Source organism: Kitasatospora sp. A2-31, assembly GCF_022288725.1.
Taxonomy (GTDB): domain Bacteria; phylum Actinomycetota; class Actinomycetes; order Streptomycetales; family Streptomycetaceae; genus Kitasatospora.
Window position 1 is genome coordinate 1 of sequence record NZ_JAKNTA010000003.1, and the last position, 55,169, is coordinate 55,169.

Annotated in this window: 48 protein-coding genes, 2 tRNA genes, 1 other RNA gene and 4 pseudogenes (1 of these 55 running past the window's edge); 24 read left to right on the forward strand and 31 right to left on the reverse strand. The window is 74.2% G+C overall.

From position 1 onward, the window contains the following. Positions 1–350 (forward strand): annotated as a pseudogene (locus MCM47_RS08760) (ATPase); the annotation flags it as partial. Between the two features lie 131 nt (positions 351–481). After that, positions 482–1,648 carry an ArsA family ATPase gene (locus MCM47_RS08765; RefSeq protein ID WP_238861331.1) on the forward strand — a complete coding sequence of 389 codons (1,167 nt, stop codon included), beginning with the start codon at positions 482–484 and terminating at the stop codon, positions 1,646–1,648. A gap of 154 nt (positions 1,649–1,802) precedes the next feature. Here MCM47_RS08765 and MCM47_RS08770 read toward each other — a convergent pair whose 3' ends face one another. Beyond that, a complete protein-coding gene (locus MCM47_RS08770) occupies positions 1,803–2,126 on the reverse strand; it encodes a WhiB family transcriptional regulator (RefSeq protein WP_030240986.1) in 324 nt (107 codons plus the stop codon). A 423-nt stretch (positions 2,127–2,549) separates the two neighbouring features. Here MCM47_RS08770 and MCM47_RS08775 point away from each other — a divergent pair, with 423 nt between their 5' ends. Beyond that, the gene (locus MCM47_RS08775) at positions 2,550–4,892 is read left to right on the forward strand and encodes a transglycosylase domain-containing protein (protein ID WP_238860065.1); all 2,343 of its coding nucleotides are present in this window, start codon (positions 2,550–2,552) and stop codon (positions 4,890–4,892) included. Between the two features lie 149 nt (positions 4,893–5,041). On the opposite strand, the gene MCM47_RS08780 is transcribed toward MCM47_RS08775, so the two are convergent. After that, positions 5,042–5,497 (reverse strand): GatB/YqeY domain-containing protein, encoded by a 456-nt coding sequence (locus MCM47_RS08780; protein ID WP_238860066.1) that lies wholly within the window; start codon positions 5,495–5,497, stop codon positions 5,042–5,044. Between the two features lie 147 nt (positions 5,498–5,644). Here MCM47_RS08780 and MCM47_RS08785 point away from each other — a divergent pair, with 147 nt between their 5' ends. The 4 genes from MCM47_RS08785 (at position 5,645) to MCM47_RS08800 (ending at position 8,074) form a co-directional block, all read left to right on the forward strand. Next, on the forward strand, positions 5,645–6,253 hold the full coding sequence (locus MCM47_RS08785) for an ABATE domain-containing protein (RefSeq protein ID WP_238860067.1): 609 nt from the start codon (positions 5,645–5,647) through the stop codon (positions 6,251–6,253). 5 nt (positions 6,254–6,258) lie between these two features. Then, complete coding sequence (locus MCM47_RS08790) at positions 6,259–6,774, forward strand: SRPBCC domain-containing protein (protein ID WP_308222303.1); 516 nt, start codon at positions 6,259–6,261, stop codon at positions 6,772–6,774. Positions 6,775–6,958: 184 nt separating this feature from the next. Further along, a complete protein-coding gene (locus MCM47_RS08795) occupies positions 6,959–7,900 on the forward strand; it encodes a metallophosphoesterase (RefSeq protein WP_238860068.1) in 942 nt (313 codons plus the stop codon). A gap of 100 nt (positions 7,901–8,000) precedes the next feature. Continuing rightward, a tRNA-Pro gene (locus MCM47_RS08800) sits at positions 8,001–8,074 on the forward strand. A gap of 466 nt (positions 8,075–8,540) precedes the next feature. Here the strand turns inward: MCM47_RS08800 and MCM47_RS08805 are convergent. Next, positions 8,541–11,369 (reverse strand): AAA family ATPase, encoded by a 2,829-nt coding sequence (locus MCM47_RS08805; protein ID WP_238860069.1) that lies wholly within the window; start codon positions 11,367–11,369, stop codon positions 8,541–8,543. A 220-nt stretch (positions 11,370–11,589) separates the two neighbouring features. Here MCM47_RS08805 and MCM47_RS08810 point away from each other — a divergent pair, with 220 nt between their 5' ends. From MCM47_RS08810 to MCM47_RS08825, 4 genes are all read left to right on the forward strand, one after another. After that, complete coding sequence (locus MCM47_RS08810) at positions 11,590–11,967, forward strand: nuclear transport factor 2 family protein (protein WP_238860070.1); 378 nt, start codon at positions 11,590–11,592, stop codon at positions 11,965–11,967. 80 nt (positions 11,968–12,047) lie between these two features. Further along, on the forward strand, positions 12,048–13,565 hold the full coding sequence (locus MCM47_RS08815; RefSeq protein ID WP_238860071.1) for an MFS transporter: 1,518 nt from the start codon (positions 12,048–12,050) through the stop codon (positions 13,563–13,565). A 168-nt stretch (positions 13,566–13,733) separates the two neighbouring features. After that, positions 13,734–15,671: a prolyl oligopeptidase family serine peptidase gene (locus MCM47_RS08820; protein ID WP_238860072.1), complete on the forward strand. Its 1,938-nt coding sequence runs from the start codon at positions 13,734–13,736 to the stop codon at positions 15,669–15,671. Then, a complete protein-coding gene (locus MCM47_RS08825) occupies positions 15,668–16,378 on the forward strand; it encodes a hypothetical protein (protein WP_238860074.1) in 711 nt (236 codons plus the stop codon). Before MCM47_RS08820 ends, MCM47_RS08825 begins: the two co-directional genes overlap by 4 nt. A gap of 11 nt (positions 16,379–16,389) precedes the next feature. Here MCM47_RS08825 and MCM47_RS08830 read toward each other — a convergent pair whose 3' ends face one another. The 10 genes from MCM47_RS08830 to ffs form a co-directional block, all read right to left on the reverse strand. After that, positions 16,390–17,178, reverse strand: coding sequence for an SURF1 family protein (locus MCM47_RS08830; RefSeq protein WP_238860076.1), 789 nt, complete (start codon positions 17,176–17,178; stop codon positions 16,390–16,392). 286 nt (positions 17,179–17,464) lie between these two features. Then, positions 17,465–18,847, reverse strand: coding sequence for a hypothetical protein (locus tag MCM47_RS08835; protein WP_238860077.1), 1,383 nt, complete (start codon positions 18,845–18,847; stop codon positions 17,465–17,467). Beyond that, on the reverse strand, positions 18,840–19,385 hold the full coding sequence (locus MCM47_RS08840; protein ID WP_238860080.1) for a SigE family RNA polymerase sigma factor: 546 nt from the start codon (positions 19,383–19,385) through the stop codon (positions 18,840–18,842). Before MCM47_RS08840 ends, MCM47_RS08835 begins: the two co-directional genes overlap by 8 nt. Before the next feature lie 281 nt (positions 19,386–19,666). Further along, positions 19,667–20,719, reverse strand: coding sequence for an aspartate-semialdehyde dehydrogenase (locus MCM47_RS08845; protein ID WP_238860082.1), 1,053 nt, complete (start codon positions 20,717–20,719; stop codon positions 19,667–19,669). After that, positions 20,716–21,996, reverse strand: coding sequence for an aspartate kinase (locus MCM47_RS08850; RefSeq protein ID WP_238860084.1), 1,281 nt, complete (start codon positions 21,994–21,996; stop codon positions 20,716–20,718). Before MCM47_RS08850 ends, MCM47_RS08845 begins: the two co-directional genes overlap by 4 nt. Positions 21,997–22,448: 452 nt before the next feature. Then, positions 22,449–23,168, reverse strand: coding sequence for a DUF5063 domain-containing protein (locus MCM47_RS08855; RefSeq protein ID WP_238860086.1), 720 nt, complete (start codon positions 23,166–23,168; stop codon positions 22,449–22,451). Next, positions 23,161–23,760 (reverse strand): recombination mediator RecR, encoded by a 600-nt coding sequence (recR, locus tag MCM47_RS08860; RefSeq protein ID WP_030288200.1) that lies wholly within the window; start codon positions 23,758–23,760, stop codon positions 23,161–23,163. Before recR ends, MCM47_RS08855 begins: the two co-directional genes overlap by 8 nt. Before the next feature lie 239 nt (positions 23,761–23,999). Next, on the reverse strand, positions 24,000–24,338 hold the full coding sequence (locus MCM47_RS08865; protein WP_238860089.1) for a YbaB/EbfC family nucleoid-associated protein: 339 nt from the start codon (positions 24,336–24,338) through the stop codon (positions 24,000–24,002). Positions 24,339–24,492: 154 nt separating this feature from the next. Further along, positions 24,493–26,685 carry a DNA polymerase III subunit gamma and tau gene (locus MCM47_RS08870; protein WP_238860091.1) on the reverse strand — a complete coding sequence of 731 codons (2,193 nt, stop codon included), beginning with the start codon at positions 26,683–26,685 and terminating at the stop codon, positions 24,493–24,495. Between the two features lie 77 nt (positions 26,686–26,762). Beyond that, an RNA gene (gene ffs, locus MCM47_RS08875) (signal recognition particle sRNA small type) lies at positions 26,763–26,853 on the reverse strand. Between the two features lie 123 nt (positions 26,854–26,976). On the opposite strand from ffs, the gene MCM47_RS08880 reads away from it, so the two are divergent. The 5 genes and pseudogenes from MCM47_RS08880 (at position 26,977) to MCM47_RS08900 (ending at position 30,494) form a co-directional block, all read left to right on the forward strand. Continuing rightward, a tRNA-Ser gene (locus tag MCM47_RS08880) sits at positions 26,977–27,061 on the forward strand. Positions 27,062–27,187: 126 nt separating this feature from the next. Then, positions 27,188–27,535, forward strand: a complete 348-nt coding sequence (locus tag MCM47_RS08885; protein ID WP_238860093.1) for a transcriptional regulator — start codon at positions 27,188–27,190, stop codon at positions 27,533–27,535. Next, a pseudogene (locus MCM47_RS08890) lies at positions 27,532–27,795 on the forward strand (nucleotidyl transferase AbiEii/AbiGii toxin family protein); the annotation flags it as partial. The gene MCM47_RS08885 and the pseudogene MCM47_RS08890, both read left to right, overlap by 4 nt. Beyond that, positions 27,788–27,979: pseudogene (locus MCM47_RS08895) on the forward strand (trypsin-like serine protease); the annotation flags it as partial. The pseudogenes MCM47_RS08890 and MCM47_RS08895, both read left to right, overlap by 8 nt. Positions 27,980–28,133: 154 nt before the next feature. Continuing rightward, positions 28,134–30,494 carry a helicase C-terminal domain-containing protein gene (locus MCM47_RS08900; protein WP_238860095.1) on the forward strand — a complete coding sequence of 787 codons (2,361 nt, stop codon included), beginning with the start codon at positions 28,134–28,136 and terminating at the stop codon, positions 30,492–30,494. 81 nt (positions 30,495–30,575) lie between these two features. On the opposite strand, the gene MCM47_RS08905 is transcribed toward MCM47_RS08900, so the two are convergent. The 7 genes from MCM47_RS08905 to MCM47_RS08935 all read right to left on the reverse strand — a co-directional run bounded on the left by MCM47_RS08905 (position 30,576) and on the right by MCM47_RS08935 (position 35,549). Further along, entirely contained in the window at positions 30,576–30,989 is a 414-nt protein-coding gene (locus MCM47_RS08905; RefSeq protein WP_238860097.1) for a VOC family protein, read from the reverse strand. Between the two features lie 97 nt (positions 30,990–31,086). Then, positions 31,087–31,731, reverse strand: a complete 645-nt coding sequence (locus MCM47_RS08910; protein WP_374209094.1) for a glyoxalase — start codon at positions 31,729–31,731, stop codon at positions 31,087–31,089. Continuing rightward, positions 31,731–32,285 (reverse strand): helix-turn-helix transcriptional regulator, encoded by a 555-nt coding sequence (locus MCM47_RS08915; RefSeq protein WP_238860102.1) that lies wholly within the window; start codon positions 32,283–32,285, stop codon positions 31,731–31,733. The genes MCM47_RS08910 and MCM47_RS08915 overlap by 1 nt, the downstream gene beginning before the upstream one ends. A 156-nt stretch (positions 32,286–32,441) precedes the next feature. Then, positions 32,442–32,852, reverse strand: a complete 411-nt coding sequence (locus MCM47_RS08920) for a VOC family protein (protein WP_238860104.1) — start codon at positions 32,850–32,852, stop codon at positions 32,442–32,444. A 218-nt stretch (positions 32,853–33,070) separates the two neighbouring features. Then, positions 33,071–34,174, reverse strand: a complete 1,104-nt coding sequence (locus MCM47_RS08925) for a CU044_5270 family protein (RefSeq protein WP_238860106.1) — start codon at positions 34,172–34,174, stop codon at positions 33,071–33,073. Beyond that, a complete protein-coding gene (locus MCM47_RS08930) occupies positions 34,171–34,794 on the reverse strand; it encodes an RNA polymerase sigma factor (RefSeq protein ID WP_238860108.1) in 624 nt (207 codons plus the stop codon). Before MCM47_RS08930 ends, MCM47_RS08925 begins: the two co-directional genes overlap by 4 nt. Positions 34,795–35,105: 311 nt before the next feature. Further along, positions 35,106–35,549 carry a helix-turn-helix domain-containing protein gene (locus tag MCM47_RS08935; protein WP_238860110.1) on the reverse strand — a complete coding sequence of 148 codons (444 nt, stop codon included), beginning with the start codon at positions 35,547–35,549 and terminating at the stop codon, positions 35,106–35,108. A gap of 166 nt (positions 35,550–35,715) precedes the next feature. Here MCM47_RS08935 and MCM47_RS08940 point away from each other — a divergent pair, with 166 nt between their 5' ends. Then, positions 35,716–36,561: an alpha/beta fold hydrolase gene (locus MCM47_RS08940; RefSeq protein WP_238860111.1), complete on the forward strand. Its 846-nt coding sequence runs from the start codon at positions 35,716–35,718 to the stop codon at positions 36,559–36,561. Positions 36,562–36,948: 387 nt separating this feature from the next. Here the strand turns inward: MCM47_RS08940 and MCM47_RS08945 are convergent, their stop codons facing one another. From MCM47_RS08945 to MCM47_RS08960, 4 genes are all read right to left on the reverse strand, one after another. Then, positions 36,949–37,887, reverse strand: coding sequence for an AraC family transcriptional regulator (locus tag MCM47_RS08945; protein ID WP_238860113.1), 939 nt, complete (start codon positions 37,885–37,887; stop codon positions 36,949–36,951). 278 nt (positions 37,888–38,165) lie between these two features. Continuing rightward, entirely contained in the window at positions 38,166–39,092 is a 927-nt protein-coding gene (locus tag MCM47_RS08950) for an NADP-dependent oxidoreductase (RefSeq protein ID WP_238860114.1), read from the reverse strand. Positions 39,093–39,371: 279 nt separating this feature from the next. After that, a complete protein-coding gene (locus MCM47_RS08955) occupies positions 39,372–40,400 on the reverse strand; it encodes a hypothetical protein (protein WP_238860117.1) in 1,029 nt (342 codons plus the stop codon). After that, entirely contained in the window at positions 40,397–40,816 is a 420-nt protein-coding gene (locus MCM47_RS08960; protein WP_238860137.1) for a PadR family transcriptional regulator, read from the reverse strand. Before MCM47_RS08960 ends, MCM47_RS08955 begins: the two co-directional genes overlap by 4 nt. Before the next feature lie 117 nt (positions 40,817–40,933). Here MCM47_RS08960 and MCM47_RS08965 point away from each other — a divergent pair, with 117 nt between their 5' ends. Beyond that, entirely contained in the window at positions 40,934–41,635 is a 702-nt protein-coding gene (locus MCM47_RS08965; RefSeq protein WP_238860140.1) for a helix-turn-helix transcriptional regulator, read from the forward strand. A 117-nt stretch (positions 41,636–41,752) separates the two neighbouring features. Here MCM47_RS08965 and MCM47_RS08970 read toward each other — a convergent pair whose 3' ends face one another. The 3 genes from MCM47_RS08970 to MCM47_RS08980 form a co-directional block, all read right to left on the reverse strand. Further along, on the reverse strand, positions 41,753–42,262 hold the full coding sequence (locus MCM47_RS08970) for a DinB family protein (protein WP_238860142.1): 510 nt from the start codon (positions 42,260–42,262) through the stop codon (positions 41,753–41,755). Next, a complete protein-coding gene (locus MCM47_RS08975; RefSeq protein ID WP_238860144.1) occupies positions 42,262–43,062 on the reverse strand; it encodes a VOC family protein in 801 nt (266 codons plus the stop codon). Before MCM47_RS08975 ends, MCM47_RS08970 begins: the two co-directional genes overlap by 1 nt. 161 nt (positions 43,063–43,223) lie before the next feature. Then, complete coding sequence (locus MCM47_RS08980) at positions 43,224–45,680, reverse strand: terpene synthase family protein (protein WP_238860146.1); 2,457 nt, start codon at positions 45,678–45,680, stop codon at positions 43,224–43,226. A 515-nt stretch (positions 45,681–46,195) separates the two neighbouring features. Here MCM47_RS08980 and MCM47_RS08985 point away from each other — a divergent pair. Together MCM47_RS08985 and MCM47_RS08990 are read left to right on the forward strand one after the other, a co-directional pair. After that, positions 46,196–46,786: an HhH-GPD-type base excision DNA repair protein gene (locus MCM47_RS08985; RefSeq protein ID WP_238860148.1), complete on the forward strand. Its 591-nt coding sequence runs from the start codon at positions 46,196–46,198 to the stop codon at positions 46,784–46,786. A 50-nt stretch (positions 46,787–46,836) separates the two neighbouring features. After that, positions 46,837–47,064 (forward strand): annotated as a pseudogene (locus MCM47_RS08990) (TetR/AcrR family transcriptional regulator); the annotation flags it as partial. Between the two features lie 52 nt (positions 47,065–47,116). Here the strand turns inward: MCM47_RS08990 and MCM47_RS08995 are convergent. Next, positions 47,117–47,329: a KTSC domain-containing protein gene (locus tag MCM47_RS08995; RefSeq protein ID WP_238860150.1), complete on the reverse strand. Its 213-nt coding sequence runs from the start codon at positions 47,327–47,329 to the stop codon at positions 47,117–47,119. A gap of 69 nt (positions 47,330–47,398) precedes the next feature. Continuing rightward, positions 47,399–48,895: an MFS transporter gene (locus MCM47_RS09000; protein WP_238861339.1), complete on the reverse strand. Its 1,497-nt coding sequence runs from the start codon at positions 48,893–48,895 to the stop codon at positions 47,399–47,401. 93 nt (positions 48,896–48,988) lie between these two features. On the opposite strand from MCM47_RS09000, the gene MCM47_RS09005 reads away from it, so the two are divergent. Beyond that, a complete protein-coding gene (locus MCM47_RS09005; protein WP_238860152.1) occupies positions 48,989–49,972 on the forward strand; it encodes a YafY family protein in 984 nt (327 codons plus the stop codon). Positions 49,973–50,005: 33 nt separating this feature from the next. On the opposite strand, the gene MCM47_RS09010 is transcribed toward MCM47_RS09005, so the two are convergent. Next, positions 50,006–50,524 (reverse strand): YbhB/YbcL family Raf kinase inhibitor-like protein, encoded by a 519-nt coding sequence (locus MCM47_RS09010; protein WP_238860154.1) that lies wholly within the window; start codon positions 50,522–50,524, stop codon positions 50,006–50,008. 107 nt (positions 50,525–50,631) lie between these two features. Here MCM47_RS09010 and MCM47_RS09015 point away from each other — a divergent pair, with 107 nt between their 5' ends. The 3 genes from MCM47_RS09015 (at position 50,632) to MCM47_RS09025 (ending at position 53,889) form a co-directional block, all read left to right on the forward strand. After that, the gene (locus MCM47_RS09015; protein WP_238860156.1) at positions 50,632–51,363 is read left to right on the forward strand and encodes a rhomboid family intramembrane serine protease; all 732 of its coding nucleotides are present in this window, start codon (positions 50,632–50,634) and stop codon (positions 51,361–51,363) included. Between the two features lie 160 nt (positions 51,364–51,523). After that, entirely contained in the window at positions 51,524–52,690 is a 1,167-nt protein-coding gene (locus MCM47_RS09020) for a hypothetical protein (RefSeq protein WP_238860159.1), read from the forward strand. A 182-nt stretch (positions 52,691–52,872) separates the two neighbouring features. Further along, positions 52,873–53,889 (forward strand): hypothetical protein, encoded by a 1,017-nt coding sequence (locus MCM47_RS09025; protein ID WP_238860161.1) that lies wholly within the window; start codon positions 52,873–52,875, stop codon positions 53,887–53,889. Between the two features lie 15 nt (positions 53,890–53,904). Here the strand turns inward: MCM47_RS09025 and MCM47_RS09030 are convergent, their stop codons facing one another. Further along, on the reverse strand, positions 53,905–55,169 hold the 3' portion of the coding sequence (locus MCM47_RS09030) for a helicase HerA-like domain-containing protein (RefSeq protein ID WP_238860163.1). Its footprint extends 355 nt past the window's final position; 1,265 of the gene's 1,620 nt are visible here — the last part of the coding sequence; its start codon lies beyond the right edge, outside the window; the stop codon is at positions 53,905–53,907.

Here is a 55,169-nt window from a genome sequence, read left to right on the forward strand (position 1 = left end):
TGGGCGGGGTCATGGTGAACATGGTCCGGCCCCCGGTCCTGGACGCCGCGGCGGTGGCGGCGGTCGACGGCGACCACCGCGAGCAGGTCGCGCTCGCCCTCGGCGAGGCGGGCCTCGGCGGGCGCTCGCGCAAGGCGGAGACCGTCCGGGCGGCGGTGGACCCGCTGATCGACCCGCTGCTGGACCAGGCCCGGGAGCACGCGGAGCGGGTGGAACTGGAGCGCGAGCAGCGCGCCGACCTGCAGCAGCTGAAGCTCCCCACGTACGAACTCCCGCTGCTGGGCGAGGGTGTCGACCTCGGCGGGCTGTACCGGCTGGCGGGCGAGCTGAAGCGTCAGGGGGCGGCGTGAGCGACCACGGCGTGGGCCACCACGGCGCGAGCGACCGCGGTGAGAGCGGTGGCCGGGCGGCCGGCCGCAGGCAGAGCGGTGGCCGCGGGAGCGGTGGCCGGGAGAACGGCGGTCAGGGGAGCAGTGGCCGGGTGAACGGCGTGCGGGGCACGGGGAGCCGGCTCGCGGTGGACGAGCTGATCGACGACCCGAGGACCAGGATCATCGTCTGCTGCGGCTCGGGAGGCGTCGGCAAGACCACCACCGCCGCGGCGCTCGGGCTGCGCGCCGCCGAGCGCGGCCGCAAGGTCGTCGTGCTGACGATCGACCCGGCCCGCCGGCTCGCGCAGTCGATGGGTCTGACCGAGCTGGACAACACCCCGCGGGTGGTCAAGGGCGTGACCGGCGAGGGCGAGCTCCAGGCCATGATGCTCGACATGAAGCGGACCTTCGACGAGGTCGTGCTGGCCCACGCCGAGCCGGAGCGGGCCCGAGCGATCATGGAGAACCCGTTCTACCAGTCGCTGTCGGCCGGTTTCGCCGGCACCCAGGAGTACATGGCGATGGAGAAGCTCGGCCAGCTCCGGGCGGCCGAGGAGTGGGACCTCATCATCGTCGACACCCCGCCGTCCCGCTCGGCGCTGGACTTCCTGGACGCGCCGAACCGGCTCGGGTCCTTCCTGGACGGCAAGGTGATCCGGATCCTGACCGCGCCGGCCAAGGTCGGCGGGCGCAGCGCGATGAAGTTCCTCAACGTCGGGATGGGGCTGTTCACCGGCACCCTGGGCAAGATCTTCGGCGCCCAGCTGCTGACCGACGTGCAGACCTTCGTCAGCGCGATGGACTCGATGTTCGGCGGCTTCCGCGAGCGCGCGGACCGGACGTACCAGCTGCTCAAGGCGCCCGGCACGGCGTTCCTGGTGGTGGCCGCGCCCGAGCGGGACGCGTTGCGGGAGGCGGCGTACTTCGTCGACCGGCTGGCGGCCGACCGCATGCCGCTGGCCGGGCTGGTGCTCAACCGGGTGCACGGGACGGGCGCTCCCCAGCTCACCGCGGAGCGCGCGCTGGCGGCGGCCGAGGCCCTGGAGGAGAACGGCTCGGAGAACTCCTCCCCCGAGGCCGAGCTGCTCGCGGCCGGGCTGCTGCGGCTGCACGCCGAGCGGATGCAGATCATGGCGCGGGAGCGCCGTACCCGTGACCGCTTCGTCTCCGTCTACCCGGACGTGCCGATCGTCGAGGTCGCCGCGCTCCCCGGGGACGTCCACGACCTGGACGGGCTGCGGGCCATCGGCGAGCGGCTCAGCGGAGGCGCTTCGTAGCGGCGGCGCCGCGCCGTGACGCCCGGTCGGGCGCGCGGGGCGGAGTCGGCTCGGCCGGTGACGGCTCCGGCCGTGGCGGACCGGCTCGTCGTGGCCCGGCCCGTGGTGGCCCGGCTCATCGGGGCCCGGCCCGTGGTGGCCCGCCCGTGGCGGCTCAGCCGGCCTGGGCGTAGTCCGTCAGTATCACGCCGGTCGCGAGGGACTCCTCGTACTCGGTGCGGGCCGTCTCCAGCAGCCGCCGCCACGAGATCACCGTCGGCCGGCGGCGCAGCAGCGCCCGGCGCTCGCGCTCCGTCATCCCGCCCCAGACCCCGAACTCCACCCGGTTGTCCAGCGCATCCGCCAGGCACTCCGTACGGACGGGGCATCCACTGCACACCGCCTTGGCGCGGTTCTGCGCCGCCCCCTGGACGAAAAGTTCGTCCGGATCACTAGTGCGGCAGGCGGCCTGCGCACTCCAGTCGTCTACCCAGCCCATGCCGGCGCCGTCCTCTCCCGAATCGAGGCTCCCCCACGGCGGCAACGGCATATTCACCGTTGCCAGTTGAGGACGTTACGGAAGAACGACAGCTTGCAACAGCCCCTTCGGGCTCAATCTCGAATGGTCCGATTGGACTATGGGTATCGGCCAGCTCACTCGTTGGAGTGATCGCAGGTCGCAAGCCTTGCCAAGGGCGCCGAAGAAACTGTACCCACGCGCGTCGTCACGGAGCGCCACCAAAACCAGCCGCACCACGGGCGGCAGTGGCCTCAAAAGTGCTTCAGAAAGGGGCAATTCGGGCAAACCTCATCACTCACAAGAGTGAGCGATGTTGACGTACCGAAGCTGTCGCAAGCTTGTGACAAGCCTAGGCGAACACCTGCTCCGCCGGAGGGGATTCGGCAACGTAGGGTTCTCCTCATGGCACCGAAGCGCCCCCAGGCACCCCAGCCCCCAGGCAACACCGGAGCTCCGCGCGGCAAGCGCCGCGAGTCACCGCTGGACTTCGCGGGACACGGAGTGAAGTTCCTGGGTGTCAGCGTGCTCTCCGGAGTCCTGCTGGCCGGCATGGCCCTGCCTGCGGTGGGCGCGCTCGGCCTGACCGCCAAGAACACCGCGGAGAGCTTCGACAGCATCTCCGACGACTTCAAGACCCCGCCGCTCACTCAGGCGACCCAGATCTTCGACAGCAAGAACCAGCTGATCGCCAAGGTCTACGAGCGCGACCGCACCGTCCTCGCGGCCGACCAGATGTCGCCCTACATGCGCAAGGCGCAGGTGGACATCGAGGACGCCCGCTTCTACGAGCACGGCGCCGTCGACCTCAAGGGCGTGCTCCGCGCGATCGGCAAGAACGCGGAGAGCGGCACCGCGTCCCAGGGCGCCTCGACGCTGACCCAGCAGTACGTGAAGAACGTCAACGTGGAGAAGGCCGGCGACGACCAGGCCGCCGTCCTGGAGGCCCAGCGCAAGACCCTGGGCCGCAAGATCCAGGAGCTGAAGGTCGCGATCAAGCTGGAGGAGGACCTGACCAAGGACCAGATCCTCACCAACTACCTGAACATCACCTTCTACGGTCACCAGGCCTACGGGGTCGAGGCCGCCTCCCAGCGCTACTTCAGCAAGTCCAACAAGGACCTCACCATCGCCGAGGCCGCCACCCTCGCCGGCCTGGTGCAGAACCCCTCCCAGTACGACCCGGTGCGCTACCCGGAGAACACGGTCAAGCGCCGCAACGTGGTGCTCGACAAGATGCTCGAGAACAAGCACATCACCGCGGAGGAGGCGAACGCGGCGAAGGCCGCCCCGCTGGGTCTGAAGTACAAGGACCCGCAGAACGGCTGCATCACCGCCAACGCCGGCATGGGCTTCTTCTGCGACTACGTGCGCCACGTGGTCAAGCAGGACCCGGTCTTCGGCAAGACCGCCGCCGAGCGGAAGAAGTTCTGGGACCAGGGCGGCCTGAACATCTACACCACCCTGGACCCGGACAAGCAGGCCGCCGCCCAGAACGCGGTGACCACCAAGGTGAAGGTCACCGACCCGGTCTCGGCCGCCGCGACCATGATGGAGCCCGGCAGCGGCAAGATCCTGGCGATGGCCCAGACCCGCCCGTACGGCCTGGACCAGAACAAGAACCAGACCGTCGTGAACCTCAACGTCGACGCTTCGATGGGCGGCGGCAACGGCTTCCAGACCGGTTCGACGTTCAAGCCGGTGCTGGCCGCGGCCGCGCTGGAGTCGGGGATGTCCCCGACCCAGTCGTTCCCGTCCGAGAACCGGATCGACTACCCCACGATGTCCACCTGCTCGGGCACCTGGAAGAACACCGCCAAGGGCAAGGACCGCAGCGTCGGCAACGAGTCGAGCAGCGAGGTCGGCCCGTACGAGCTGAAGCAGGCCATGGCGCTGTCGGTCAACACCTACTTCGTGCAGATGGAGCAGCAGGTCGGCCTCTGCGCGATGAAGCAGATGGCCAACAAGCTCGGCATCAACCAGACGGCCAAGGGCGACCCCTTCGTCGAGGTCCCGTCGATGGTCCTCGGCACCCTGGAGCTCTCCCCGCTGACCATGGCGAACGTCTACGCGACCTTCGCCGCCCGGGGCAAGTACTGCACCCCGATCGCCATCAACAAGATCACCACGGTGGACGGCAAGGACGTCAAGGTCCCGCAGTCGTCCTGCAGCCAGGCCTACTCCGAGAGCACCGCCGACGCGCTCAACGCCGTCCTGCTCAACGTGACCGAGAAGGGCACCGGTGCCTCCCTCGGACTGGAGGGTGGCCGCCAGATCGCCGGCAAGACCGGTACCACGGACGAGAAGAAGGCCGCCTGGTTCAGCGGCTACACCCCGCAGCTCGCCGCCTCGGTCTGGCTCGGCGGCCCGGCCGGCGGCGTGAAGATGAAGAACATCAAGATCGGCGACACCTACTACGGCAGCGACGGCGTCTTCGGCGCCACGGGCCCGGGCCCGATCTGGCAGATGGCGATGAACCAGGCACTGCGCGGCGCGCCGATGCAGACCCTGCCGACGATCAGCATCCCGGACCCGGCCCCCAAGCCGGACCCGAACGCGGCGCCGTCGGGCGCCCCCACGCCGCCGCCGAACGGCGACGCGGCGGGCGGGAACCCGGGCGGAGGCGGCAACCCTGGCGGGGGCGGGAACCCCGGCGGCATGATCGGCGGCGGGTTCACCCTCCCGCCGGGCATCATCGGCGGCGGTGGCGGCAACGGGAACGGCAACGGCGCCGGCGGCCGGCACTGACCGGCTGACGGCACCGACCGGCTGACGGTCCGGCCGGCTGACGGCACACGAGAGGGGCGCCCTCCGAGCGATCGGCTCGGGGGGCGCCCCTCCGTCGTGGTCCTCCGCCGCCCCGCCGGCGGCCGACGGGCCTGCGGCGCCGGGGCGTGTCAGCCGGAGAGCGCGGCCTTCACGGCGGCGGCGACCCGACCGCCCTCGGCCAGCCCGTCCACCTTCGGCTTCACCAGCTTCATCACGGCGCCCATGGCCTGCGGGCCGGTCGCGCCGCTCTCGGCGACGGCGGCGGCCACGATCGCCGCCAGCTCCTCGTCGGAGAGCTGCTTGGGCAGGTACTCCGCCAGCACCTCGCCCTCGGCCCGCTCACGGGCGGCCTGGTCGGTACGGCCCGCGGTGTCGAACGCGGCGGCGGCCTCCCGGCGCTTCTTCGCCTCGCGGGCGAGCACCTTCAGGACCTCGTCGTCCGCCAGCTCCCGCTTCTCCGTACCCGCCACCTCCTCGCTGGTGACGGCGGCGAGCGTGAGCCGGATGGTGGACGAGCGGAGCTCGTCCCGGTTCCTGATGGCAGCCGTGAGGTCCTCCTGCAGCTGCTCCTTGAGCGTCGTCATGGCCCCGAGTCTCCCACCTGCGGCGTTCGGCCGCCCACCATTAACGCCGGGGCCGGCGTTCCGCGACCCGGCCGCCCCGGCCGGGTCCCCCGCGGCCGCCTCTCGGCAGCCTTCCCCTCGGACCGGGTAACTATTTATAGTGGTTACATGACTGACGAGTGGACGCCGGGGCTGGTCCTGCACTCCCCCGAGGGCACGCGGTACCACTTCGACCCCGGGGCGCTCTGCCTGGAACTGCTCACCACCGGCGGGCCGGACGCGTACGCCCGGTACGAGGTGCTGCACCGGCCCGAGGACCTCGCGCAGTGGCTGCAGAAGTCCCGCCTGCGGCTGCCGGCCGGTGCGGTCGCCGTCAGCCCCGATGAGCTGGCCGCCGCGCGGACGCTGCGCGACGCGCTGTGGCGACTGGCCGCCGCGCGCGCCCACGGCAGGCGGGGCAGCGCAGAGGACCACGCCGTGCTCAACGGGGCCGCCGCCCCCCCGCCGCTGGTCCCGCAGATCGCGCCGGACGGTACGGCGGCACGGCCGCTGCCCGCCGACGGGGCCCAGCTCGTCTCGACCGTCGCCCGCGACGCCATCGCACTGCTCACCGGCCCGTCCGCGGACCGGGTCCGCGAGTGCGGCGCGGCGGACTGCTACCTGCTGTTCGTCGACACCTCGCGGCCCGGGCGGCGGCGCTGGTGCTCGATGGAGCGTTGCGGCAACCGCCACAAGGTCCGGGCGCTGCGGGCCCGGCGCGACCAGACCGAGGAGTGATCAGGATGCCCGGGCAACGACCGACTGCCGAGCCGGCGGAGCAGGCCGCACAGGGCGCCACGGAGGGCACCGCGGGCGGTGCCGCCGGGGGCGTTTCGGACGGCGCCGGCGAGCGGCCCGTCGGACTCACCAGGGACGCCGGCTTCCAGATCGGCGTCTCCCGCACGCTGCCGCACCCGCCGGCGGCCGTCTGGTCCCTGCTGACCTCGGCCGAGGGCGCCGCGCTCTGGCTCGGCCCGGGTGCCCGCCTCACCGAGCGGGTCGGCGCACGGATCACCACGGCCGACGGCTCGGACGGCGAACTGCGCAGCCACCACGCCGGATCCCGGATCCGCCTCAGCTGGCGGCCGGCCGGCCGGTCCGGCTCCACCACCGTGCAGGTGACCGTCACGCCGGGCGGTTCCGGCACCGTGCTCCGGTTCCACCAGGAGCGGCTGGCCGACCCGGAGGAACGCGCCCGGCAGCGGGAGCACTGGCGTGCGGTGATGGACGCCGTGGCCGCCGAGCTCGCCGCGCGCTGAGAGCAGGCCGGGGCTGCCCGGCGGGCGGCCCACGGGGGCGGCCCCCGCGGGCAGCCCGCGGGGGCGGCCCGCGGAGGCGCGCCCGGCCGGTGCGTCCGACCGGGGGCCCCGGGGGTGCGACGGCGTGTCCGGGCACGCCCACCAGGCGTTCACCAGCTGATCCGCCGTCTGAGAGCATGGAGCGATGCGACCGCTGTACTCCGTCCCCCTCGGAATCGCCGCCACCGGCGCCGCCTGCCTCGCCTACTCCGTCGGGTACGAGGTCCGTGCCTTCCGGCTCCGCCGGGTCGAGGTCCCCGTCCTGCCCCGGGGCGCCCGCCCCCTCCGGGTGCTCCAGGTCTCCGACATCCACATGGTCAGCGGACAGGGCAAGAAGCAGCGCTGGCTGCAGAGCCTCGCCGGGCTCCGCCCCGACCTGGTGGTGAACACCGGCGACAACCTCTCCGACCCGCTCGGCGTCCCCGCCACGCTGGACGCGCTCGGACCGCTGATGGACTTCCCCGGCGTGTACGTCTTCGGATCGAACGACTACTACGGACCGGCCCGCAAGAACCCGGCCCGCTACCTGCAGGCGATGCGCACCGGCGTCCACGGCATGAACAACCCCGACGGCACGGCGCGGCGCGGCATCACCGGCGCCGTGCACAACCCGTGGGAGAAGCTGCGGGACGGCTTCGACGCGGCCGGCTGGCTCGACCTCACCAACACCCGGGGCCGGCTGAACCTGGGCGGCCTCGACATCGAGTTCACCGGCCTGGACGACCCGCACATCCGCCGCGACCGCTACAGCGAGGTCGCCGGGGGCCCGTCCGCCGATGCCGACCTCTCGCTCGCCGTCGTGCACGCGCCGTACCTGCGCGTCCTGGACGCCTTCACCGCCGACCGCTACCCGCTGATCCTCGCCGGGCACACCCACGGCGGCCAGCTCTGCGTCCCCTTCTACGGCGCCCTGGTCACCAACTGCGACCTCGACGCCAAGCGGGTGAAGGGCCTCTCCACCCACCAGGCCGGCGGGCGCCGCTCCTACCTGCACGTCTCGGCCGGCTGCGGCACCAACCGCTACACCCCGATCCGGTTCGCCTGCCCGCCGGAGGCCACCCTCCTCACCCTCACCCCCGCCCGCTGACCTGCGACGGACGCCCGCCGGGAATCGGATTTCGTCTCTCGGCGAGCGTCCGGTAGAGTTCTACTCGTCGCGAAGGAGACGGAGCGACACAGAGAAAGACCGGGGTGTGGCGCAGCTTGGTAGCGCGCTTCGTTCGGGACGAAGAGGCCGTGGGTTCAAATCCCGCCACCCCGACCCAGTAGGACCAGCTCAGGGCCGGTCTCCCGCGAGGGAGACCGGCCCTGACTGGCTTTCCGGGGGGCTCCCGGGAGACAGCGGGGAGAAGCCCGCCGGGAAACCGGTCCCTGCCGGGCCGCCCCTGAGGAGTCCTCAGCAGGCATCGAGAAGCGCGACGGGCGACCCGGGCGACATCCGCCGGCGATCTTCGAGTGACGTGAGCCACATCCCGGCCAGTCCTTCCGCGACCTCCCCGCTACCGGCCGGTGGCGGCCGGTGGCGGCCGAGTGGAGCAACCGGGTGCCGAACAGCAACCGGGTGCCGAACCCGTCCGCCGCCGGTGCGCCGCATTCTCTGTGATCACCCTCTCGCGGTTGCGGTTGCACGACGCCCATGGCCCGGCCGGACCGGTCGGAGCTCCGGACCGCTCCGGGCGGACGCTCCCGGCTCCGCCCGACCGGCCGACCCGCCGACCCGGCGCCGCTCAGAGCAGCGCCGGCAGGTCCGCCCGCGAGGCCACGCCGAGCTTCGGGTAGGCCTTGTAGAGGTGGTGCCCCACCGTGCGGGGGCTGAGGAAGAGCTGGGCGGCGATGTCCCGGTTGGTGAGGCCCTGCGCGGCGAGCCGGACGATCTGGAGCTCCTGCGGAGTGAGCGCGGTGAGCACGCCCGCGGGGGCGTCCGCCGGGGCCGGCGCGCTGGTCCCGGTGGCCGTGAGCTCGGTGCGCGCGCGGTCCGCCCAGGGGTGGGCGCCGGCGGCCTCGAAGGCCTCCAGGGCGGCGCGCAGGTGCGGCCTGGCGTCGGTGCGGCGGCGCTCGCGCCGCAGCCACTCGCCGTAGAGCAGCGCGGTGCGGGCCTGTTCGAACGGGCGGTGGGTGCCGTCGTGGAGGTCGAGGGCGGCCCGGTAGGCGGACTCGGCGAGCTCGTCCGGGCCGAGCAGCGCCTGGCAGCGCAGCCGCAGCGCCTCGGCCCAGGGCAGCCCCGCCGCGCGGGCCCAGCGGGCGAACCGCTCGTACGGCTCGGCGGCGCGCTCCGGGGCGCCGAGACGGACGGCGGCCTCCACCAGGTCGGGGACGGCCCGGGTGCCGCTGACATGGTGCCGGTAGGGGCCGGTGGCGAGGGCGTGCAGCCGGTCGGCGGCGTCGCCGGCACGCCCCCGGCCGAGGTCGAGCAGGCCGAGCGCCCACTGCGTCCAGGGCTCCCCGGGTGCGGGTGCCGCGGTGCCGGCGGCCGCGCCGGTGAGGGCGGTCGCCGTCCGGGCGGTCGCGGCGAGCGCGGTGCACTGCGCGTCGTCGCCGCCGAGCGCGGCCAGGCAGGCGAGCAGCGCACTGAGCTGACTGACCCACTGGTGCTGCCCGGTGTCCCGGGCCAGGGCGAGCGCCTCGGTGGCGGTGACCTCGGCGTCGTGGTGCCGGCCGTGGAACAGCTCCGCCTCCGCGAGGAAGAACTGCAGCGTGGGCAGCACGCCGACGGCACCCTTGGTCCGGGCCTCGGCGACGAGCTCGACGGCGAGCTCGGCGGTCTCGGCGTCCCGTCCGAGGATCAGCGTCGCGCCGCAGAGCTGGACCAGGTCGGCCGGGGTGTCGGCGCCCGCCCGGCGGGCCGCCGCCGCGGTGTCCCGGACGGCCGGCAGCGCCCCGGCCGGACGGCCCAGGGCCGGGAGCACGGCGGCCGACAGGTGCCGGGCGAGCGGGGTGAGCGGATCGGCCGCGGCGAGCGGGAGCCGGGCGAGCCGGTCGAGGACGGCGACCACCGGTTCCTCCCCCGCGTACCAGGCGGCGTGGAAGGCCTGGAGCAGCATCCGGGCGGCGTGGGCCGGCTCGATGCCGGTCGCCGCCGCGTCCAGCAGCAGACGGTAGGCGGTGGGGTAGGAGCCGCGCCAGAAGTGCGCGGTGGCCCGGACCTGATCGAGCAGGGCGTGCGCGAAGACGCTGTCGGTCCGGGCGCCGGCCCGCTCCGCGAGCTCCTCGGCCTGCGCCAACTTGCCCTCTGCGGTCGCGGCTTCGGCGGCGAGGACGAGTCGGCGCGTGGCGGCGTCACGGTCCGGGGTGAGCCGGGCGGCGCGCTCGTACGCCGCCGCGGCGCCGCCGTGGCCGCCGCGGGCCTCGGCGCGGACGGCGGTGCGCTCCAGCGCGTCGGCGAGCTCCGTGTCGGGCGCGGTGGCGGCCAGGGCGAGGTGCCAGGTGCGGCGGTCGCCGTCCTCCAGCGCCTCGCCGATGGCACGATGGGCCGTCAGCCGCTGCTGCAGAGGAGCGCGTTGCAGCACGGCGGCGCGCAGCAGCGGGTGACGGAAGGCGATCCTGCGGTCCGCGCCGACCGCGACCAGGCCGGCCTCCTCCGCGGGTGCGAGGTGTTCTGCGGTCGCGCCGAGCGCCGCGGCGGCGGCCAGCACGACGTCGAGCTCGCCGTTCTCCTCGGCGGCGGCGACCAGCAGCAGGCTCTGCGTGGCGGGCGGCAGGCCGGTCACCTGGCCGTGGAAGGCGAGCTGCAGCCGGTTGGTGAGCGGCAGCACGCCGGGCGCCAGGGCGGGCCCGGTCGGGCCCGATCCGGCTACGGCGGCGGGCAGTTCGGTGAGCGCCAGCGGGTTACCGGCCGCCTCGGCGAGCAGCCGGCGGCGCACCTCCCCGCTCACCCCCGAGCCGGCGCGCGCGTCCAGCAGCCGGGCGGCGTCCGGCTCGGCGAGCCCGGCCAGTCGCAGCTCGGGCAGGCCGGCCAGCGGCAGCGCGTCGGTCCCGGTCGCGCCTGCCGGGGCCGGCAGGGCGCTGCCGTCCGCACCCGGCGGGGCCGCCGGGCCGGCGTCCCGCACGGCGAGCAGCAGGGCGACGCCCTCCACCCGGAGCCGCCGGGCGGCGAGCACCAGCGCGTCCAGCGAGGGGCGGTCGAGCCACTGCACGTCATCGACCACGCACAACAGCGGCTGTTCGGAGGCGAGTTCGGCCAGCAGTCCGAGCGTGGCGAGCCCGGCGAGCAACCGGTCGCCGGGCGCCGCCGCACCGGCCGGCGCCTCGGCTAGCCCGAACGCACCGGCCAGGGAGCGCTGTTGCGGGTCGGGCAGCGCGGAGAGCCGGTCCAGCCCGGGCGCGAGCAGCAGGCTGAGCGCGGCGAAGGGCAGCTCGGCCTCGTACTCGATGCCGGTCGCGCGGATCACCCGGAACGCGCCGCCGGCCACCGCCACCGCGTGCTCCAGCAGCGCGGTCTTGCCGATCCCTGGTTCGCCCCGCACCACCAGCACTCCGCTGCGGCCGCTCCGCGCGCCGTCCAACAGCTCTTCGACGACTGCCTGTTCGCGTTCCCGCCCGTACAGCATCCCCGGCATCCCCCGTGTCCTCCGCCCCTCCCGCACCGGTGACCACCGGTGCCCCGGCGGCAACACCCGCGCCTCCGGCGACCCTACCCGCGGCCTGCCGGCGCCGTACCGGTTCGACGTACGTACCCCCTACCCATACGTGACGGATTCGGCCGCCGCGCGCCGTCCGTACCTTCATGAGCAGCGGGAACGACCCGCCGAACGAACCAGCCACACAAGGGAGAAGACGATGACCGAGACCCGGACGACCGACCTGCAGCAGCTCGCCGAGCGCTACCTCGCCGCCTGGAACGAGACCGACCCGGCCGCCCGCCGCAAGCTGATCGACGAGGTCTGGGCGGAGGACTGCCGCTACACCGACCCGCTGGCCGCGGTCACCGGCCGGGACGGCGTGGACGCGCTGATCGGCGCGGCCCAGGCGCAGTTCCCCGGCCTGGCGTTCACCCTCGGCCCGGTGGACGCGCACCACGACATCGCCCGGTTCACCTGGAACCTCGGGCCGGCCGACGGGGAGGCCCTGGTGGTCGGGTTCGACGTGCTGGTGGCCGACCAGGAGGGCCGCATCACCGCCGTCCACGGCTTCCTGGACCGCGTGCCGGGCGCCTGAGCCACCGAGCGCGCGCAGCAGCGTGCAGGGGCGGGCCGCACCGCGCCCGCCCCTCCGAACCCCTCCGAGGAGTAGCCGAGATGAGCACCGACCTGCACCCCGCGCCGGCCACCTCGCGCGGCGCCGCGCCGGCCGAACCGGTCGAGCACGTCGAACACGTCGAACACGTCCAGCACGTCGAGTCCGTCCAGCACGTCCGGCACGTCGAGTCCGCTCCCCGGGGGCTGCTGCCGGTCGTCCTGACCGCCACCTTCATGACCTCCCTGGACGTCTTCGTGGTCAACGTCGCCGTCCCGTCCCTCCAGACCGGGCTCGGGGCCGGACCGGCCGTCGTGCAGTGGGTGATCGCCGGGTTCGGCCTGGCGCTGGCCGTCGGCCTGATCACCGCCGGCCGCCTCGGCGACCGTTACGGCCGGCGCCGGGTGTTCGGCCTCGGCCTGGCCCTGTTCACACTCGCCTCGGCCGGCTGCGGGCTGGCCCCCACCGCGGCCGCCCTGGTCGGCGCACGGGTCGCCCAGGGGCTGGCGGCGGCGCTGATGGGCCCGCAGGTGCTGGCCATCCTGCGGACGGCGTTCAGCGGCGCCGCGCAGGCCAAGGCGTTCGCGATGTACGGGCTCACCATGGGCGTCGGCGCAGTGTTCGGCCAGCTCATCGGCGGTGTGCTGATCCGCGCCGACCTCTTCGGGCTGGACTGGCGCAGCTGCTTCCTGATCAACCTTCCGGTCGGCCTGGCCGCGCTCGCCCTGGTCCGCCGCTGCCTGCCGGAGTCCCGCGCCCCGCACCGGCCCGGCCTGGACCCGGTGGGCGTGCTGCTGGTCACCGCGGCGCTGACCGGCCTCGTCCTGCCGCTGATCCAGGGCCGGGAGCTGGGCTGGCCGCTCTGGACCCGCCTCTGTGCCGCCGGCTCGGCCGTGCTGCTCGCCGTCTTCGCCGTGCACCAGCACCGGACCCGCGCCACCGGCTCGCCGCTGGTGGACACCCGGCTGTTCCGGTCCCGCGCGTTCACCGCCGGGCTCTTCGCCCAGCTCGCCTTCTGGCTCGGCCAGGCGTCGTTCTTCCTGGTACTGGCCCTGTACCTGCAGCCGGGCCGCGGGCTGGACGCGCTCGGCGCCGGCCTGGTCTTCACCGCGATCGGCGTCGGCTACCTGCTGACCTCCACCACCGCGCACCGCGTCGCCGCCCGGCTGGGGCGCCGGACCGTCGCGCTCGGCGGGCTGCTGATGGCGGCCGGGCTGGGCCTGCTCTGCCTCGCCGCGTACGGCGGCGGCACGACCGGCAGCGTCTGGTGGCTGGCGCCCGGCCTGTTCGTGGACGGCCTCGGCATGGGCCTGGTGATCGCCCCGGTGACCGCGGTGGTGCTGGCCGCGGTCGAGCCGACGCTGGCCGGCTCGGCCGCGGGCGTGGTGGCCACCGTCCAGCAGGTCGGCGGGGCGCTCGGGATCGCGCTGATCGGCATCCTCTACTACGGCGCCGGCGATCCGGTGGCCGCCTTCGGGCACAGCGTCGCGGCGCTGGCGGGGCTGGAGCTGGTGCTGGTGGGCCTGGTGCAGCTGCTCCCCGGCGGACCGGCTGACCAGGCTGACCGGCTGACCGGCTGAGCCGCCGGGCCGGCGGGCTGACGGCGAGCTGACGGGCCCACCGGCCGGCCGGTCGGCGCGTCTTCGCGGACCGGACGGGCGCAGGCGGGCGGGGACGCACAGGGCGGGTGGGCTCACGGGCCCACCCGCCCGTTCCGTTCGGTCACCCCGATCGGGTTGGATGGATGGATGAGCGAGGAGAAGAGCGCCGTACCGGCGTGGGAGCAGCGGTTCAGGGCGGCACGGGTTTCCCTGCCGGACTGGGCGGACGACGCCCCCGACCGGGCGCTGTATGTGTCCAACGCGACCGGCACCTACGAGGTGTACGCCTGGGACCGCGCCACCGACACCCACCGCCGGGTCACCGGCCGCCCGAACGGCACCACCGACGCCGAGCTGACCCCGGACGGCGCGTGGGTCTGGTGGTTCGACGACAACGACGGCGACGAGTTCGGCATCTGGCGCCGCCAGCCCTTCGAGGGCCGGCCGGAGGGCGCCGACGGCCCGGACGAGGAGGCCGTCCCCGGGCTGGCCGCCTCCTACTCGGCGGGCCTGGCACTCGGCCGGGACGGCACCGTGGTGGTCGGCCGCTCCACCGACGAGCACGGCACCACCCTGCACCTGCGCCGCCCCGGCGCGACCGAGGCCGAGGAGATCTACCGGCACGAGGAGTACGGCGGGGTCGGCGACCTCAGCTACGACAGCACGCTGCTGGCGATCGACCACACCGAGCACGGCGACGCGATGCACTCGGCGATCCGGGTCGTCCGGCTCTCCGACGGCGCGACCGTCGCGGAGCTCGACGAGGTCACCGGCCGGGACGAGCCGCGCGGGGTCGCCTGCCTCGGCTTCGCCCCGGTCGAGGGCGACACCCGGCTGCTGGTGGCGCACCAGCGCACCGGCCGCTGGGAACCGATGATCTGGGACGTCGCCACCGGCGCCGAGACCGCGCTGCCGCTCCGCGACGAGCAAGGCCGCGAGCTGCCCGGCGACGTCTCCGCGCAGTGGCGGCCCGGGGCGGCCGCCCTGCTGGTCGAGCACGAGTACGAGGCGCGCAGCGAGCTGTTCTCGTACGCGCTGGACACGGGCGTGCTCACCCGGTTGGACACCCCGCGCGGCACCGTCGGCGGTGCGACCGCCCGCCCGGACGGCACGGTGGAGTTCCTCTGGTCCTCCGCCGCGGAGCCGTCCGCCGTCCGCTCCACGGCCGGCACGGTGGTGCTGCGCGCACCCGGCGCCGTCCCGCCCGGTTCGGTGCCGGTCGAGGACGTGTGGGTGGACGGCCCCGGCGGGCGGGTGCACGCGCTGGTGCAGCGGCCGGCGGGCGCCGGGGAGGGCGACGGCCCGTTCCCGACCGTCTTCGACATCCACGGCGGTCCGACCCACCACGACAGCGACGCCTTCGCCGCCGGCCCGGCCGCCTGGCTGGACCACGGCTTCGCGGTGGTCCGGGTCAACTACCGCGGCTCCACCGGCTACGGCCAGGCCTGGACGGACGCCCTGCGCGAGCGGGTCGGCCTGATCGAGCTGGAGGACATCGGCGCGGTCCGCGACTGGGCGGTGGCGAGCGGCCTCGCCGACCCCGGGCGGCTGGTGCTCACCGGCGGCTCGTGGGGCGGCTACCTGACGCTGCTCGGCCTCGGCGTCCAGCCGGAGAGCTGGTCGCTGGGGGTCGCCGCCGTCCCGGTCGCGGACTACCTCACCGCGTACGAGGACGAGATGGAGGCGCTGAAGTCGCTCGACCGGACGCTCTTCGGCGGCACGCCGGAGGAGGTGCCCGAGCGCTGGACGGCCTCCTCCCCGCTGACCTACGTCGAGCAGGTCCGGGTGCCGGTCTACATCAGCGCCGGGGTGAACGACCCGCGCTGCCCGATCCGGCAGATCGAGAACTACGTCGAGCGGCTGGAGCAGCTGGGCAAGCCGCACGAGGTCTACCGGTACGACGCCGGGCACGGCTCGCTGGTGGTGGAGGAGCGGATCAAGCAGCTGCGGCTGGAGATCGACTTCGTCCGACGGCACCTGGGTGCGGGCGCCGTCGGCGAGAATCGGGCCGACGGGACCGTGGGGGCCCCGGGTGCCGCGGTGGCCTCGGGGGCCGTTGCGGGGAGAGACGGGGGGACCGGGTGAGACGGCTGCTGGCGGTCGTGGGGGCGGGGGTGGCCGGGGCGTTGGTGCTGACCGGCTGCTCGGGCCAGGACGACGACGAGGTGGCCTGCCCGCCGCCGTCGGCCGTGCCGTCCGCACAGCCGACGGCACAGCCGACCGCGACGGCGTCGCGGTCGGCTTCGCCGCCGGCGAAGGCTTCGCCCGCGGCGTCGGGCGGCGCGACCCGCGTCGGTGCCCCGGGCGTCGGTTCCGCGAGTGCCGGGACTGCGGGTGCCGGGACTGCGGGTGTCGGTGCCGCGGGCGTCGGGACGGCGGCGGCGGGCGGCCTCGCGGTGCGGGCGGCCTTCGTCACGGCGGAGTCCGGTGAGGGCGGGGGCGGGACCGTCCTGCTCGCCAAGTCCGGGTCGAAGAGCAGCTCGAAGGGCTCGAAGAGCTCCAAGAGCGGCCGCAAGGTGCGCCACCACGCCGACCACGACTCGGACGACGACGACTACAGCGGGAGCAGCGACAACAGCGGCGGGCGGCGGTGCGACGACCCGCCGGCCGGCCCGTCGGCCACGGCGACGGTCCCGCCGAAGCCGCCCACGCCGTCCGCGTCGTCGCCCTCGCCGGCGGCTGCCGCCTCGGCTCCCGCCTCGGCACCGGGTGCACCGGCCAAGTCGCCGTCGGCCCCGGCGCCCGCGGCACCGCCCGCGTCGCCCGCCGGTGCGGGGGCGCCCACCCGCTGAGGCGGGGGCGGTTACTCCAGGACCGGGTCCAGTCCGAGGGCCCGGTCCTGCTCGGCCTCCGCCTCGCGGCGCGCCAGGCGGAACCACATGAACACGACGAAGCCGCCGAAGACGAACCACTCCAGGGTGTACCCGAGGTTCTGGAACGCCCGCAGGCTCAGGCCGTTGCCGCCCTGCGGCTGCACGGTCGGCACCGCGGTCAGCCCGGCCGGCACGGTGTCCGCGGCGACCCAGCCGTCGTACCAGCCGTCGTAGGACAGCTTGTTGACCAGCGCGGCCTGGTTGATCGTGCCGAGCTGCCCCGCCGGGAGGCCGCCGGCCACCGCACCACCGCTGCCGCTGGTCTCGCCCGCCTGGAGCCGCCCGGTCACCGTCACCTCGCCGGCGGGTGCCGAGACGGCGGAAGCCCCGGCGGCCGGTTCACCCGGCGCCCAGCCCCGGACGACGGCGACGGTGCGGCCGTCACCGGTCCGCAGCGGGGTGAGCACGTAGTAGCCCTGCCTGCCGTCGAGCACCCGGTTGGGGACGACCAGCTGGTGCTCCTGGTCGAAGGTGCCGGAGACCGTCACGGCCCGGCCGACGGTGTCCGTGGTGACCTGCGGGCGAGCGTCGTCGAGCAGGTCGCCGAGCGGCCTGGCCGCTCCGGCGTCGGTCACCGACCTGCTGATCTCCTGGTGCGAGGAGACCTTGTCCTCGAACCGGCCGAGCTGCCAGGAGCCGAGCCAGACGCACACCGCCACGGCCGCCACGGCCAGCGCGGTGCCGCCAAGCCAGCGCGGGGTGAGGAGGAACCGGTACACACCCCCCACGGTAACCACTCCTCACACCGCTCCCGACCACAGGGGGTGGGCGACAGCACGGGAAGTCGGCCCGTCCCGCTTCCGGTGGAGGGCAGGGCGCCGAGAGCGCCGGGGGCGTCCACCCGCCGGCTCACCCGGCCGGCCGACGGGCACCGGGCCGTCAGAGCGCCGAGCCTTCGATCAGACGAGCCGTCCGGCCGCTCGACCGCACGGTCGCACGGCCGCACGGTCGCACGGCCGCTCCGGACCGCCGGAAGTCGGCCCGTCCGACTTCCGGCGCGCGGGCTCAGCCGCCCGAGGGGGATGCCGACGGCGTCGCGGCGGTCGGGGGCGGGAGGGGCTGCGGGCCGGTGCGGTAGACCGTGCCGGAGCAGGCGCCGAGGAGGGTCGCCGTGGCCGCGGACGGGCTGCCGGGCGCCGGGGTGTGCGCGATGGTGACGGCGGCCGGAGGCGTGCTCGGCGCGGCGGTCGCGGTCGCGGTCGGGCTCGCGACCGTGGTGGGACGGGCTGTCGGCGAGCCGGAGCCCGCGCCGCCTCCCGCCGTGGGTCCGGCCGACGGTCCCCCCGCGGGGGCCATGGCCGCCGAGCCGCTGCCCGGCCCGCCGGACCGCGCACTCGACGAGGTGCCCGCGCTTCCCGCGTCTGCCCCGCCCCCCGCGAGGCCCGGGTTGCCCGCCACCGACCGGCCGGCGACGCCCGGCGACGCGCTGGGCGAGGCGCCGGCCGAGGAGGGGCAGCCGGCGGCGTCCGGCACCCAGCCGAAGTCCACCCGGTACCCGGCCCGCGGCACGAGGAGCAGACCCTGGCCGTCCACGGCCGCACCGCCGCCGTCGCCCGCGGCGGAGGTCGGCCCCGGTGCGGGCAGTCCGGACGCCGGATCCCCGGCCACGTGGTCGGTCACCCTGATCCGGGCGGGGTCGGTGCCGGCGGTCTCGGTGACGGTGACCGAGCCCGGCCCGCCCAACCGGCAGGCCCGACCGGAGACGTTGACGACCGTGAAGTACCCGTAGATCCGTCCGGCGCCGTCGGCCGCGCCGACCTGCGAGGCGCCGCGCCCCAGATCTCCGCGGATGCAGAGCGGCACCAGGGGGCCGCCGTCGCTGCCGGCGCCGGACGGCGTGACCGGCGCGGTCGCGCCCGGGACGGCGTCGGTGGTGCTCGCCCAGGGGCTGGGCGAGGCGCTGGCGGAGCCGGACGGGATGCCGACGGTGCCGGTCCCGCTCACCCCCGGGTGCGGGCTGGAACCGTGGCCCCCGGCGGTGCCGGGCCCGGCACCGTCGTCGTCGTGGTCCGCGGCCGTCCCGCCGTGTGCGGTGGGCGAGCCGGGCCCGCCGGAGAGCCCCAGGTGGTCGGGATCGTGCAGGGCGGGCAGGGCGATGGCGAGCGCGAGGGCGAGCGCGGCGGCCCCGGTCAGGGCCCCGCGCCGGGCGGCCCGCCGCCTCGGTACGGCGGTCCGGATCCGCTGCAGACCGGAGGGGTCGGGCTCGATCTCGGCCACGGCGCGCTGCATCAGCTCCCGCAGTGTCCGTTCCTCCGTGCCCGGTCCGCCGGCCGGGGCGCCGGGGCCGCCCGGTGCGCCGGCCGCCGTGCCCGGCCCGCCGGCGTGCGCGCCCCCGGCGCCCCCGGCGTCGCCGGCGGCCCGCCACGGACCGATCCGATCGTCAGCCATGCCCGGCCTCCATCTGGACCCGGAGTGCGGCGAGTCCGCGCGAGCCGTACGCCTTCACCGAGCCGAGCGAGATCCCCAGGGTGTCCGCGACCTGCGCCTCCGTCATGTCCACGAAGTAACGCAGCACCAGAACCTCCCGCTGACGGCGTTGCAGACCCCGCAGCGCGGCCTTCAACTGGTCACGCTCCAGGGCATCGTAGGCCCCTTCTTCTGCACTGGCCATGTCAGGCATCGGCTTCGGCAGCAGACGCAACCCGAGGATCCGGCGGCGCAGGGTGGAGCGGGACAGGTTGACCACGGTCTGCCGGAGGTAGGCGAGCGTCTTCTCGGGCTCGCGCACCCGGCGCCGGGCCGCGTGGACCCGGATGAACGCCTCCTGGACCACGTCCTCGCAGGTCGAGAGGTCGTCGAGGAGCAGTGCCGCGAGCCGCAGCAGGGAGCGGTAGTGGGCCTGGTAGGTCTCGGTGAGCAGATCCTCGCTGGCGCCGACGCCGGTGTCCGCGCCGGGATCCGCCGCGCCGGGTGCGACCGCGGTCATCTGGCTGTCTTCCGGCCTATCCGAGGGCCGATGGGTGCGCGGCGGGAAGGTCACCGCGGCCACCGCCGAGATGCCCGCCCCGACCCCCACCATCACGTTCGCCACGCCCGTTGGACACTCGATCCCCTGTCATGGTTGCCCAGCCCGCGGGACATTCTCCCGCATGGGCCGAAGCGCCCTCCAGGGGATTGGGTCGTTGACCACAACTACCCGGTCCGAGTCGGCGTCACCACCCCTGGGGGCAGGTCCTCACCGTCTCTCGACCGGGTCCTCACGACCCCTCAGCCGGAGAGCTCGCCCGCCACCAGTTCGGCGATCTGGAGGGCGTTGAGCGCCGCCCCCTTGCGCAGGTTGTCGCCGCAGAGGAAGAGGTCCAGCGCGGTCGGGTCGTCCAGCGCCCGGCGGACCCTCCCGACCCAGACCGGGTCCGTCCCCACCACGTCGTTCGGCGTCGGGAACTCCCCCGCCGCCGGGTCGTCGTAGAGCACCACGCCGGGGGCGTCCCGGAGGATCTCCTGGGCGTGCTCCTGCGTCACCTCGCGCTCGAAGACCGCGTGCACGGCCAGCGCGTGGGTGCGCACGACGGGGATCCGCACGCAGGTCGCGGAGACCCGCAGCGCCGACAGACCGAGGATCTTGCGCGACTCGTCGCGGATCTTGAGTTCCTCGGACGACCAGCCGCCGTCCATCAGCGAGCCGGTCCACGGCACGGCGTTGAACGCGAGCGGGGCGGCGAACGGGCCGTTGTCGGCGATCACCGCGCGGAGGTCCCCGGTCTGCTCGCCGACCTCGGTGCCGGCGACCAGCGCGGTCTGCGCGCGCAGCGCGTCCACGCCGTACCGGCCCTCGCCGGAGGCCGCCTGGTAGGAGGCGACGACCAGTTCGCTGAGCCCGTACTCGGCGTGCAGGGCGCCGATCGCCGCGATCATCGCGAGCGTGGCGCAGTTGGGGCCGGCCACGATGCCGCGCGGACGCATCCGGGCCGACGCCGCGTTGACCTCGGGGACGACCAGCGGGACGTCCTCGTCCATCCGGAAGGCGGCGGAGTTGTCCACCACCACGACGCCCTTGGCCGCCGCGATGGGCGCCCACCGGGCCGCCACCTCGTCGGGCACGTCGAAGAGCGCGACGTCGACACCGTCGAAGGCGGCCTCGTCGAGGGCGAGCACCTCGACGGGCTCCCCGCGCACGACCAGCTTGCGGCCGGCCGAGCGCGGGGAGGCGACGAGGCGTACCTCGCCCCAGATGTCCTGGCGGAGGGAGAGCAGGCCGAGCAGCACCTCGCCGACCGCGCCGGTGGCGCCGACGACGGCGAGGTTCGGCCGCCGGGTCATCGCCCGGTGCCCCCGTAGACGACCGCCTCGTCCGACTCGCTGTCCAGGCCGAAGGCCGTGTGGACGGCGCGGACGGCCTCCGGCACGTCCTCGGCACGGGTGACGACCGAGATGCGGATCTCCGAGGTGGAGATCAGCTCGATGTTGACGCCGGCCTCGGAGAGCGCCTCGAAGAAGGTCGCCGTGACGCCCGGGTTCGAGCGCATGCCGGCGCCGACCAGCGAGATCTTGCCGATCGCGTCGTCGTAGCGCAGCGACTCGTAGCCGATGCCCTCCTTGACCCGGCCGAGCGCGTCGATGGCCTTCTGGCCCTCGGTCTTCGGCAGGGTGAAGGAGATGTCGGTGAGCCCGGTCGACGCGGCGGAGACGTTCTGCACCACCATGTCGATGTTGACCTCGGCGTCGGCGATGGCGCGGAAGATACGCGCCGCCTCGCCCGGCTTGTCCGGCACGCCGACGACCGTCACCTTGGCCTCGGACGTGTCGTGGGCGACTCCGGAGATGATGGCCTGCTCCATCTCGCCCCCTTCGGGCTGGTTCGGGTTGTCGTTGCTGACGATCGTCCCGGGAAGGCCCGAGAAGGACGAGCGTACGTGAATCGGGATGTTGTAGCGCCGCGCGTACTCCACGCAGCGGTCGAGCAGCACCTTGGAACCGGACGAGGCCAGCTCCAGCATGTCCTCGTAGGCGATCCAGTCGATCTTGCGGGCCTTCTTCACCACGCGGGGGTCGGCGGTGAAGACGCCGTCCACGTCGGTGTAGATCTCGCAGACCTCGGCCTTGAGGGCCGCGGCGAGGGCGACGGCCGTGGTGTCCGAGCCGCCGCGGCCGAGCGTGGTGATGTCCTTGCTGGACTGCGAGACACCCTGGAAGCCGGCCACGATCGCGATGTTGCCCTCGTCCAGGGCGGTGCGGATGCGGCCCGGCGTCACGTCGATGATGCGCGCCTTGTTGTGGACCGAGTCGGTGATGACACCGGCCTGGCTGCCCGTGAAGGACTGGGCCTCGTGACCCAGGGATTTGATCGCCATGGCCAGCAGGGCCATGGAGATGCGCTCTCCCGCGGTCAGCAGCATGTCGAACTCACGGCCGGCAGGGAGCGGGGACACCTGCTCCGCGAGTTCGATGAGCTCGTCCGTCGTGTCGCCCATCGCGGACACCACGACGACGACCTCATGGCCGGCCTTCTTGGCGTCAACGATTCGACGGGCCACGCGCTTGATGCCCTCGGCATCCGCAACGGATGAGCCGCCGTACTTCTGCACGACAAGGCCCACGTGCGCTCCTCGACTTGTGTCGTTTCCGGGGGCCCGGGGCCCCCGGCACCCCCGGGTGGCGGGGGCTGTGCGGTCGGCGCCAGTCTACCGAGCAGGGGTGGCCCGGCCGCTGCTTTCCATATGATGAGACGCACGTTTCAGCAGGTGGGCGCTGGTGCGGGGGGTCGACCGGCAGGTCTGCGGGCGCCCCGCCGCCCTCCCGAAGAATCGGCGGACGAACGGACGGCGGCCCCCGGGATTTCCGTTCCGCGGAGATCCCTGAGGTTTCCGTCACAGCGCCGACTCGGTTGCCGGTCGGTGCCGGTCGGTGCCGGTCGGTGCCGGACGGCACCGGCTCGGTGACGCTCAGTGCTGTTCGGCGCAGGTCGGCGCTAGCTCGGCGCAGGCGCGGCGCTAGCTCGGCGCAGGCGCGGCGCAGGCTCAACAGCGCTCGGCACCGCCGCGAGAGCTCCCTAGCGGTGGAGGCCCAGCTCGGCCGCCATCAGGTCGCCGGCCTGCTGCTCCAGCTGCTCGTCGGTGAGCCCGTCGTCGTCGGTGTCCGCGCCGTCCGGGACCGCCCCGATCGGGCTGTCCAGCCGGACGTGGGCGATCAGCGACTGCAGCGCCCGGAGCACGGCCGTGCAGGTGGTGCCCCAGTTGGAGAGGTACGAGAACTGCCACCACCAGAGCGCCTCGCTGACGCGCCCCTCGCGGTAGTGGGTGAGGCCGTGCTGCAGCTCGCCGACCACGCCGGCCAGGTCGTCCGAGATCCGGAACGCGTTGGGCTTCTCCGGCGGACCGTACGGGTCGAAGACCTCGTGGTAGACGTCGATCGGCGCGAGCAGTTCGGCCAGCCGCTCGCGCAGCTGCTCACCGTCCGGCTCCGGCCCGGTGTCGGGCTCGAACCGGTCCTCGGGGACGACGTCCTCGATGGCGCCCAGCCGGCCACCTGCCAGCAGCAGCTGCGAAACCTCCAGGAGGAGCAGCGAAACCGCGCTGCCGGGCTCGTCGCCCTTGGCGACCTCCGTGACGGCGAGCACGAAGCTCTCCACCGAGTCCGCGATCTGCACCGCGAAGTCGTCCGGCTCGGAGCCGTGCGCGTGCGTGTGCGGGGCGTGCGGGGCGTGCCGGTCCTGCTGCGGACCGGCCTGGTGGGGCGTGTGGGGCTGCTGGTTGATCGTCCGGTCAGACATCGAGCAGTCGTCTCCCTTCGAAGGCACGGCCGAGGGTGACCTCGTCCGCGTACTCCAAGTCCCCGCCGACGGGCAGTCCGCTCGCCAGCCGGGTCACCTTCAGGCCCATCGGCTTGCAGAGCCGGGCCAGGTAGGTGGCGGTCGCCTCCCCCTCCAGGTTGGGGTCGGTGGCCAGGATCAGCTCGGTGACCGTGCCGTCCGCGAGGCGTGCCAGCAGCTCGCGGATCCGCAGGTCGTCCGGGCCGACGCCCTCGATCGGGCTGATCGCGCCGCCCAGCACGTGGTAGCGGCCGCGGAACTCGCGGGTGCGCTCGATGGCGACGACGTCCTTGGGCTCCTCGACCACGCAGATCACCGCGAGGTCGCGACGCGGATCGAGGCAGACCCGGCACTGCTCGGCCTCCGCGACGTTGCCGCAGACGACGCAGAACCGGACCTTGTCCTTGACCTCCAGCAGTGCGTGCGCCAGCCGGCGCACGTCGACCGGGTCGGCCTGCAGGACGTGGAAGGCGATCCGCTGCGCGCTCTTGGGCCCGACGCCGGGCAGCCTGCCCAGTTCGTCGATCAGGTCCTGAACCACGCCCTCGTACACGTCGCGCCTTCCCTCAGGTGGTCGGTGGGGCACCCGCTCGGGGTGCCCCGGTGCCATCATCCAACGAATCGGGCGCCGGGCACACCGCCCGACGCCCTACTCCCGCATAAATCACACAGGTCGACTGTCTGAACTTCGGACCGTCAACCCCTCTCACGGCTTGCGGTCGAACGCACCGCTTGTGGTACGAACCGCACCGCCCGCGGTCGATCCCGGGTCCCGTCCGGCCGGACGGGCCGCTAGAACGGCAGACCGGGGATGCCGCCGCCCAGGCCCTGGGTCAGCGGGCCCATGCGCTCGGCCTGCATCTTCTGCGCGGCCTGGTTGGCGTCGCGGACCGCCGCCAGGATCAGGTCGGCCAGGGTCTCGGTGTCCTCCGGGTCCACGGCGGCCGGGGCGATGGTCAGCGCCACCAGCTCACCGGCACCGGTCACCGTCACCTCGACCAGGCCACCGCCCGCCGAACCGTTCACCTTCGCCTCGGCCAGCTCCTGCTGCGCCTTGGCGAGGTCCTGCTGCATCTTCTGCGCCTGCTTGAGCAGCTGCTGCATGTTGGGCTGGCCACCACCGGGGAACACGGCTCACTCCTTGCGTTCTGTGTGCGTGCTGTCGCGCTTGCGTCGTCACCCCGAGCCTACGTGCTCTCCGCGCCCGCCACGCCCGTACGGCTGCGGGGCAGCTCCGGGCCCCGGCGTCGCGGGCCCGGCGCCCGGAGGCCCCCGGTCCGAGGGCTCAGCCGCCGCTGTGGCGGATCTCCTCCAGGACCGTCGCCCCGAGCTCGCGGATGATCAGCTCCTGGCCGGAGAACGCGTCCTCGTTGAGGTCCGGGTCGTCCTCCTCCGGGATGTCGTCCTCTGGGGCGACCGACTGCACCGGCCGGCCGACCGGCGCGACCACCGCGGCCTGCGCCTGCACGGGCGGCTGCGCCACCGGCGCGACCGGGACCACGGGGGGCGCGGCCATCGGTGCGGGCGCGGGGCCGGACGCCGGTGCGGAAGGCTGCACCGCGGGCGCGGGCGCGGGCGCGGCCGGGCGCGCCGGGGCGGCGCCCCAGCCGCCCCCGCCACCGCCGCCGAAGCCGCCGCCGGCCGAGCCGCCACCGCCGGCACCGCCCGACGGGTCGACGATGCACTCGATCCGCCAGTCCACACCGAGGGCGTCGGCGAGCGCCTGGCGCAGCACGTCGTCACTGTTGCTGCCGACGAAGCTGTCCCGGGCGCCCGCGTTGATGAACGACACCTGGAGCACGCTGCCGTCGAACCCGGCCACCTGGCCGTTCTGGCTGAGCAGGATCCAGGTGAAGCGGCGGCGGTTCTTCACCGCCTCCAGGATCTGCGGCCAGAGCTGCCGGACCTGCGCCGCGCCCTGCTGGGCGGCCTGCGACGGCTGTCCGGCACCCGCCGCGGCCGCCGGCGGCGCCTGGGCGGGTGCGGGTGCCGGTGCGGGCACGGGTGCTGATGCGGGCTGTACGGGCTGGGCGGGCGCCTGCTGCACCGGTGCCGGCTGCCCGGGCGCACCGGCACCGGCCGACCCGGCCGGCGGGAAACGGCGCGGAATCGGCCAGGCACCGGGAGCGGGCCCGGCCGGGGCCGGGGGCACCGCGGGCGGAGCCACCGGGGCGGGGGCGGCCTGTACGGGAGCCGTCTGCGCGGGGGCGGGCTCGTCCACCGCCGCCGGGGGCGCCACCTGTGCCACGGCCGGCACCACCGCCGGGGCGCCCAGGGCAGCCATCGCGGGGGCGCCCGGCTGCGCCGCGAACCCTCCGGCCGCCGCCCGCCGCTCCAGCTTGTCCATCCGCGCCTGCAACGACAGCTCGTCGCTGTACGCGCCCGGCAGCATCACCCGGGCGCAGATCAGCTCCAGCTGGAGCCGCGGCGCCGCGTTCCCCCGCATCTCGGTCAGCCCGGTGTTGACGATGTCGGCCGCCCGGCTGAGCTCCGCCGCCCCGAACGCGTCCGCCTGCGCCTGCATCACCGCGACCCGGTCGGCCGGGGCGTCGATCAGCCCCTTCTCGCCCGCCTCCGGCACGGTGGCCAGGATCACCAGGTCGCGCAGGCGCTCCAGCAGGTCCGTCACGAACCGCCGCGGATCGTGCCCGCCCTCGACCACCCGGTCGATCACCTGGAACACCGTCGCCCCGTCGTGCGCGGCGAAGGCGTCCACCACCTCGTCCAGCAGCGCCGAGTCCGTGTACCCGAGCAGCGCGGTGGCCATCTGGTACGTCACCCCGCCCTCGCCGGCCCCGGCGAGCAGCTGGTCCATCACCGACATCGAGTCACGCACCGACCCCGCGCCTGCCCGCACCACCAGCGGGAAGACCGAGTCCTCGACCTGGATCCCCTCCCGGCCACAGACCTCCGCCAGGTAGTCCCGCAGCGTCCCGGGCGGCACCAGCCGGAACGGGTAGTGGTGCGTGCGGGACCGGATCGTCCCGATCACCTTCTCCGGCTCGGTGGTGGCGAAGATGAACTTGAGGTGCTCCGGCGGCTCCTCCACCACCTTCAGCAGCGCGTTGAAGCCGGCCGAGGTCACCATGTGCGCCTCGTCCAGGATGAAGATCTTGTACCGGCTGTGCACGGGCGCGAAGAAGGCCCGCTCGCGCAGCTCTCGCGCGTCGTCCACACCACCGTGCGACGCGGCGTCGATCTCGATCACGTCGATCGACCCGGGCCCGCCCGTCGCCAGGTCCCGGCAGGACTGGCACTCCCCGCACGGCGTCGGCGTCGGCCCCTGCTCACAGTTCAGACAGCGGGCCAGGATCCGCGCGCTGGTCGTCTTGCCGCAGCCGCGCGGGCCGCTGAACAGGTACGCGTGGTTGACCCTGTTGTTGCGCAGGGCCTGCTGGAGCGGAGCGGTCACGTGCTCCTGCCCGATGACCTCGGCGAAAGTCTCGGGGCGATAGCGGCGGTACAGGGCTAGGGACACACCACCGACGATATCGGGACGGACCGACAAACGCGTCGCCCCTCGTCCCGCCCCCGCCCGCCCTTCCCCGGGAACGCAAAGACCCCCCGCGCACCCGCCAGAGCCCTCCTACCCTTGCTGCCTTCCGGCCCTGGGGGGGTTCAGAGAGATAACGCCACACGAGGGGCTGACCCCCACAGTACCGGATCCCCGCCCCTCACCTCCACCTCCCCGATCCGCAGGTCACACCGCCCCACCACCTACGAGATACGTGGTCGCGACCACCCCTGAACATGTACTAAGCTCTCCCTCGGAGGATTCGCCTAGAGGCCTAGGGCGCACGCTTGGAAAGCGTGTTGGGGGCAACCCCTCACGAGTTCGAATCTCGTATCCTCCGCCTTCACGAAGGCCCGGACCGCTCAGCGGTACGGGCCTTCGGCGTTTGCCTCGCATTCTCCTGCGCACCTCGTACGTCTCGCCGTCAACGCGAGACTGCGGGGCCCGCTTCCGAAATAATCAGGGCATGGCACCAGCGCCAAGCGTCTCCGAACTTCGCCGCGCCAAGTTCGCTCGGCGCCTGCCGACCAAGCTCGCGGAGCTGGGCGGCCCGGCTCAAGGCATCGTCGAGCTCCCGCTCCACCTGGCCTGGTCCGGGCTCTCCCGTTTCGACCTCGACCAGCCTCGCCTGCAGATGAGCTGCTATCGGATCGTCCTGGCCGAAGGGATGCACGACGACCTGATCGCCTACCTCAACCGGGATGTCCTCGTCGATCTGTGGCCAACCCTCCGCACTCTGGTGAGCCGCGACATCCGCGAGACCTGGGAAGCCGCCTTCACCGAGCTGGCAGCCGTGGCGCAGGCCGCGGCGTGAACCTCGACGGGTTGCATCGGCGACTCCTCGCCGATCTGCTGGCCATCGGCGGTAACTACCCGCTGGTTCTGGCTGGCGGCTACGCGGTCCAGTCACACGGCCTGGTCGAACGACTCAGCCGTGACCTGGATGTCGCGACCGAAAATCCGGAGCGGATGGAAGACATCGCCTCGGCGGTTCGAGCCGGGCTGACCCAGCGCGGCTGGCAGGTCCACGAGTTGGAGACCGACCCATTGCAAGCCCGCTTGATGGTCATTGACGTGCTTCGGTGACTCCGGGGGGCCCCAGATCCAGAAGGGCAGGGGCGGACGGTGGGAACTCGTCGGCACCACGTCGGGCCCCGGCGCTCCGGGCCTGGCCTCCTGTGCCGCCGGACCAGGCCTCTACAGCAGTGTGCCCGCCTACGCAGCCTGGATCCGGCAGACGATCCGCGGAAACAGCTGACCCGAGGCGTACTCCGCGTTGCATACGTCATCCTGGTGCCCCCGGCCCGGCTTGGGCAGGGCGTAGACGTCCTCTTACGCGGCGAGGTGCTCCCATCAGTACGAAGAACGGATCGGCACTGGCCGCATGGCTGCGCGGTCTGGACGCGGCCGGGTTGGAACGGATCCTGGCGGCGCGCCCGGACAGCGTGGCGGCTCCGGAACCACGGTCGGTCGGCGAACTGGCGGACCGCCTCCAACGCCCCGCGTCCGTGGCGCTGGCCCTGCCCCGACTCGCGCTGCCGTGCCTGCAGGTGGCGGAGGCCGTCGCCGCGCTGCCGGGCGTGTCACGGGACGAGCTGGCGAGCCTCCTGGACGCGACGCACGGTGACCGCGCCCACGGACTGGATGCCGTCCTGGAAGCGCTGGCCGACCGCGCCCTGGTGTGGCCTTCCGGCGATGGTCGGCTGCACATGGCGGCGGCGCTGCGGGGCGCGTGGGGATCCCCCCTGGGGCTCGACATGCCGCTCGTGCGACTGCTCGCGGGTTCGTCCTCCGACGAGCTGGGCCGGATGTTGGCGAACCTCGGGATCAAACCCGCCGCCAACAGGAAGGAGGCGCGGCTGGCGGCGCTGGTCGACCATCACAGCGATCCGGCCCGGGTGGCCGCGCTGGTGGCCAAGGCGCCGGCACCCGCCCGGAAGCTCCTCGCACGACGAGCGCACGAGGCTCCGGAGCGACCGGACTTCATCATGTTCGGGACACAGCAGACCGCCTCCGGGGCCGGCGAACAGTGGGCGCTGGAGCGGGGGTTGCTGATCCGAGACCGCCACCGCTACGGGCCCGCCCGTATGCCCGCGGAGGTGGCACTCGCCCTGCGCGGCCCCGAGTGGTACGCCCCGTTCACGCCCGTCCCGCCCGCCGTGCGGTCGGTGCCCGCCACCGTCCCGGACGTCGAGCAGGAAGCCGCAGCCGCCTTGATGGCGTTCGCCGCCCATGCCGTGTCCGTCCTCGGGGTGTGCGCCGCCGCGCCACCGATCCGGCTCAAGGCCGGCGGGGTCGGCGCCCGTGAACTGTCCCGGATCGGCAAAGCGGCGCAGTGCGAGGAGATCCCGGTACGCCTCGTACTGGAGGCGGCGAGCGCGGCCGGGCTGCTGGCCCCGGACGGCGACCGGGTCGCGGCGACCGCGTCCTACGACACCTGGACCGAGCAGCAACCGGCCGACCAACTCGCCGTGCTGCTCCGGGCGTGGTGGTCCCTCCCACTGACCCCGGGCGGGAACCGCGACGAGGACGGGAGGGCGCTGCCGGCGCTCGCCGGGGCACCGTCCTGCAGCGGCTGCGTACAGGCCCGGCACGGACTGCTCAGCGCCGCGTCGCAGCTCCCCGCCGGGGAAGGCGCGGCGGACCCGGCGGATCTGGGGGCGCTCCTCGTGTGGCTCCGCCCACTCGCCGACGAACTCCCCCAGGATGCAACGCCGTTCGCCACCCTGATCCGGGAGGCGGAACTGCTCGGAGCGCTCGCCCTCGGAGCCGTGTCCCCGATCGGGGCCGCCCTGCTCGCCGAGGACGCCGAAGCCCTCGCCGAGGCCTGTCGACGACTGCTGCCCGCCGCCAGCGGGACCGCCCGCTTCGGCAGCGATCTCACCGCCGTGGTCGCCGGCACGCCGTCGGCGCACCTCCTCGCGCTGCTGGGCTCCGTCGCGGACCGGGAGAGCGCCGGCGCGGCATCCGTATGGCGGTTCAGCCCCCGAAGCGTCCGCCGGGCCCTCGACGCCGGCCTCAGCCCCGAGGCCCTCGCGGCCGATCTGGCCGCCGTGGCCGTCGAGCCGCTCCCCCAGCCCCTCACGTACCTGATCCACGACACCGCGCGCGGCCACGGGCGGGTGCGCGTCGTCTCAGCGGCCTGTGTGGTCCACGGCGCGGAGCCCGCCCTCCTGGCCGAACTGGCGGCGCACCGCAAGCTCACCCAGCTCGGCCTCCGGCTGCTGGCGCCGACAGTACTGATCAGCCGGGCCCCTCTGGACAAGACCCTCGCAGCGCTGCGCTCCGCGGGCTACGCCCCGGTCGCCGAGAAGCCCGACGGCTCCGTCCGCATCGAGCGGGCCCCACAGCACCGCGCCCCACGTCCGGTCCCGCCCCCGCGCCGCTCGGGCGACAGGCGGCCGGCGGACACCGGCGCGGCAGGCATCGGCACTGCCGCCGAGCTGAGCGCGCTCGCCGACCGGCTGCGGGCCGCCCCGCACGACAGGCCGGAACCCGACCCCGAGAACGGTCGCCCCTACGACAGCGACACCGAGGAGATCATCGCCGGGTACGCGCGCAACCTGTCCTTCACCGACGTCCGCCAGCTGGCCCACGCCGTCGACCGGGGGCGGCCGATCACCGTCGAGTACGTCGCCACCTCGGGCAGCACGACCGTCCGCACCCTCAGCCGACTCGAACTCGACGCGCCGTACCTCCATGCCTGGTGCCATCTCCGGGACGACGAGCGCATGTTCACCCTCTCCCGCATCCACGGCGTGATGCCCGGGTAGCGGGGTGACACGGGCGGACTCACAGGCCCCGCGGGGACTCCGGCGGCTCGACGAGCGTGCGGAACGTCACCGCGGGCCGTTTCACTCCGCGTAGGGCTGATCGGCGCCCTGGGCGCTGTAGCCGAGGCTCCAGACGTAGCCGTCCGGGTCGGCGAAGGTGCCGCCGTACCCGCCCCACGGCAGGGCGCCGGCAGGCTTGAGGATCGTGGCGCCGGCCTTCGCGGCCTCCGCCATCACCTCGTCGACCCGGGACTCGCTGCGGACGACGTAGGTGAGGACCAGCCCGCTGAAGCCGCTGCCGTCCGCGCTCGTTCCCACCTGGTCGGCAAGGCCCTCCCGGTTGTAGAGGCCGACGGGCGAGGCGCCGTCCGATTCGAAGAACACCGAGATGCCGAAGTCGCTCCCGACCTTCCAGCCGAGCCCCTCGGTGTAGAACCGCTTGGCGGCCTCCAGGTCCCGGACGCCCAGCAGGATCGAGCTCACGTGCGCCTTCATGTCGTTTCTCCGTTCGTTCGAAGCGTGGGTACTGCATGAACCGTCAAGTCCGGACGGTGGCGACGCCCGCAGGCGTCGGGACGGCAAGGGGGGCGGGCTACGCGGCGGCCTCCCAGGCGAAGCCGTCCGGGTCGGTGAAGGTCTCGGTGGTGCTGCCGAGGGCGATGCGGTGCGAGCCGGTGCCGTCGACGGGGACGCCGAGGTCCTTGGCCAGGGCCCGCCGCTTGTACAGCGCCAGCTTGACGGGGCTGGCGGTGCCGGGGGTGAACTCCGCGTACTTGCCGCCGAAGCTCTTGGCCACGGTCAGGCCCCGGCCGACGTAGAACTGCTTGGTGGCCTTGACGTCCTCGACGCCGAGCAGCAGGACCAGGTCGTCGAACTCCCGGGTGGCGGGGCCGGTGTCCTTCTTCGCCGAGGTCGCGATCTTCCAGATCGTCCCGTCCGGGGCCTGGACGACGCCGCTGTAGCCCCACAGCGACTTCGCGGCGGGCTTCAGCACCGTGGCGCCCGCCTCCACCGCTGCGGTGACGAAGCCGTCGACGGTCGCCGGCCCGGACACCGTCAGCGCCAGGGTGAAGCCGCGGAACCCGGTGGAGTGCCCCTGCGACGCCCGCAGGCGGATGTGGCCGTCCACGCCGAAGGCGGTGTAGAAGCGGCGGGCGGCGTCGGGGTCGGCCACCTCGAGGGTGACGGACGCGATGGACGTGGTGGCTGCGGTGGAAGCGGTGGTTGCCATGACCATCACGCTAGGGGCTGCCCTGCGGCCGGGGCTTCTCGATTCCTGACCGGTCGTGCGACCTGCTTCGCGACGCACGCCGGCATCCCCTCCACCATGATCGTCGGGCCCGCCGCAGCGCCCGTCCCCGAGGCGTCGGGCTCCACGGCCGCCGCAGCGCCCGTCCCCGAGACATCGGGGTCCCCGGCCGCCGCAGCGGCCGCCTGGCGCCGGAAGGCCCCGGGCGGCATGCCGACCAGTTCGGTGAAGCGGGTGGTGAAGGTGCCCAGCGACGCGCAGCCGACCGCGAAGCAGACCTCGGTGACGCTGAGGTCGCCGCGCCGCAGCAGCGCGGCCGCCCGCTCGATACGACGCGTCATCAGGTACGAGTACGGCGACTCGCCGTAGGCCGCCCGGAACTGCCGGCTCAGGTGCCCGGCGGACATGTGCGCGTCGCGGGCGAGCGCCTCCACGTTCAGCGGCTGCGCGTACTCCCGGTCGATCCGGTCGCGGACGCGACGCAGGCGCGCGAGATCGTCCAGGCGCTGTGCCTGTGCACGGCGCCATTCAGGCCTGCCCATGAGAACCCTCCCCGTTCGTCGTTGGTCTTGCCGTCCCGTGGACGTCCACGGGCGCCCGGGGTCGCCGCCGCGGCGGGAACCCCGGGCGCCCGGCCGTGTCCGGGCGCGCGGCCGGCTCGGCGAAGCCCCGGCACGGCCGTACCGGGAGCCGCAGGCTCAGCGCCGTTCCTGGATGCGGACCAGGTTGCCCGCAGGGTCCCGGAAGGCGCAGTCGCGGACGCCGTACGGCTGCTCGGTCGGCTCCTGGACGACCTCGGCGTCACCGGCCTGCACCTTCTCGAACGTGGCGTCGAGATCCGAGGTCGCCAGCAGGATCCAGCCGTACGTGCCCTTCGCCATCATCTCGGTGATCGTGCGCCGCTCGTCCTCGGTGATGCCGGGATCGGCGGCCGGCGGCGCCAGCAGGATCGACGTGCCGGGCTGACCGGCCGGGCCGACCGTGATCCAGCGCATCCGGCCCTGTCCCACGTCGCTGCGGACCTCGAAGCCGAGGACGTCGCGGTAGAAGGCGAGCGACGCGTCCGGGTCGTCGTGCGGGAGGGCAGTCGTGTGAATGGTGATGTCCATGGTGGGCAGGCTAGGCGCGGTCGGTCGGCGGCGCTTCTCGATTCCTGCTCGATGTGGACCGGTCGGGACGATCCCAGGGCTTGCACCCGGGGCGTTCGCCTTCCCCCACAGCACATCCGATGCTCCGTCAGCGCCCTTCCGCGGCCGGAAGGCGTCCCGCCCGTGGAGGCGGCCGGCAGGCGTCCCGCCCGGGGAGGCGGGCGGGACGGCCGGGACGGTCAGCTGCTCAGGGCGGGGGTGTCCTTGATGCGGTCGACGATCGCACGGGTCATGACGGCGTGGGTGAACACCACGGTGCCGGGCTTGATCAGGCCCTGCTCGCCGGAGCTGCCCTCGACCTGGACGGTGCGCTCGCCGAGGAACGCGAGCGTGGTGTTGTCGAAGATCCACTCGGTGCGCTGACCGGAGGTGGAGTCCAGGCGGGCGACCGCGACCCCGTGCCGGCCGGCGGCGTCCACCGCGTCGTCCACCATGACCACACCGGGGATCTTCGCCGCGGCCTTGTAGAGCGCCACTGTGAGGGCGGCCGGCGGGTAGCTCTCGCGCAGCAGGTCGCCGATGGTGGTGAACGCCTCCTGATCGGGGGTGCGGCCCTGGCCCCGGGTCTCCGTGTAGATCTTCTGCAGCAGCGCGTCGGGGTCGGTGGGCAGGGCCGCGAGGTAGTCGTACGTCGGCGCGTTGAGCGTCGCGGTCGGCTTCTGGCCGGTCTCGGTGAGCCCGGCCAGGGTGACGCCCTCGGGGCCGGTGGCACCGGGCTCGATCAGCCAGCCCTTGGTGCCGTCCGGGGACTTCCAGGTCTGGCGCAGGTGCAGCTCGTCACCGGCCAGGCTGCTCCTGCCGTTGACCGTCCGCACGTGGGTGCCGGCCGACTTGCTCCCGACGTAGATGAACTGGTCTGCGCGCACCGCCGGGGCCGGGGTGCCGGCGGCGGCCACCGAGATGCGGTCCAGCAGCTGCGCGGCGCCCTTGGGGTCGACGGTCCCGATCCGGGTGGTCAGCACCGGGCCGGTGGCGACGGTCTCGGCGCCGCGGTCCGTTTCCTCCTGGGTTCCGAGGAGGTTGGCTCCAGTCGCGATCGTGCCGGCCAGCACGCAGGCCGCCACGGCCAGCAGGATGGGGCGGCGCAGGAACGGGCGGCGCGGGCTCGTGCTGCGGGTGGGCCGCGCGGGGGCGGCGGTGCGGAGGTCGTCGTGGATCCGGGTCATCAGGCGCTCCTTGTGGAACTCGTGGCGGCCCGCCGGCAACTCCCGCTCCACGGCGGGCAGGAAGTGCTCGTTCTCCTCCCGCTCGACCGGGTGGGGCTGGGAAAGGTCGGCGTTCATCGGGTTCCTCCCTGTGCGGGCCGGACCGCGTTCGCGCGGTCGCCATGTGTCTGTCGTGGGCGCTCCGCGAGTTCCCGACTCCTCTTCTTCAGCTCCGCGTCGGCGAGCTTGCGCAGCTTCGTACGGGCCCGGGACAGCCTGGAACGGACGGTGCCGATCGGGACGCCCAGGACCTCCGCGGCTTCGGCGTACTCCAGGCCCTCCTGCAGGCACAGGAGGAGGACTTCGCGGTCCGGGCGCCGCAGCGCGCTCAGCTGGTTCAGGGTGACCGCGATCCGCCGCAGGTCGTCGAGCCGGCCGGCCACCTCGTCGGCGTGGTCGGGCACGGCGGCCGGGAGTGCGGCGGCGGCTGCGGCTGCGGCCCGGTAGCGCCGATTGCTGCGGCAGTGGTTGCGGGCGAGATTGGTGGCGACGCCCAGCAGCCACGGCCGGAGTGAGCCGCCCTCGGGATCCACCGCGGTACGCCGCCGCCAGGCCTCCATGAAGGTCGCCGACATCACGTCCTCCGCGACGGACCAGTCACCGGTCAACCGGAAGGCATGGTTGTAGACGGCTCGGGCGTAGCCGTCGAAGAGCTCCGCGAAGGCATCGGGATCCCCGGACCGCACCCGGGTTCTCATCTCTGTGGTCACTCCTGTCGGCTGTCCGGCTCCGGCGGCCGGGTTCCCGTGACGCGCGTCACATCCGCCGCGGCCGGGGGCGGGGTCCGGAGGCCCGACCGAATCCGCCGGCCACCGCCCAGCGGAGTCCGCCTCCGCGGCGCCGCGGGGCACGCCACGGCGCCGCGGTCCGACTACGCCTCGACCCGGTCGTGCCAGAGCACGACGGCCCCGAGTCGGCGCCAGAGCACGAGGGCCCGGGGTCGGCGGCGGCGACCGACGGCCCGGGGCGTCCGCGGACGGCCCCTGCCGGCCCGCGCCGGCGCCGGGCCCTACGAGTTGCGGGGCAGGAGGTGGCGGGCGAGGACATCCAGGGCCGCGGTGACCTCGCCGAGCAGCCGGGGGTCCTCGGTGCCGAGCGCGGCGGCGAGGGCCGGCTCGATGCCGGCGGCGCGGACCTGGGCGACGCGCTCGGACACCTCGGCGGCCTGCCGGACCAGGACGCGGCGGCGGTCGGCGGGGTCGGCGGCCGTCACCACCGAACCGGCTTCCTTGAGGCGTGCCACGGCGGTGGAGACCTGGCTCTGCGGCAGACCGGTCCGGGCGGCGATCTCACCGACGGCGCTGTCGGGGTGAGCGGCGATGTCGCTGGCCACGATCAGGACCAGCCGGGCGCTGCCGGCGTAGCGGCCGGCCCCGCCGGGGGGCTCCGGCAGCGCCTCCTCGCCGAGCTTCATCAGGGCCCGGCCCAGCAGGAACAGCTCCACTCCGTTCATGGCCGGGAGCATACATCGGATTCGATTCATCGAGATCAATGGATCGCGCAGACGCCCAGGCGGGAAGAATCCAACTCAATACATCTAGACAGATACATCTTGTTCGATGAATCATGGTGGCACCGGGCGGCGGACGGACCGCCGGCCCCGGCGAAGGGGGACCACCATGCCCAGCACCACGCACCCGACCACCGGCACCCTGGCCGTCGCCGGCGCCGTTCTGCACTACCGGGTCAGTGGCAGCGGGCCGATGCTGCTCATCTCGCAGAGCGGCGAGGGGGACGCCGACCGCAGCGTCGATCTCGTCGCCGGGCTCACGGACGCCTTCACCGTGGTGACCTACGACCGCCGGGGCCTGTCCCGCAGTCGGCTGACCGAGCCCGCCCGCGGGGCGACCCTCGTCGAGCACGCCGACGACGTCCACCACCTGCTCGCCGCCCTCACCGACGAGCCGGTGCTCATGCTCGGCTGCAGCCTCGGCGCCGTCATCGGCCTCCACGCCGCCCAGCGGCACCCGGGGCAGATCGGCACCCTGATCGCCCACGAGCCGGTCGCGCCCCGCCTGCTGCCCGCCGACCGGCGTGCCGGCCACGAGCGGGAGCTGGCCCACCTCCAGGACCTCTACCGGCGCGAGGGGCTGCGCGCGGCGTTCCCCGAGATCGCGCGGGCGCTGGGCATCGACCCGGCCGGTCCGGACCGGGAGGACGACCTCACCCCGCAGCCCCTCGACGAGCGGCGCCTCGCCAACTTCGACCACTTCATCCGGCACGACTTCACCGCGGTCATCCAGGACACCCTCGACCCCGCCGGCCTGCGCGGGACCGGCACGCGCATCCTCCCGGCCGTCGGGCGCACCACGCCCCGCGACGTCTTCGACGTCCAGTGCGCCCTGGCCCTCGCCGATCTCCTCGGCACCGCGGCGCTGGAACTGCCCGGTGGCCACAACGGCAACACCACCCACCCCCGGGCCTACGCCGCCCGCGTCCGGGAGATCCTGGGCGCCGCCGCCTGATCAGGCCGGGCGAACCCGCGGATCGAGCGGACCGCTCTCGGTCGGTCCCGGCCGGTCCCTGCCCGCCGCACGGAGCCGGCTGTCGCCATCCGCAACAGGTTCGACGTCTTATCGGCGGACCGGCCGAGGCCCGCCCGCTCCACGCGGACACGGGGCACGGGCAGGACACCGCCGCGCTCCCGCTCGAACACGCCGCCAAGGCAGGCGAGTTGGGTGACACCCGGCGCACCGGCGGCAAGATCGCCCTTCCCGTCGTCCCGCGCCGCCGGCCCCGTGCCGCCGGCCCCGCGCGAGGCGGGCGGCCGGTGACCGGCCCGGCGCGGGCCCGTAGCCGGCCCCGACGCGGGCTGCGCGGACCCCGACCGCACGGGGGCCGGGGCCCGCGCCTCAGGCCGCGGCCCTGAGCTCGCGCCGGTAGCCGCCCGGCGCCCGGCCGAACTCGCGCTTGAACGCCTTCGCGAACGCGTACTCGGAGCCGTACCCGGCCTGGGCGGCCACCGCGGTCAGCGGGGCCTCCGACTCGCGCAGCAGCCGGGCCGCGGTGGTGAGGCGCCACCGGGTCAGGTAGGCCATCGGCGGCTCGCCCACCATCGTGGTGAACCGCCGGGCGAAGGCCGCCCGGGACAGGCCCACCCGCTGGGCCAGCGCCTCCACCGTCCACGGGTTCGCCGGGTCCTCGTGGATGGCGGCCAGGGCCGGCGCGACCGCGGAGTCGCCCAGCGCGGCGGCCCACCCGGCCGCGGCCGTAGCGGGCTGGTCGTCGAGCCAGGCCCGCAGGATGTAGAGCAGCAGCGAGTCGATGAGGGCCGGGACGATGCCGGTCGACCCGAGGCGCGGGTTCTCCAGCTCCGCCCCGAGGAGCTGGACGGCGGCGCTCAGCTCGGGGTGCCGGCCGTGGCCGGTGGTCAGGTGGACGATCTCGGGCAGCTGGCGGACCAGCGGGTGCGGACGGCCCTTGTCCAGGTGGTAGTTGCCGCACAGCAGGCTGGTGCGGGCGCCGTCGCCGCCGAGCGTCACGGTGCCGATCGGCCCGGTCGGGCGGTACTGGTGGGGACGCTCGGGCTCGGCCGGGGTGGACGGGTGGTCGGCCAGGATGTGGCCGCTGCCGTCCCGCAGGAAGACCACGTCCCCGGGGTTGAGCGCGATCGGTTCGGTGCTGGAGGCGCAGCCCAGCGGGATCAGCCAGCAGGTGCCGTGCAGCACCACGTGGAACCCGGCTCCGGCGACCGGCGGGAGGCGCAGGCCCCAGGGGGCCCGGCCCTCGGTGCGCACCGACGTGGGCAGCCCCGTCCGCATCGAGCTCAACGCCTCGGTCAGGATGTCCAACGCCCTTCCCCCGTCCTCCGTTTGTCCACGGTCCGCCGCGGCCCGCCCCCACCTTAGGGGGTGTCACGACCGGCGCCCGGTCCTGTCCGGACGGCCGCCGGCCCGGCCCGGCCCACTCCCGCCCCCCTCGGCCGATCCGCCTGACGCGCCCCCGGTCACTCCGCCCGGCGCACCCCCGGCCGCTCCGCCGGCGCACCCGGCCTCCGCCCCTCCCCCGAGCGGGCGGAAGCCGGCCCTGCGTCCGTCCGTCCCCGCACCCCGCCCCCGCGGGCGTGCCGTCAGGCAACGGTCAGTACGACCTTGCCCTGCACCCGGCCCGAGCCGACCAGCTCGTGCGCCTTGCCGGCCTCCGCGAGCGGGAAGGTCGCGGCGATGTGCGGGCGGATCCGGCCCTCGTCGACCAGCGCGGCGATGGCCTCCAGCGACGCGTAGTCGGGCTCCACGGAGACGCCCGCGAAGCGCCGTCCGGCCTCCTCGATCTTTGCGGCGAGCTCCGTGTTCCAGTGCTCCATGATGCTGACCAGGGTGCCGCCCGGCTTCAGCACCTCCAGGGCCCGGGTGCCCTCGGAGGAGGAGTCGAAGACGACGTCGACGTCGGCGACCGCCTCGGTGTAGTCGGTGGTCCGGTAGTCGATCACCTCGTCCGCGCCCAGACCGCGCAGGAAGTCGTGCTTGGCCTCGCTCGCCAGCGCGATGACGTGGGCGCCGCGGGCCTTGGCGATCTGGACGGCGAAGTGGCCGACGCCGCCGGCCGCACGGTGGATCAGGACGCGCTGCCCCTCGGTCAGCCCGGCGGCGTCGACCAGGCCCTGCCAGGCCGTGAGGGCGGCCAGCGGGAGGGCGGCGGCCTGCACGTGGTCGAGCGCGGCGGGCTTGCGGGCCACCTGCCGCGAGGGGACGGCGACGTAGTCGGCGTAGCCGGTGGCGGCGCGGGGGAAGAACGGCATCCCGAAGACCTCGTCGCCGGGCTTGAACCGGGCCCCGGGGCCGGCCTGCTCGACGACGCCGGAGATGTCCCAGCCGACCCCGTACGGCGGCTCGCCGAGCAGCGGGTAGGCGCCCGAACGGACCGCCACGTCCACCGGGTTGACGCCGCTGGCGTGCACCCGGACGAGGACCTCGGCACCGCGCGGGGCGGGGCGCTCGGTCTCGACCACCTCCAGGACCTCGGGGCCGCCGAAGGACTTCTGAACGACTGCACGCATCGGAGGACTGCCTCTCGCTCGGTCCGGGCCCTGTCGGCCCGGCTCCTGGTGTCCTCAACTCTAGGAAGGTCGAACGAGCCGCTGAATATCCTTCAGTCTTCGGAAGATGTCCGATCGTCTCGCCCGCCGAGCGCCCTGGCCGAGGGCGCCGCAGCCGCCCCGGACGCCGACGCGCCGGACGCCAGCCGCCCCGGACGCCGATGCGCCGGAGGCCAGCCGCCCCGGACGCCAATGCGCCGGAGGCCCCGCGCAGGGGCCTCCGGCTCGGGTGGCGCAGCCTCAGACCCGCTCGACCACCCCGGCCGCGCGGTCCGCACCACCGGTCCGGCCCGTCCGCACGGCGACGGCCCGTCGGAGGGCGTCGATGGCGGTGCAGACCCCGATCAGCCCGACCACGACGCCGAGGTTGCGCAGCGCGGCGTGGGGGACCGGCGGGATCAGGTAGTCCGGCGCGGAGAGCATCACCGTCCAGGGCAGCGCCGCCACGGCCGCGCCGGCGGCCCGGAGGCGGTCGGGCCGGGCGGCGCCGAGCCGCACCAGGTAGACGAGGCACATCACCGTGGCGGGCCAGGCGGTGGAGACGTCGAGCAGGACCTTCACGCTCCCGGAGAACTCCGCCTCCACGGACAGCCCCGGCTCCGGCCAGGGCCAGAGCGTCACCAGGGTGATCATCGGCAGCGCCACGGCCCCGGCGACGAGCGCCATCCCGTAGCGGCCCCGCCGGGAGAGGTCCACGGCGTCGGGCGGCGCGGCCAGCAGCACTCCGCCGAGCACCAGCCAGAACGGCAGCAGGAAGACGTACTGCCAGAAGGACGCGTAGCCGACGAGCAGCGCCGCCGCCGCGGAGCCGATCCGGAGCAGGGTGCCCGCCAGCACCAGCAGCCGGGCCTGCGGCCAGTGGCCGGCGACGGCGAAGGACAGCGCGAGGATCCACGGCAGCGTCTGCGCCGCGCCCACCGCGATCGCCACCCCGGGGTGGGCGAAGTCCGCGAAGAACGGCTGCCGCAGGACGAGGCCGAGCAGCAGGTGGACCGTGGCCAGCGCGGCTCCGCCGGCCAGCATCAGGGGCGCGGCGCCGGCGGCGACCCGGCCGAGCCGGTCGCGCGAGCTGAGCCCGGTGCGCAGCCGCAGGGCGTGCGCGGCGAGGACGGCCCACTCGCGCAGGACGGTTCCGCGGCCGGCGCCCTCGACGGACTCGGCGAAGACGGCGGCGATCTCCTCGCCGTGCGCGGCCCGGTACGCGGCGGGATAGAGACCGATCAGGGGCAGCCCGGTGGGCAGCGGGAGCTGCCGCGACGTCGCGCTCATGCGGTCACCCCGCCCGGTCCCGGCAGCACACCGAACGTCCGCTCCACGCACTCCTCCAGACCGCGCTGCAGGCCCGGCCGGAGCTTCGGCCGGAGCCCGCCGAGGGCGAGCCGGCGCTCGGCCTCGGCGACACCGGCGCGCAGTCGCTCGGTCTCCGCGGCCAGCACCTCACCGCCCTCCTCGGTCAGCGCGAAGGTGCGGCGCAGCCGCCCGGCCACCACCTCCTCGTGGTCGATGCGGATCAGCCCCTGCTGGAGAAGCCGGTCCAGCGCCGTGTAGAGCGTGCCGGTGAGGAGCTTGGTCCGGCCGCCCGAGATGGCCAGCACCTCCTGGACGATCGCGTAGCCGTGCCGCGGGGCGTCGGCCAGCGCGGTGAGCACGAGCCTGGTCGGCTCCTGAAGTTGACGGTTAGCCATGTCTAGGAGCATAGATCAACCATTTGGATATGTCGATGATTTACTCATTGCGCTCCGCAGGCCCCGGCGCGGGACGTTACGGTCCCCGCCGAACCGCCGCAGGGGCACCATGGGGGCATGTCACTCGCCCAGCTCGCCGGACTCCTCGCCGACCCCACCCGTGCCGCCTTCTGCACCGCCCTGCTCGACGGCCGGGCCTGGACCGCCGGCGAACTCGCCCGGTACGCCGGCGTGGCGCCGTCCACCGCGAGCGAGCACCTGTCCCGGCTGATCGCGGGCGGGCTGCTGGCCGAGGAACGGCAGGGCCGGCACCGCTACGTCCGGCTGGCCGACCCGGCGGCGGCCGCGCTGATCGAGGACCTCGCCGCCTTCGCCGAGGCGGCGAGCCCCGGGCGGACCCCGCGCACCCTGCGCGAATCCACCCGGCAGAGCGCCGAGGCACGGGCCCGGACCTGCTACGACCACCTGGCCGGCCGGCTCGGCGTGGCCGTCTCCGACGCGCTCCACGACCGCGGCCTGGTGACCGACGACGCGGGTCTCGCCGTCACCGAGGACGGGCGGACCTGGCTGGCCGGCGCCGGGATCGAGCTGCCGGTCCGGCCCGGCCGCACGGGCGGGCGGCCGCTGGTCCGCAGCTGCCTGGACTGGACGGAGCGCCGCACCCACCTGGGCGGCGTGCTCGGCGCGGCGCTCTGCCGGACGGCGCTGGAGCGGTCCTGGGTGGAGCTGATCGGCTCCGGCCGCGCCCTGCGGGTGACCGCGGACGGCGGGCGCGCGCTGCACGAACTGCTCGGGATCGACCTCGGCCCGGCGTGCTGAGCCGTCCGGTCCGGCTGCGCCCGCCGTAGGCGGCGCGACCGACCGGTCGCCGACGCCGCGGGCGGCGGCCGGCAGCCGCTCCGCACCGCGCCGCCGCCCGGACGGCGCAGCGGCGCCTCACCCCATCGTCTTCTGCCCGTCCAGCGACTCCCGGATGATCTCCGCGTGCCCGGCGTGCTGCGCGGTCTCCGCGATGACGTGCAGCACCACCCGCCGCACGGACCAGACCGCGCCCGGCTCGAACCACGGTGCCTCGGGCAGCGGGTGGACGAGGTCGAGGTCGGGCAGCGTCGACACCAGCTCGTCGGTCTCGCGCGCCACCCGCTCGTACGCGGCGAGCAGGCCGGCCAGCGTCTCGCCGTCCGCCATCCGGAACTGGCCCGCCCAGTCGTACGGCACGCTCTCCATCGCCTCCGCGCCGCCGACCGCGAACCGCATCCAGCGCTCCTCGGTACCCGTGACGTGTTTGATCAGGCCGCCCAGGCACAGCTCGCTCACGGTGGTGCGCCGGGCAGCCTGCTCGTCGTCGAGGCCGCGCACGGTGTGGCGCAGGAATCCCCGGTGCTTGTCCAGCGTCTGGACCAGCTCGGCCCGCTCCCCGGCGCCCGCCGGTTGCCCCGCGCCCATCAGGCGTCCGCCAGCGCGGGGGCGTCGCCGGAGGCCGCCCCGAGGTCGATGATGCCGAAGGCGGCACCCTGCGGGTCGCCCACCGCGGCGAACCGGCCGTACGGACTGTCCATCGGCCCGAAGAACAGCTGCCCGCCGTGCTCGGTCACCCTGCCGACGGCGGCGTCGCAGTCCTGCACGGCGAAGAAGACGCTCACGTACGAGGGCGCCTCGGGCGGGAGCTCGCCCGGACCGATCCGCATCCGGCCCAGGACGGGCCGGCCGCCGACGTGGAAGACCTTGTAGTCGACCTCGTCGGTGTCCATCCGCTTGGTCGTGAACGGGAAGACCGCCGGGAAGAAGGCGTCCGCCTTGCCCGGCTCGCGGGTGAGCACCTCCGCCCAGGTGTACGCCCCGGGCTCGCCCTGCTTCTCGAAGCCCTCGTGGCTGCCCGCCTGCCAGACCCCGAACGCGACCCCGCCCGGGTCCCTGGCCAGCACCATGGTGCCGAAGTCGCCGACCGGCATCGGGCCCATCAGCACCTCGCCGCCGTTGGCGCGGATCCGCTCGGCGGTCGCGGCCGCGTCGGGCGACGCGAAGTACAGGCACCAGGCCGGCTGCGGCTCCTCGCCACCGGGCATCGGCGGGACCACGGCGGCCACCGCCCTCCCGTCCGAGTACGCCGTCGTGTAGTTGCCGAACTCGGACGCGCTCTCGCCGAAGGTCCAGCCGAGCACGGCGCCGTAGAAGGCCTTCGTACTGTCCAGGTCGCTGACCATCGCGTCGGCCCAACAGGGCGTTCCCTCGGGTAGCACAGCCATGGATCCACCCTCTCGGTGTGACGATCTGCCCCGGTTCGCCACAGTAGCCAGTCCGCCGCCGCGCCGCGCCCCGAGCCGGCGGCGCCCGCACACGCGGGGCGGCGGCCCGACCGGGTTTCCGCCCGGTCGGGCCGCCGCCCCGACACCGCTGCCGCCGCGCGCTACCGCAGCTCCGCCGGACGGACCGGCCCGGGCACGCCGGCCGCGGCCGGCACCGCCCCGCCGAACGGCGCCCGCGCACCCGCCGTGCCGAACCCGGTCGGCCCGAGCGGCAGCGCGGTGACCCCGGCGGGCGCGTCCGCGGCCGGCGCCTCCCCGGCCACCACGCCCCCCGCGGGAAGGGCGGCCCCGGGCGCAACCGACTCCGCCCCCAGTCCGAAGTGCCGTCGCAGGTCGGCCTCGCCGTACCGGCGGCAGTCCCGGTGCCAGACGTCGATGCCCGCGATCCAGTTCTCCAGCCGCTTCACGTGGCCGTCGAGGAGCGCCCGGCCCTCCGCGTCGAGCCCGAAGTCGTCGCACAGCACCGGGAACTCGTTCTGCGCCACGTGCTGGAACTGGTCCAGTCGCGCGTGCATCAGGTCGTCGACGATCCGGACGGCCGACGGGTAGTCGCAGTTGAAGAAGTTCTGCACCACCAGCACCGCGTTGTGGACCTCGCCCTCGTACTCCACCTCCTTCTGGTAGGAGTACAGGTCGTTCATCATGCACGCGTAGTCGGCGGCCGCGTTCTCCAGCGAGCGCATCGGCCCGCTCTCGAGGACGGCCTGGGGCACGGCCTGCCCGCAGGACGGCCGCCCGAGGCCCATCGTGAGGTCCGAGCCGAAGGTCCTCCGGCGCATCTCGACGTAGTCGACCGGGTCGGGGATCCGGTGCTGCGCCTGGTTGTCGAGCTCCCAGAGCCAGCTCGCCACCATCGACTCGACGGACGTGCGGAACCGGCGCCGGGCCTCGACGGTCATCGGTCCGGCGGTCCGCTGCCAGAGGTCGGCCAGGGCGCGCTCCAGCGCGTTCGCCGGGTCCGGCACCGGGCCCCCGTCGACCGGCATGAAGGCCGAGAGCCGCTGGTTCTGCAGCCGGGCACCGAGCAGGTCGCGCCTGCGTCCGTACACCACCGGGTAGTAGTCGTCGGCGTACGTCCCCCAGGCCAACCAGTCGGAGGTGAGGTCGAGTTCCTCCGCCGTGGCGTCCGGGTGGATGCCCGCCGAGCAGAGCGGGAAGTCGTAGTCGGCGAGCTTCTCGGCGGTCCAGACGCCCGAGCCGATCACGCCGGGCTGGGCCTCCAGCAGGCCCGTCCGCTCGGCCCACGCCCCCAGGTGCAGCCGCGCCGCCTCCAGGTGCGGGCTCGGCTCCACGGTGAACGGGTGCCTGAACTCCGGCAGCCGGGACGGCCCGACGCGCTGGAACGGCACGTGGGCGTGGGACCGCGCCCGCCGGACGGCCGGATCGAGCCCGGCGGGCGGCGCGGGCTCCTCGGCCGCCGCCCGCCCCCGGCTCAGCGAGCCCAACTCGCCCGTTCCGCCGGGGAGTCCGCCCGCCGCCCCGGGGCGCAGCACGTCCAGCGCGGACGTGCCGACGCCGCCGATCGCGTAGGCGTCCCACCAGTTGCCCCCCGAACCGGCCGCAGCGCCACCGCCGTTCATGTACCGGCTGGACCGCATGTGCCACTCGTGGCCGCCCGACTGCCAGTCCTGGAGGCCCTTGGCGTAGGCGAGCACCCGGGCACAGCCCTCCGGGGCCAGCCCGGTCTCCGCGAAGAGCACCGGGAGTTCGGTGAACACCGTGTTCTCGAACTGCTGCAACCGTGAGGTGAGCAGGTCGTTGACGGCCTCGGCGGCCTCCTGCGTGGTGCACCCCAGGAAGGTCTCCAGGACGAGCACGCCGTTGCTCAGCTCGCCCTCGTCCTCGACCTCCCGCTGGTACGAGAAGAGGTCGTTGCGCAGGTGGACGCCGTCCGCGAAGGCGTCCATCAGCACGCGCAGCGGCCGCGAGCCCGAGACCTCCCTCGGCACCTCGGCGCCGGCGGCGTACTCGATCAGCCCGGCGGACCAGGGCGCACCGCCGACCTTGCGGCGCATCTCGATGTACTCGACCGGGTTGGCGATCCGACCCGCGTTGATGTTCGCGAGCTCCCAGAGCGACTCGTCGAGCAGGTTCCGGGTGCTCTCGGCGAACCGGATCCGCCAGTCCTCGCCCATGGCCGGCACGGTGCGCCGCCAGAGGTCGGCCAGCCCGGCCTCGACGGGGTTGGTCGGCTCGGGCACCGGGGCGGCCGGGTCGGCGGGCATGAACAGCGGGAGCCGGTCGAGGTAGGCCTTGGCGCCCTCACGGTCGTTGGTGCGCTTGTAGACCTCCAGGAAGTGGTCGTCGAAGAAGAACACCCAGACGTACCAGTCGGTGACCAGCGACAGCGCCTCGGCGGAGGCGTCCGGGTGGGTGTAGGCGCAGAGCAGGCCGTAGTCGTGGGCCTCCAGGTCGGCCTGGTCCCAGATTCCCGAGCCCTCCAGCATCCCCATCTCCCGTGCCCAGGCGGTGGAATGGGTGCGGGCCTCCTCCAGGTGGGGATTGAGCCGTGCCGGGTGCGGCACGTAGAAGGAGGGCAGTTCGAACGGCTGAGTCACCGGGCGGGCCTTTCTGGACGCGTCGACGAGGCCGACCGGCACGGCGGAGCGGCGCCGTCACTCCCCGCACCCGCCGCCCGGTCGGCACAGCATTACCCGCCGCCGCCTGACCGCACCGGACAACAGGAACAGTCATATGAAATAGGCCCATCGACTCGAACAGGCGCCCCAGGAACCGCCCGGCACTGGATCATCCGTACGACCCCCGCAGGCCCGAGCGCCGTCCGGGCCCACGCCCCAGCCGTCCGCGCCGGCGGGTTCGGCGCCCGTGGGGACCGCGCCCGGCGCCGGGGCCGAGGTGCTGGAACGGCTGCTCGAAAAGGACCGGTCCTAGGACTCTCCCGCCCGCCGGCGCACGGATGCACAACACGATACGCCGACGAACCACCCAGGTACGGCAAGGCTGGCCGTCCCGACCAATGCCCTCTCGCGGGCGTGTTGACACCCTCCGCCCAGCGCCCGTCCACCAGACTGGGCGGCGACCCGATTCTCCACGCTCAGAGGAGGGCTTGCCCATGAACGTCACCGTGCGGCTCGCGCAGCAGCCCGAGGCCGACGAACTGCTCGGGCGCAGCGCGCTCGCCGCGCTCGTCGGGATGCTGCTCGACCAGCAGGTGCCCATGGAGTGGGCGTTCAGCGGACCGCTGACCATCGCCCAGCGGCTCGGCCGGGACGACCTGGACGCGCACGAGATCGCCGTCTACAACCCGGAGGAGTTCGTCGCACTGCTCTCCGAGAAGCCGGCCGTGCACCGCTACCCGGCGGCGATGGCCAAGCGGGTGCAGCAGCTCTGCCAGTTCCTGGTGGCCCAGTACGACGGCGACGCGGCGGCGCTCTGGCGGGGCGTCGCCACCGGCAAGGAGCTGCTCAGCCGGCTGAACGCGCTGCCGGGGTTCGGGAAGCAGAAGTCGCAGATCTTCCTCGCCCTGCTCGGCAAGCAGTACGGCGTGCAGCCCGAGGGCTGGCGCGAGGCGGCCGGCGGGTACGGCGAGGAGGGGGCCTACCGCTCGGTCGCGGACATCACCGGACCGGAGTCGCTGGAGAAGGTCCGCGCCTACAAGCAGGAGGTGAAGCGAGCCGCCAAGGAGGCCAAGGCGAAGGTCTGAGCCCCCGCGTCACCCGGGCCCGGCACCCTCGGGGGAGCGCCGGGCCCGGGGCCCTGCGGACCCGCCTGCCGGGAGTCCTCCCGCTGGCCGACGAGGCCGCCCGCGCAGCGGTCTCAGGCGTCCTGAAGAGCTGGCTGGTCCTCGTCCAGGTGCTCTGCGTGGACTGGCTCACCGAGGAGACCTGCTCCCGCGCCGAGCTCCGCGACGTCTGCATCGGCGCCGTCCTGGGCGCCGTCCGCCCGCTGCTCGACACCGATCCCGCCCCCGACTGGCCCTGACCGGGCCGAGGCACGCCCTGCACGGCCGGCGGGGGCCGGCTCGCGCAGCGCCTCAGCCGAGCCTGCGGTACGGGTACCTGCCCCGGATCCGCCGGACGAAGTAGCGGCCGTGGCTCTCCGCCGCCATCAACTCGCCGTGCACCCGCCGGGGAACGGAGTCGTAGGCGTACACGCCCCCTCCGACGAACTCCACCTCCAGCACCCGCCGCGCCGCGTCGTACCCGACCGAGCGCAGCGCCGAGGAGTCCACCGGCATGCGGTCCATGGCACTCCCAGTGTGCGCGCCAAGGCCCCGGCCGCGCAGCGCGACCGGGGCCCCACCACCCGCACACCGTCAGACCAGCACGGGCTCCTGCTCCTTCTCCCGCGCCGCGGCCGCGACGCTCTCCGGCGCCGGCGCCGCCGGCCGGTGCCGCGGCAGCGCGCACATCAGCAGGAGCACCACCGCCAGGACCCCGACGACCCACCACATCGCGTGCACGAAGGCGGCACTGAACGCCTCCCCCGCGGCCGCGGGGGCGACCGCCTCCGGCATCGCCCCGAAGAACGCCACCGACACCAGACCCAGACCCAGCGCCATGCCCACCTGGCCCACCGTGTTGATCAGCCCGGAGGCCGAGCCGGCGTGCTCGCGCGGCACCTCGGCCAGGATCGCGTCCGTGATCGGCGCGACGATCAGCCCCATGCCCAGGCCCATGATCACCAGCGGCAGCGCCATCTGCCAGGGTGCGATCGCCGTTCCGTACCGCTCGGCCTCCGCGATGTAGACCAGCACGCCGGCCGCCATCACCGCCGCGCCCGCCTGGAGCACCTTGCGCCCGAACCGCGGCACCAGCTTCTGCACCGACAGCCCGGCGGCCGTGGAGACCGCGAGCGAGAACGGGATGCCGGTCGTGCCGGCCTTCAACGGGCTCCAGCCCAGACCGAGCTGCATGTAGAGGGTCCACACCAGGAAGAAGATCCCGGTGACCACGCCGAAGGTCAGCTGCACCCCGATACCGGCCGCGAAGCTCCGCACCCGGAACAGCGAGAGCTCGACCAGCGGCGAGCCGTCCCGCCGGGTCTTCACCCGCTCGTAGGCGACGAACAGCGCGAACACCGGCAGGCTCCCGGCCATCGAGAGGTAGCCCCAGAGCGGCCAGCCGGCCTCCCGGCCGTGGGTGAGCGGGTAGATCAGCATCAGCAGGCCCACGCTGGCCAGCAGCACGCCCACCAGGTCGAGCTTCAGCGCCCGCTCGGCCTTCGACTCGGCGATGAACGCCCGGCCCAGCAGCAGCCCGGCCACGCCGACCGGCAGGTTGATCAGGAAGATCGGCCGCCAGCCCAGGCCGAAGAGGTCCCACTCGGTCAGCAGCGCGCCGATCATGGGCCCGGACACCGCCCCCAGCCCCACCACCGCGCCGAACATGCCGAACACCTTGCCGCGTTCCTCCGCCGGGAAGGTCGCATGGATGATCGACAGCACCTGCGGCACCATCAGGGCGGCCGTGGCGCCCTGCACCACCCGCATCGCGACCAGCATCTCGGCGCCGCTCGCCACTCCGCAGAGCGCGGAGGCGAGCGTGAAGCCGCCGATGCCGACCAGGAACAGCCGCTTCCGGCCGTGGATGTCGCCCAGGCGCCCGCCGGTGATCAGCCCGATCGCGAAGGCCAGCGCGTAGCCGCCGGTCACCCACTGGACGGCGCTGAACGAGGCCCCGGTGTCGGCCTGGATGCTCGGCACGGCGATGTTCACGATGGTGACGTCCACCAGGTCCATGAACGAGGCGGTCATCACGATCGCCAGCGCGATCCACCTGCGGCGGTCCGCCGCCGCGGCGTCCCTCGTCATCACGTACTCCTCTTCGTCGCTCTTCGGCACGTCTGCGACAGTAGAGGGGATGTAGGTCAGATCCTGTCCGCCTTGTCCGGCATCCTGGGCACCATGACCGACACTCCGGCACGACTGCTGAGCCTGCTGTCCCTGCTCCAGACGCCGCGCGAGTGGCCCGGCAGCGAACTGGCCGAGCGCCTCGACGTCAGCCCGCGGACGATCCGCCGCGACATCGACCGGCTGCGCGCCCTCGGCTATCCGGTCGAGGCGACGATGGGCGCCGTCGGCGGCTACCGGCTGGTGGCCGGGACGGCCATGCCGCCGCTGCTGCTCGACGACGAGGAGGCGGTGGCCATCGCCGTCGGCCTCCGGGCGGCCGCCGGGCACGCCGTGGTGGGCATCGAGGAGGCCTCGGTGCGCGCGCTCGGCAAACTGCTCCAGGTGCTGCCGGGCCGGCTGCGCCACCGGGTCGGCGCACTCAACGCGGCCACCGTCCCGCTGCTCACCGGCGACGGCCCGACCGTCGACCCCGAGGACCTCACCGTGCTCGCCAACGCCGTCACCAACCGGGAGCGCCTGCGCTTCGCCTACCAGGCGGGCGACGGCGCCGAGACCAGGCGCCGGGTCGAGCCGGACCGGCTGGTCTCGGCGGGCCGCCGCTGGTACCTCGTCGGGTACGACCTGGACCGCGACGACTGGCGGCTGTTCCGGGTCGACCGGCTCAGCGAGCCCTTCCCCACCGGTGTCCGGTTCACCCCGCGGCCGCTCCCCGCCGAGGACGCGGCCGCGTTCGTGGCGAGCAAGCTGCGTCGGCACTCCCCGACGTACACCCTGGACGCCACCGTGCAGGCCCCGGCGGCCGAGGTCGCCCGCCGGATCGGCGGCTACGGCGACTCCGCGGTCGAGCCGGTCGACGAGCACACCTGCCGCCTCCGCTCCAGGGGCGACTCGCTGGAGTGGCTGGCGATGCGCCTGCTGATGCTCGGCTGCGAGTTCGAGGTGCACCGGCCGCCGGAGCTGCACGCCCACCTGCGCGACCTTGCCGGGCGGGCCGACCGGGCTGCGAACGGCGGGAGCCGGGGCGGCACGGACTGATCCCGTGCCGCCCCGGCTCCCGCGGAGGATCCGTCAGACGCCGAACTCGGCGGTCAGCACCGCACGGGCCAGCGTGTGGAAGGTGATGTTGAAGCCGACCTGCGCCGGCGGCGTGTCGGCGGAGACGTCCAGCGTCTCGACGTCCAGCGCGTGCACGGCGAAGGCGTAGCGGTGCGGGGCGCCGGGCGGCGGCGCGGCGCCGTCGTACCGGTTGCCGGGGAAGTCGTTGCGGGCGTGGAACGAGCGCTCACCCGGCAGGTCCGCGTCGGACGAGCCGGCGCCGCGTGCCAGGCCCGCGGTGTCGGCCGGCAGGTTGAGGGCGAGCCAGTGCCACCAGCCGGAGCCGGTCGGGGCGTCCGGGTCGTAGCAGGTGACGGCGATGGACCTGGTGCCCTCGGGCAGGCCGGACCAGGCCAGCTGCGGCGAGAGGTTGCCGCCGGCGTGGATGAACTCCTCGCCCAGCTTGCCGCCTTCGGCGATGTCCTCGCTGGTCAGCTCGAAGGACGGCACCTGCGGCAGGAACTCGTACGGCAGCGGCGGACGAACACTCATGGGTGGTCACCTCTCGACGAGCCGGGGTCGCCCCGGCTCCTGGCTGAATGACGCCGTTCACTCTAGTGGGGTGCGCACCCGATCGAAGCGGCCCTAGAGTCACCGTCATGGCCCCGAACGACCGCAGTGGTTCCGCATCCACCCCCGACCCGGCCCGGATGATCGCCGATGCACGTCGGGCGCTCTTCACCATGGTCGGCGTCACGGCCGTCGTCTGGCTGCTGCAGCTGGTGAACTGGCTCGACGACTACGGCCTCAGCCGGGCGTACGGGATGCGGCCGCAGGAACTCGGCAGCCTGCCGCACATCGTCACCTCGCCGCTGCTGCACTGGAACTGGGCGCACCTGGAGGCCAACTCGGGCCCGCTGTTCGTCTTCGGCTTCCTCGCCGCCTACCGCGGGGTGAAGAAGTTCCTCGGCCTGACCGCGCTGCTCGCGGTGACCAGCGAGCTGACGGCCTGGGTCTTCGACGAGCCGGACTCCGTCGGCGTCGGCGCCAGCGGTCTGGTCTTCGGCTACTTCGGCTACGTGGTCCTGCGCGGCGTCTTCGACCGCAACCTGATCGACACCCTGATCGGCGTCGTGCTGGGCGCCTCCTACGCCTACATGGTCACCGGCGCCCTGCCGGGCGTCGCCCCGGGCATCAGCTGGGCCGCCCACCTCGGCGGGCTGGCCGGCGGACTGGCCGGCGCCTGGATCTTCCGCGACCGGGCACCGAAGGCCACCGCCCGGAAGCCCGCCGCCCCGGAGCCCGCCATCACCGGCGGCGCCACCGGCACGCCCGCCGTCCCCGGCTCCAGGGCGGAGCTGCTCAAGGAATTGGACGACCTGGGCCTGTGAACCGCGGCGACCGAACCGCAGCGGTCGAACGCGGGGACCGAACCGCGGCGACCGGACCCCCAGCGGCCGACCTGCAGCGGCGCGCCGCCAGCCAGGTATAGACCAGTGACCCCCCGCGGGCTAGCGTGAGGGCACCTGCCCCCTGCTCCGGAGCCGCACCGTGGAGTCGTCCGTCCTCGCCTTCGCCACCGATCTGCTCGACGAGGGGGCCGATGCCTTCTTCGGCAACCTCACCGACCGGGCGGGCGTCGGCGGCGCCACCCTCGCCTCGGTCTACCACGAGGCCCGGGACGTCTTCCCGCACAACCCCCACCGGGTGATCCGCTACCTGGAGCCCGGCGCCGCCTACTTCCGCCCCGACCCGGCCCGCTGGGCCGGCCGACGGCTCCGGCCGACCCCGTCCACCGCCATCGGCGACCGCGACCCCTTCGCCGAGGCCGCCACCGAGGCCCGCCGGCGCGGACTGAAGCTGCACGCCTGGACGGTCTTCTGCCACAACGACCGGCTCGGCTTCGAGCACCCCGACTGCGCCCCCGCCAACGCCTTCGGCGACCGGCAGCTCACCGACCTCTGCCCGGCCCATCCGGAGGTCCGCGCGTACGCCGCGACCCTGGTCGCCGAGCTGGCCCGGTACGGGGTGGACGCGATCCGGGCCGAATCACTGCACTTCCACGGACTGCGCCACGGCTACCACCACGAGCGCTACTTCGAGGAGCTGGGCCCGGTCGCCGAGGCCCTGCTCGGGGTCTGCTTCTGCGCGCACTGCCGCGCCGCCGCCGACCGGGCCGGCGTGCCCGCCGAGGAGGTCGCGGCGGCGGTCCGGGCCGAGCTGCGCCGCCGGCTGGCGGACGAGGCCGCCGCCGCCGCACCCGCCGCCCTGGACGAGCTGGCGGACGGCGCCTTCGCCGCGTACGTCGACGCCTCCGCCGCCACGGTGTCCTCGCTCACCGCCGAGCTGGCCGAGCAGGCCCGCCACCACGGCATGCGGCTGAGCTTCATGGACGGTGGCGGACCGGGCCGCGGGTGGCTGGCCGGCATCGACCTGCCCGCACTCGCCGGAGCCGCCGACCAGATCGAGACCCTCGGCTACGCGAAGACCCCGGAGGCGGTGCGCGAGAAGGTCGCCGCCTTCGCCCTGCACGGTGTCCGTCCGCAGGAGATGGCGGTGATCCTGCGGCCGACGGCCTCGGACTGCGACGGCCCGGCCGACCTCGCCGCCAAGATCGCGGTGTTGCGCGAACTGGGCGTGCCGGAGGTGGAGTTCTACCACTACGGCCTGATGCGGCTCTCCTCGCTCGACCGGATCGGCGCCGCCCTCGCGGGCTGAGGCAGGCGGCCGGCGCGGTAAACCGGCCGGCCGGGGCAGGTACCGGCCAGGCAGGATCCGGCCAACGGACGCCTGCCGGTCGTCCGAAAACCGTCGCTCACCTGCGCGATTGCGCCTGTCCATGCCAACATCTGAACCCTAGGCTCCCCCTCGTCGTGATCATCCGCCGAGGGGGAGCACCCATGGAGACCACACCCGCCCGCATCAGCCGCCGAAGGCTGCTCGCCGGAGCCGCCGGCACCGCCGGCGCAGCCGCCCTGGCCACCGCGGCCGGCACCACCCCGGCCGCCGCGGCCACCACCATCCCGGCCGCCGCCCCCTACGCGCCCAAGCTCCCGCACCAGATCGAGGCCGAGGCGCTGGTCGACCACCTGCGCCTGCTGCCCTGGGAGTTCGAGGCCAACCGCTACAAGGCCAAGAACACCCCGCTGGAGAACCTCAACAGCCGTGTCCAGTGGGGCGCCCCGGGCCACCCCGAGGACTTCTACAACCTGTCGCAGTGCTCGTCCTTCCTCAGCCTGGTGCTGGAGCGCGCCTACGGCACCGCGCCCACCAAGCCGGCCGCCGCGCTGCCCTGGCCGGCCTACAGCTACGGCTGGGCGAACGAGCAGTACTTCCGGGACAACTTCTACTTCGACAAGACCGACACCAAGGACTTCCCGAACGCCCAGGAGTACCGGACCGCCTTCGCCCGGAAGGACGTCGCCGGGTCCGACCCGCTGCCGCACTTCGAGCCCGTCACCAAGCCGGTCAACCTGCGCCCCGGCGACCTCGTCGCCTTCGAGTACGACGACGACGGCGACGCGCTCTACACCGGGCACATCGTCATGATCCGCGAGCGCAAGGGCGTCTGGACCGACCCCGAGGTCGACAGGCTCGTCGGCCCCAACGTCACCCCCTACGTCTTCGAGATCATCGACTGCACCAGCGGCCCGCACGGCAGCCCGAACCTCGGCGGGGCCGCCACCGAGCTCTACCGCGCCTTCCCGGACACCCGCTTCGAGGAGGTCCTCACCACCACCGGCCAGTCCACCTTCGTCAAGCACAACGGCGTCGGCTACGGCCACATGGTCTTCTACGCGGACGCCGACACCAAGCTGTTCGCCGGCTACCGCTGGAGCGTCACCTCCAGGACCCCGCACGCGGCGAAGGACCGCCCGATCGCGGCCGGCCGGGTCTGGCTCAAGGACAACCTCTGACCTGACCCGCCCCGGTCACCTCCGCCGCCGGGAGGTCCCGAACAGGCTCCGGGTGATCTCCCGCCCGAGCTGGGTCCCGGCGGACCGCGCGAAGGACTTGAGCGCCGGGCTGCTCAGCAGCGAGCCGAGCAGCCCGCCGTCCTCCTTCCCGTCCCGGTCCGCCCCCCGGCGCGGCTCGTCCTCCCCCTTCGGGACGTCCGGCACCTCCGGCACCTCGGCGGCAGCGGGCCGCGCCGCCCGGGCGGCCAGCTTCTCGTACGCCGAGTCCCGGTCGACCGCGTCCCGGTACCGGGCCGTCAGGGCGGAGGCGTCCACCGCCGCCCGCAGCGCCGCCGGCTCGATCGGACCCATCAACGACTGCGGCGCCCGCAGCCTGGTCGCCGCGACGGGCGTCGGCGCGCCCTTCTCGGAGAGCACCGTCACCACCGCCTCGCCGGTGCCGAGCGTGGTCAGCACCTCCGCCAGGTCGTACACGGACGACCGGGGGAAGGTCGACACGGTCGCCTTCAGCGCCTTGGCGTCGTCCGGGGTGAAGGCGCGCAGCGCGTGCTGCACCCGGTTGCCCAGCTGGGCGAGCACGTCGGCGGGGACGTCCTTCGGCGTCTGGGTGACGAGGAAGATGCCCACGCCCTTGGAGCGGATCAGCCGGACGGTCCGGGTGATCGCCTCCAGGAAGGCCTTGGAGGCGCCCTTGAAGAGCAGGTGCGCCTCGTCGAGGAAGAAGACCAGCTTGGGCCGGTCGAGGTCGCCCACCTCGGGGAGCTCCTGGTAGAGGTCGGCCAGCAGCCACATCAGGAAGGTCGAGAAGAGCCGCGGCCGGTCCTGCACCGCGGGCAGCTCCAGCACCGAGACCACGCCCCGGCCGTCCGGCGCGGTCCGCAGCAGTTCGGTGGTGTCGAACTCCGGCTCGCCGAAGAACGCACCGGCGCCCTCGTTCTCCAGCACGGTGAGCGAGCGGAGGATCACCCCGGCGGTCGCCGCCGAGAGCCCGCCGATGCCCTTCAGCTCGTCCTTCCCCTCGGGCGAGGCGAGGAAGGCGATGACGGCGGTGAGGTCCTTGAGGTCGTACAGCTCCAGCCCGTTGCGGTCGGCGTAGTGGAAGACCAGGCCGAGCGAGGACTCCTGGGTCTCGTTCAGGTCCAGCACCTTGGCCAGCAGCAGTGGGCCGAAGCTGGTCACGGTGGCCCTGATCGGGATGCCCTCGCCCTGGCCGCCGAGCGCGTAGAACTCGCTCGGGCAACCCTGCGGCGCCCAGTCCTGGCCGACCTCGGCCGCGCGGG

What these genes read in the sequence shown, in the direction of transcription:
- MCM47_RS08770 (WP_030240986.1), bottom strand. Translation starts at nt 2,126, where the DNA reads ATGGGCTGGGTAGACGACTGGAGTGCGCAGGCCGCCTGCCGCACTAGT.
- MCM47_RS08775 (WP_238860065.1), top strand. Translation starts at nt 2,550, where the DNA reads ATGGCACCGAAGCGCCCCCAGGCACCCCAGCCCCCAGGCAACACCGGA.
- MCM47_RS08780 (WP_238860066.1), bottom strand. Translation starts at nt 5,497, where the DNA reads ATGACGACGCTCAAGGAGCAGCTGCAGGAGGACCTCACGGCTGCCATC.
- MCM47_RS08785 (WP_238860067.1), top strand. Translation starts at nt 5,645, where the DNA reads ATGACTGACGAGTGGACGCCGGGGCTGGTCCTGCACTCCCCCGAGGGC.
- MCM47_RS08790 (WP_308222303.1), top strand. Translation starts at nt 6,259, where the DNA reads ATGCCCGGGCAACGACCGACTGCCGAGCCGGCGGAGCAGGCCGCACAG.
- MCM47_RS08795 (WP_238860068.1), top strand. Translation starts at nt 6,959, where the DNA reads ATGCGACCGCTGTACTCCGTCCCCCTCGGAATCGCCGCCACCGGCGCC.
- MCM47_RS08805 (WP_238860069.1), bottom strand. Translation starts at nt 11,369, where the DNA reads ATGCCGGGGATGCTGTACGGGCGGGAACGCGAACAGGCAGTCGTCGAA.
- MCM47_RS08810 (WP_238860070.1), top strand. Translation starts at nt 11,590, where the DNA reads ATGACCGAGACCCGGACGACCGACCTGCAGCAGCTCGCCGAGCGCTAC.
- MCM47_RS08815 (WP_238860071.1), top strand. Translation starts at nt 12,048, where the DNA reads ATGAGCACCGACCTGCACCCCGCGCCGGCCACCTCGCGCGGCGCCGCG.
- MCM47_RS08820 (WP_238860072.1), top strand. Translation starts at nt 13,734, where the DNA reads ATGAGCGAGGAGAAGAGCGCCGTACCGGCGTGGGAGCAGCGGTTCAGG.
- MCM47_RS08835 (WP_238860077.1), bottom strand. Translation starts at nt 18,847, where the DNA reads ATGGCTGACGATCGGATCGGTCCGTGGCGGGCCGCCGGCGACGCCGGG.
- MCM47_RS08840 (WP_238860080.1), bottom strand. Translation starts at nt 19,385, where the DNA reads ATGACCGCGGTCGCACCCGGCGCGGCGGATCCCGGCGCGGACACCGGC.
- MCM47_RS08845 (WP_238860082.1), bottom strand. Translation starts at nt 20,719, where the DNA reads ATGACCCGGCGGCCGAACCTCGCCGTCGTCGGCGCCACCGGCGCGGTC.
- MCM47_RS08855 (WP_238860086.1), bottom strand. Translation starts at nt 23,168, where the DNA reads ATGTCTGACCGGACGATCAACCAGCAGCCCCACACGCCCCACCAGGCC.
- MCM47_RS08885 (WP_238860093.1), top strand. Translation starts at nt 27,188, where the DNA reads ATGGCACCAGCGCCAAGCGTCTCCGAACTTCGCCGCGCCAAGTTCGCT.
- MCM47_RS08905 (WP_238860097.1), bottom strand. Translation starts at nt 30,989, where the DNA reads ATGAAGGCGCACGTGAGCTCGATCCTGCTGGGCGTCCGGGACCTGGAG.
- MCM47_RS08910 (WP_374209094.1), bottom strand. Translation starts at nt 31,731, where the DNA reads ATGGTCATGGCAACCACCGCTTCCACCGCAGCCACCACGTCCATCGCG.
- MCM47_RS08915 (WP_238860102.1), bottom strand. Translation starts at nt 32,285, where the DNA reads ATGGGCAGGCCTGAATGGCGCCGTGCACAGGCACAGCGCCTGGACGAT.
- MCM47_RS08920 (WP_238860104.1), bottom strand. Translation starts at nt 32,852, where the DNA reads ATGGACATCACCATTCACACGACTGCCCTCCCGCACGACGACCCGGAC.
- MCM47_RS08925 (WP_238860106.1), bottom strand. Translation starts at nt 34,174, where the DNA reads ATGAACGCCGACCTTTCCCAGCCCCACCCGGTCGAGCGGGAGGAGAAC.
- MCM47_RS08930 (WP_238860108.1), bottom strand. Translation starts at nt 34,794, where the DNA reads ATGAGAACCCGGGTGCGGTCCGGGGATCCCGATGCCTTCGCGGAGCTC.
- MCM47_RS08935 (WP_238860110.1), bottom strand. Translation starts at nt 35,549, where the DNA reads ATGAACGGAGTGGAGCTGTTCCTGCTGGGCCGGGCCCTGATGAAGCTC.
- MCM47_RS08940 (WP_238860111.1), top strand. Translation starts at nt 35,716, where the DNA reads ATGCCCAGCACCACGCACCCGACCACCGGCACCCTGGCCGTCGCCGGC.
- MCM47_RS08950 (WP_238860114.1), bottom strand. Translation starts at nt 39,092, where the DNA reads ATGCGTGCAGTCGTTCAGAAGTCCTTCGGCGGCCCCGAGGTCCTGGAG.
- MCM47_RS08955 (WP_238860117.1), bottom strand. Translation starts at nt 40,400, where the DNA reads ATGAGCGCGACGTCGCGGCAGCTCCCGCTGCCCACCGGGCTGCCCCTG.
- MCM47_RS08960 (WP_238860137.1), bottom strand. Translation starts at nt 40,816, where the DNA reads ATGGCTAACCGTCAACTTCAGGAGCCGACCAGGCTCGTGCTCACCGCG.
- MCM47_RS08965 (WP_238860140.1), top strand. Translation starts at nt 40,934, where the DNA reads ATGTCACTCGCCCAGCTCGCCGGACTCCTCGCCGACCCCACCCGTGCC.
- MCM47_RS08970 (WP_238860142.1), bottom strand. Translation starts at nt 42,262, where the DNA reads ATGGGCGCGGGGCAACCGGCGGGCGCCGGGGAGCGGGCCGAGCTGGTC.
- MCM47_RS08975 (WP_238860144.1), bottom strand. Translation starts at nt 43,062, where the DNA reads ATGGCTGTGCTACCCGAGGGAACGCCCTGTTGGGCCGACGCGATGGTC.
- MCM47_RS08985 (WP_238860148.1), top strand. Translation starts at nt 46,196, where the DNA reads ATGAACGTCACCGTGCGGCTCGCGCAGCAGCCCGAGGCCGACGAACTG.
- MCM47_RS08995 (WP_238860150.1), bottom strand. Translation starts at nt 47,329, where the DNA reads ATGGACCGCATGCCGGTGGACTCCTCGGCGCTGCGCTCGGTCGGGTAC.
- MCM47_RS09000 (WP_238861339.1), bottom strand. Translation starts at nt 48,895, where the DNA reads ATGACGAGGGACGCCGCGGCGGCGGACCGCCGCAGGTGGATCGCGCTG.
- MCM47_RS09005 (WP_238860152.1), top strand. Translation starts at nt 48,989, where the DNA reads ATGACCGACACTCCGGCACGACTGCTGAGCCTGCTGTCCCTGCTCCAG.
- MCM47_RS09010 (WP_238860154.1), bottom strand. Translation starts at nt 50,524, where the DNA reads ATGAGTGTTCGTCCGCCGCTGCCGTACGAGTTCCTGCCGCAGGTGCCG.
- MCM47_RS09015 (WP_238860156.1), top strand. Translation starts at nt 50,632, where the DNA reads ATGGCCCCGAACGACCGCAGTGGTTCCGCATCCACCCCCGACCCGGCC.
- MCM47_RS09025 (WP_238860161.1), top strand. Translation starts at nt 52,873, where the DNA reads ATGGAGACCACACCCGCCCGCATCAGCCGCCGAAGGCTGCTCGCCGGA.